Origin of the sequence: Kyrpidia sp., from assembly GCF_023512215.1 — a bacterium.
In the GTDB taxonomy this organism is placed as follows: domain Bacteria; phylum Bacillota; class Bacilli; order Kyrpidiales; family Kyrpidiaceae; genus Kyrpidia; species Kyrpidia spormannii.
The window spans coordinates 1-47,187 of sequence record NZ_JAILZZ010000019.1; the positions used below are offsets into that span (position 1 = coordinate 1).

Genomic DNA, 47,187 nt, shown 5'->3' on the forward strand with positions numbered 1-47,187 from the left:
ACACCGGGAGCTTCGCCTGGGTGGTGACCGGGTCGGCGACCACCAACGCGCTGATCGAGGTGGCAATCAAGTACAGCACGAGCACGACCTTCAAGGACGTGAGCGACGCCACCTTCAGGATCGAGGATCTGGTCTTCACCTACGCCGAAGAGACGTTCAACTTCCCGGACGCCAAGACGCCGTTTGGCCTGAGCCTGGTTGTCTGCAAGGTCGGCCCGCACGACCCGTCCGAGGTGCAGAAGTACCTTTACAAGTACATCTACACGCTCAGGAACAAAGACCTTGATGGGAAGTTCCCCATCAATTACATCTTCGGGTTTACGGTCTCCAACTGCCGCGAATCGTTCCTGGCGCTTAAACCGAAGAAGAAGGACCAGTCCGAGGATTCCACCTGGTCGCCGAACACCTGGCAGGCGCCGCGGACGGATGCGATCCAGTGGAGCACCAGCGCGACCCAGGCGGTCCAGAACGGCATCAGTCCCAGCAAGGAGCTGCTGGTCTTCTGTGTCTACACGAACCGCAAGCCGGTGCTGAGCACCTTCTTCGTCAACGGGCTCTACTTCGTGGATCAGTCCAGCTATGGCAACGCCCGCTCCCAAACGTTCCAGTACTGGACGCCGGGGTGTCCCGAGGGCGGTGGAGACGAGGGTGGCTGCGTGCACGAGTTCAAGCTGGCGCAGGTCTATACCGTCAACAGCTACGCTGAGGGGCCATTTGGGACGATGAGCTGCTGGAAGGGCGCACACGCGACACCGATCCCGGCGGCGAAGCTGGCGATCCCGGGCGTCTTCTGCCTGGCGACGAAATCGGACGGCACGTTCGACTGGGAGGCGTTCATCAGCGGCTTCAAGGGGACGGGCGACGACTCCTGTTGCGAGTATCCGGTCGTTCAGTACATCGATCTCCTCAAGGTGTCGCCGCCTTCGCAAAAGTGCCCGATCTTCGGCGGCTACAAGGTGTATCAGACCGGCACACCCAAGAACGTCAAAGGGATCCGCACTTGGTGGCCGCTAGCGTACACGATGCCCGGCACAACCTTCACCCTGACCCTGAAGGGCATGTGTCAGGACGGCAACAAAAAGAAGCCGTACAAGGAGGTCTACAAGTGGACGGTCGTGGCGAACCCGGACACGTTCGACCTCCTGATCGATCTCTTCCATACCAACTCGTTGGGCGAGTTGGAGGTGCCCAGCATTGTTGGCGAGGATACCTACGCAGCGCTCAAGAAGTGCGCGGCGAAGCTGAAGCAGGCGGTGGACGCCTTTATCCGGGAGACCCAGCGCACGGTGACCGGAGAGGTGAAGGTGAAACTGTTCAAAGGTCAGTTCCAGGCGGTGGCCCGGAGATCGCCGGTGTCGCTGTATGATTTTAAATTGGCGACCTACAACCCCGAGGATGCCTTTGATCATCATGCGGCGGAGGGATTCATCAAATTGTGGGGCTTGCCCACCAAAGTGTACGCTCAGGTGCACCGGGGGTCGGCGGCCGGTGTGGAAGGTGCCGCATCGGCGGGGGCGCCTGTAGCCCCGGGGGCCGAGAAGGCGGGGGAGACGGTCCGGTGAAGCTTTGGGGCGGACGGTTTACGAAACCCACGAACGAGTTGGTGGAGGCCTACACGGCCTCCATCGGTTTTGACCGGCGTCTTGCGAAAGAAGACCTGGAAGGCAGCCTGGCCCATGTGAAAATGCTCGGCCGGTGTGGCATTGTCCCCCAAGAAGACGTGGAGAAGATCGCCGAAGGGCTTGAGGAACTCCGGCGCCGCCTGGAGGCCGGAACTCTGGAGTTCGACGTGGCCCAGGAAGATGTCCATATGAACCTGGAGAAACACCTGATCGATCTCATCGGGCCGGTGGGCGGCAAGCTGCACACCGGCCGGAGCCGGAACGATCAGGTGGCGTTGGATATGCATCTCTACCTGCGCCGGGAGATCGACGAGATCATCGAGCTCATCGTCGATCTCCAGCGGGCCCTGGTGGAGACGGCGCATAAATACTTGGATGTGATCCTCCCCGGCTACACTCATCTCCAGCGGGCCCAGCCGGTTCTTCTGGCCCACCACTTGGCGGCGTATTTTTGGATGTTTGCCCGGGACGCGGAGCGACTGCGGGATGCGCGCAAGCGGGTGGACATGATGCCGCTCGGGGCGGGCGCCCTGGCCGGTACGACGTTTCCGATCGACCGGGAATCCGTCGCCCGGGAACTGGGGTTCGGGCGATTGTACGAAAACAGCATGGACGCCGTGAGCGATCGGGATTTCATTCTCGAGTTTCTGGCGGCGGCGGCGATCCTCATGGTCCACTTGTCCCGGATGAGCGAGGAGTTCATTCTGTGGTCGTCGACGGAGTTCGGGTTTATCGAACTGGACGACGCTTATTGCACGGGGTCGAGCATCATGCCCCAAAAGAAAAACCCCGATGTACCGGAGTTGGTTCGGGGAAAGACGGGCCGGGTGGTGGGCCATCTGGTCGGCTTGCTGACGGTGATGAAGGGGCTGCCGCTCGCCTACAACAAAGATTTACAGGAAGACAAAGAAGGCATGTTCGACACCGTGGACACCCTGAAAGGCGCCCTGGCGCTGTTCAGCGGCTTGGTCCGCACCCTGGAGGTGCGCCGGGAGCGGTTGGCCCGGGCGGTGGCGGAGGATTTCTCGGGTGCCACCGATCTCGCCGATTATCTCGTGCGCAAAGGGTTGCCGTTTCGCCAGGCTCATGAGGTGATCGGCAAGCTGGTGCTCCACTGTGTTCAGCGGTCCTGCTTCCTGGGCGACCTCAGCCTGGAGGAGTACCGGGAGTTTTCACCGCTTTTCGACGAGGACGTTTTCCAGGCGCTGGACCCCCGCCGTGTGGTGGACGCCCGGAATGTTCGGGGCGGCACCGGAACCGGGGCCGTGAAGGCACAGCTGGAGCGAGCCGCCAGGTGGCTGGAGGACTGGTCGGAAGGTTCGGATACCGGGGCGGATCCTGAGCCGGGGGACGCCCGATCGAGCGCCGAACCCGCAGCGGGGGGCAACCAAGAGGAAGGGTCGTGACGGTGAAGGAAGAAGGGCCGGCACCGGCGGGGGTGTCCGTGGAACCCAGGGGTTCCGCAGACGCCCTTTTTTGGTGTCGGCTCATGTCCGTTATGAAATCAACCCAACAGGTTTAAAATGTAAAATCTCCGACAATCAGGAGAATCGGAAGAATGACCAAGGAGACGACGGCGAACAGACCGGCGAACACTCCGATGGCGATGGAACGCATTGCTTTCATGTCCACACCTTCTTCCGGCGTTTGACATGATTTTGTCACAAAATGAGGGGTTTGTAAAGCAGGAAATTGCTAGACGGGAAGGTGGCGAAGATGCCGATGTTCGGCCCGAAAGGGTGAGCCCTTGAAACGGCACACCCGGGCGGGCCAGGGCGAATCCGGGGCGAAAACGGGCATTTATTTCGAGCCGGCAGTACCGGTATGATAGATCTAGCGACAAAGCGTCGTAAGGTGAGAGGAGGAGCGTGAACGAGATGGGTCACAGTTCGGTCAAGAAAGGGGTTTTCGTGTCTCTGGGGGTGGCGGCTCTCTTGGCTGGCCCGGTGGTGCCCGCTGTGGCGGCGGGGGCCGTGCCGATTGTACCCGGGGGCCCCGGGGGACCCGGCCTTCCGGTGAGCGGCACACCCGGCGGCGTGGCCTCGACCCCCGGTGGCGGCGTGGTCCAAGCACCGCCGAAAGATGCTCGGGTTTCCATCGATGCGGCAAAACAGAAAGTGATGGATGCGTTCGGATTTCGCGTTACGCCGGACATGACGTTTAATTATTCGTTCATGTCCGGGGCGCCGGACGGCAGACGCCGCTGGAACCTCAGTTGGCAGACCCCTCCCTTTCAAGGGGGGCCGGGCGACAGCTACAATGCCTCGGTGGACGCGGACAGCGGTGCGATCCTGTCTTATCAGCATTGGAAGGGCAAAGATCAAGCGTTTCCACCGACCGTGACCCAGGAACAGGCCCGGGAAACGGCCCTCGACCTCGTCAAAAAACTGCAGCCGGTGGAATCCCAGCAGATTACCGCCTGGCCGGTTCAGGAGGCCATGGGGCCGCAGGGCTTGTTGGGGTTTGTCTTTGCCTTTGCCCGGGTGCAGGACGGGGTGCCGTTTCCGTCCAACGGTTTTCGAGTGATGATCAGCCCGGACGGCCAGGTGAGCTCGTACGATTTTGTGTGGTCGACGAATGTCCTGTTTCCGGGCAGCAAGCCGGCGCTGGGCGAGGGGCAGGCTCAGGCGACGTTGGCCAACACCCTGCGGGTGAGCGCTCATTACATACCGGATCCCAGTAAATGGGCGGGGGTGGCTCAGGTGCGCATGGTGTATCAGGCCAATGTTGCGGCCTCCACCATCACGCCGGGCCTGGGCTATGCCCCGGTGGGCCCGATGGTCTTGGATGCGTCGAGCGCCCAGTGGATCGATGGCAACGGGAACTCGCTTTCGGTACCCGACGCTCCGACCCCGACCCCGCTGATGCCGGGCGGCCCCGAGGTTCCCACATTCTTCAGCAAGCCCCTCGATGAAAGCGCAGCCGAGCGCATTGCCCGCTCGCTCTCCGAGCTTTCGACTTCAGCCACCCTGGTCACCAGCAATCTCAACGACGGCGGCCGGGGCCAGCATCCCACGTGGACCTTCACCTTTACGGAACCGGATAACACGTCGGTGAACGTGGGCGTCGATGCCATGAGCGGCGAGGTCGTTTCATTCAACACCGGGCGCCCGATACCGATGAATGAGAAGAGTGCGGCGGGTCCCCCGGCGGTGACTGCGGACCAGGCGCGGCGGGTGGCGCTCGACTTCTTGAAACGTGTATTGCCGAACCGGCTTGGGGCCCTGGCCGTACCCGAGAACCAGCCTGAGGACGGACCGATCCTCTTCAACAAATCGATGGCGGGACCCATGATTCCGGCCGGGCCGGCGATCGTCAAACCTCCGATTGCCCAGAATTACGTGGTCAATGCCCTCCACCTCCACCACGGGGTGATCGACGATCTCTCTAACGTCAGCGTTTCTGTGGACAAAACCACCGGGCAGGTCACGAACTACTATGCCCGGTTTGCCGACGATCCAGGAATGGGCATCAATTATCCGGAAGGACAGCCCAAACCGAGCGAGCAGGCCAGGGAGGCCTATCTGAACGCGATCCACATGACCCTGGCCTATGTCCAGTTGATGCAACCGAACAGCGGCGAGCCCGGCCCGGTGCGCTTGGTTTACTTGCCGGTCAGCGACGCGCCGCTCATCGGATGGGATGCCCTTACAGGCCAGTGGATCCAGCCGTTCGGCGCACAGCCCGGCAACGTAAACCTGGATGAGATCCGCGGCCACTGGGCGGAAAAGGAACTGAGCGCTCTTTTTCAAGCGGGGATTATGCAGCCCGTGAACGGAAAGATCGCGCCGGATCAACCCATCACCCGGGGGGATTTTGTGGCGGCGTTGATGCGGGCGGTCTCTCCTTACGGCGGCCCGATCCCGGATATGCCGAGTTTTGAGGATGTTCCTTCCAACCACCCGGATTACCCCTATATTGAGTGGGCGTTGCAGCGGGGATGGATCGACGCCGGGAAGCAGTTTCATCCGGACGAACCGCTGACCCGGATCGCCATGGCCGACATCCTGGTTCGGGAACAGGGTTATCAGGATTTGACAAAAGTTACGGGGATTTTTCAGAATCCCTATTCCGATATGAGCGGCCGATCCGATCGCGAGTTGGCCGATGCCGCGGTGGTGACGGGGCTCGGACTCATGCGGGGGTCCGACGGCAAGTTCCTCCCGGACGATCCGGCCAGCCGAGCCCAGGCGGCGGTGGTGCTGTATCGCTTATTGGAATTGAAATAGCAGGGAGTGGCCCGGGGGTCGACGGATACCCGGGCTTTTATGTGTACCTGTAACGGAACACTTCAAAAATACAGATAGTCATGTATAATGAAGAATAATGACCGAGGAGGTCGAAAGATATGTACGGCACCATGATGGATACCCCCCTTTTGTTGACGTCGTTTCTGGAGCATGCCGGGATCTATTTCGGGGATGTAGAAATCGTGTCGAGGAGACCAGACAAGTCGTATCACCGGTATCGTTACCGGGATTTCTACCACCGGAGCCGGCAGTTAGCCGAAGCGTTACAAAGAGCGGGACTGCGGCGGGGTGACCGGGTGGCGACGTTGATGTGGAACCATTACGCCCATTTGGAGGCGTATTTTGGTATACCCGCCGCGGGAGGGGTGCTGCACACGTTAAATCTGCGGCTGCATCCCGACGACATCGCCTACATTATGAACCATGCGGAAGACCGGTTCCTTCTCGTGGACGACGTCCTAGTACCCTTGTTCGAACAAGTCAAGGATCGGGTTGGGGTGGAACGGGTTTTCGTGGTTCCCCTAAGTCGCCAAAAGATTCCGGATGGTTACGAGAGCTATGAGGAGTTTTTGGCGACGGCAAGTGGGGATTTTCAATATCCGGATTTGGATGAACGCGAGGCGGCGGGGATGTGCTACACCTCCGGGACCACGGGGAAACCGAAGGGGGTCGTATACTCCCACCGGGCGCTGGTCCTTCATTCTCTGGCCAGCGCTATGGCGGGGGCTGTGGGCATAGCCCAAGAAGATACCGTGACTCCGGTGGTGCCGATGTTCCACGCCAACGCCTGGGGACTGCCTTTTACCTCGGTGATGGTGGGGGCCAAGCAAGTTTTTCCGGGTCCCCATCTTGATCCGGTGAGCCTGCTTGAGCTCTACGAGGCGGAGCAGGTGACGGTGACGGCCGGAGTGCCGACGATTTGGCTGGGGATCGTGCAAGAATTGGAGCGGGAACCGGAGAGATGGAGGCTTCAGCCCATGCGCATGTTGGTGGGCGGGGCGGCGGCGCCGGAGGGGATGATCCGGGCTTTCGACCGTTTCGGGCTCAAGGTGGTGCACGGCTGGGGAATGACCGAAACGAGCCCGGTGGCGACCCTGGGCCATGTAAAATCCACGTTGTCACACTTCAGCGAGGATGAACGATACGCCTTTCGGGCGAAACAAGGCTATGCCCTTCCGTTGCTCGATCTGCGGATCGTGGGCGAACACGGCGTGGCGCCTTGGGATGGCCAGACGATGGGCGAGCTCCAGATCCGGGGGCCTTGGGTGGCGGCGTCTTATTACAATCGCCCGGAGAGCGCCGACAGTTTTACCGAGGACGGCTGGTTCCGCACCGGGGACATCGCCGTCATCGATCCGGAAGGGTATGTGAAGATCACCGACCGGGCCAAGGATTTGATCAAATCCGGCGGCGAGTGGATCAGCTCTCTCGACCTGGAGAATGCCCTCATGGGCCATCCGGCGGTGGCCGAAGCAGCGGTCTTCGCGGTTCCCCATCCAAAATGGCAGGAGCGCCCCGTGGCGGCGGTTGTGTTGAAGCGGGGGGCCGACGCAGGGGAGGAAGAACTGCGGGAATACTTGGCGGCCCGATTTGCGAAATGGTGGCTGCCGGACGGCTTTGTGTTTTTGGATGAGATTCCGAGGACTTCAGCGGGGAAGTTCCTGAAGTCGAAATTAAGGGAACAATTTAAGGATTGGTATCCCCGAAACGTGCCGGACGCGGCGCAATGATTGTGGTGGCCTTAGTTGTCCCGGCGGGGGCGAGCGATGTTGGTGACCACAAAGTTGAGGAGTATGGCGCCGTAAAACACGTTGATGAGGTGGCCGATCACCATTTCGAGTTGGACGAACAGCTTCAAAAGGCGCCCCTGGGGAATGATGTCCCCGTAGCCAATGGTAAAAAAGGTCACCGAGCTAAAATAGACCGTGTCCCAAGGGTCGATGGTTTCTCCGGTGCTGAAATAGGTCATGTTGTTTGGCGTGAAAGAGATGAGATCGTTGTAAATCTGGCCAAAGGTCAGGATGGTGACGATCACAATCACGACGTAGAGCACCGGGATGACGAGAATCCGGAGCCTGTACAAGGTCAGATCAAGGCGGAACAACAGCCCGGCCCAAGGATGTTCCGCCAGGGGACGAGGGCGCCGCTGTAAACTGATTTTGTAAGCGTAATAAATCATGAGGACCAACAGTTCCACGTACATTATTGAGCTGAGGATGAGCAGCAGTCCGGTGGACGAGAAGTTGGCAGCGGCGTCAGAAAAGAGTCGGCTTCCGTTGAGATGGAGCAACAGGACCACATGAACGGCGGACAGGCCCATGGACAGGGGCCAGTTGTGGTACGCGACCACCGCCAGCCCCAGCGCCCAAAACCCGATGATCAGCGCCCCCAACCCCGCCCGAAACGGAATGACGGCCACGACCGGCGTGAGGGAGAGCAACAGCACCGCCGTCAGAAGCAGTGTGCCCACCGTTTTGACGAAAATGGAAGATGTCCGTATGGTTTGCCACGCCTCGCCGAACACGCCGGCGGTCTCGTTGCCCCGTCGCTTTGGTCCGCTCTCGCCGTCCACAACCGTTCCTCCTGCGGGCGCGTTCTCCGCGCTGATCACTTTGTCATGTCAAAATATAGACCAATTTACACCGGGCGGCAATGGGTCTTTCGGTGGAATCGGGGACGAAGGCACAAATATCCATCGATCAGGATCACGAGGACGGCGGCCTCGAAGCAGGGCGTTGCCGAAGAGAGAGTGGCGCTCGAGTTCAATGACCATAGATGTTGATCAAGCGACCGCCAGATTTCGAGAGATCGCCGGCGAGCGTGTAGGCTAAAGCAGAATCTAACATACATTGTAAGATATATTCTTGACGGATGAACGGAATCTTTCTATCATGGAAGCAGTTGATTCGCAGTGACCCATGGGGGATAGGGTTGGGGAAAGGAGGGGGCGGAATGCACCTGACGGAGCGGGAAAAGGAAAAGCTGCTCGTGGTGGTGGCCGCGGATCTGGCCCGGCGCCGCCGAAGCCGAGGGCTCAAGCTCAACTATCCCGAGGCGGTGGCCATTCTCACCCACGAAATTCTCGAAGGGGCCCGGGACGGAAAATCGGTGGCGGAGTTGATGCAGTGGGGCCGGACGCTGCTCACCGAGGACGACGTCATGGAAGGCGTGGCGGACATGATCGAAGAGGTCCAGGTCGAGGCCACCTTTCCGGACGGGACGAAGTTGGTGACGGTTCACCGGCCGATTCAGCCCAAGGCAAAGCCGGGCGGGGACGCCGATCGGGGCGACGCGGACCCCGGTGCGGGCGATGGGGGCGCGGTGACTGGGGAAGGGGCGGCGATACGATGAATCCGGGGGAATTGTTCCTGCGTCCCGACGTCATCCGGATCAACGAGGGGCGGCGGATGGTGACGATCACCGTGGTCCATCGGGGCGATCGCCCCATCCAGGTGGGGTCGCATTTTCATTTTTACGAAGTGAACGAGGCGCTCGATTTCGATCGGGAAAAAGCCCGGGGAATGCGGCTGAATATCCCCGCCGGGACGGCGGTGCGTTTCGAGCCCGGGGAGGAGAAACAGGTGACCCTGGTGGAATTCGGCGGGACCCGGGAGGTGTACGGCCATCGCGGGCGTGTGAACGGTCCTGCCGGGGGAGCCGACGGCTCCCCGACCCCGGGAGGGGGGCTGGTGATGACCCGGGAGGCGTATGCGGGGATGTTCGGACCCACGGTCGGTGATCGGGTTCGTTTGGCCGATACCGAGTTGGTCGTCGAAGTGGAAAAAGATTTTACCGTGTACGGCGATGAATGCAAGTTTGGCGGGGGGAAGGTGCTGCGGGACGGGATGGGACAGTCGGCCAGGGCGCTCCGCCGGGACGGCGTCCTCGATCTCGTGATCACCAACGCCCTGGTCATCGACCACTGGGGCATTGTCAAAGGGGACATCGGGATCAAAAACGGGCGGATCGTCGGAGTGGGAAAGGCGGGGAACCCGGACACCATGGACGGGGTGCGCCCGGACATGATTGTCGGCGCTTCCACTGAAGTGGTGGCGGGGGAAGGGTGCATCGTCACTGCGGGCGGGATTGACACCCACATCCATTTCATTTGTCCGCAACAAGTGGAGGTCGCCCTGGCTTCGGGAATCACGACGATGATCGGAGGCGGGACCGGGCCGGCCACGGGCACCAATGCCACCACCTGTACCCCGGGGGCGTGGAACATTCATCGCATGCTGGAAGCGGCGGAGGGTTTCCCCGTCAATCTCGGCTTTCTAGGCAAAGGCAACGCCTCGACCGAGGCCGCCTTGGACGAGCAGATCCTGGCCGGGGCGGCCGGGCTGAAGCTTCACGAGGATTGGGGATCCACCCCGGCGGCCATCGACGCGTGCCTTCGGGCGGCGGACCGGCATGACGTGCAGGTGGCGATCCATACAGACACCTTGAACGAGGCGGGGTTTGTGGAGACGACCATTGCGGCCATCGCCGGGCGGACGATTCACACGTATCACACCGAAGGGGCCGGCGGCGGCCACGCTCCGGACATCATTCGCCTGGCGGGCGAGGCGAATGTCCTGCCGTCCTCGACGAATCCCACCCGGCCGTTTACGGTGAACACCATCGATGAACACCTGGATATGCTCATGGTCTGCCACCATTTGGACAGCCGGATTCCCGAAGATGTGGCTTTTGCCGATTCGCGCATTCGCCCGGAGACCATCGCGGCCGAGGATATTCTTCACGACATCGGAGCGCTGAGCATGATGAGCTCCGACTCCCAGGCCATGGGAAGGGTGGGCGAGGTGATTCTCCGGACCTGGCAGACGGCGGACAAAATGAAGCGACAGAGGGGCCGCCTTCCGGAAGAACGGGGCGACAACGACAATGAGCGGGTGAAGCGTTACATTGCGAAATACACCATCAACCCGGCCATCACCCACGGGATCGCCGATTACGTGGGTTCGGTGGAACCGGGCAAATGGGCGGATCTCGTGCTTTGGAAACCGGCTTTTTTCGGGGTGAAACCGGAACTGGTGATCAAAGGCGGGATGATCGTCCATGCCGCCATGGGAGATGCGGGTGCGTCGATTCCCACGCCCCAGCCGGTGTTCGGCCGGCCGATGTTCGCGGCGTTCGGGGCGGCCGCCCCGGGTCGATGTTTTACCTTCGTGTCCAGAGCGGCTTGGGAGGCGGGCATTCGGGATCGGTTGGGATTGCGCCGGGAGGTGGTTCCGGTGAAGAACTGTCGAAACCTAGGAAAAAAGGACATGGTGAACAACTCCGCCACGCCCCGGATCGAGGTGAATCCGGAAACCTATCAGGTTTGGGTGGACGGTGTCCTGGCGGCGTGTGAACCGATCCGGACCGTCTCCATGGGTCAGCGGTATTTTCTTTTTTGAAGGGGGACGGGCAATGCGTCTCGATCTGCGGGGGCTGCCTCTGTTGGATTCCGCGTTTCCCACCGGCGCGTTCGCCCACTCGTTCGGCCTGGAGACCGCGGTGCGGGAAGGCCGCGTGTCCGGTCCGGGGGAGCTGCGCAGATGGCTGGAGGCGTCGGTGTGGGCGGGAACCGGTCGGACCGACGGGGTGGGGGTGTTTTGTGCCCACGCCGTCGTGTCGGGAGGCGGACTCACCTCCCCGGGCTCGCTCGGAGAGGAGCGTCTCCAGGAGGTGGACCGGCGTCTCACTCTCATCCGGCTGGCGCGGGAATCCCGGGAAGGGAGTGTGAAGATCGGCCGGCGGTATGTTCGACTGGCGGAAGCGGTGTACCCGGAAGCCGGCATCGAAAGGTACCGGAGATGGATTGAAGAAGGGGGGTGCTTCGGCCAGGCCCCGGTGGTCCACGGATGGTTGTGGGCGCATCTCGGCGGAGGGGCCGAGGACGCCGTGGCGGGGTATCTGTATGCCGGGGTGGTCGGGGTGGTCCAATGCGCGCTGCGCCTGTCGGTGGTGGGCCAGACCGACGCCCAGAGGACGATTCGGGATCTTTTGCCCGATGTGGAGGCGGCGGCGGGGGAGATCGTGCGGCTCCGTCCGGAACCCTGGCAGATGGGGGCGGCGTGTGTGTTTCAAGAGGTGGCGGGAATTCGCCACGAGACGCTGTATTCCAGGCTGTTCATGTCGTGATCGGCCGGCGTCGTCTCCGGCCAGCGATCGCGCGGACAAGAAATCGAGTGAGACCAAGGAGGAAGAGTCCGTGTGTCAAGGTCATGATCATCATCATCACGAGTGGCGGCATCGGAGTTTTGCCGGCGGCAGGCCGATGCGGGTGGGGGTCGGAGGGCCGGTGGGATCCGGAAAGACGGCTTTGGTGGAAAAATTGTGCGCGGAGCTGAAAAATACCTACAGTGTGGCGGTCATTACAAATGATATTTATACGAAAGAGGATGCGGAGATTCTGGTCCGAACCGGCGTTCTTCCCGGGGAGCGCATCATTGGGGTGGAGACGGGAGGGTGTCCGCACACCGCCATCCGGGAGGACGCTTCGATGAACATGGATGCCGTAGAAGAATTGGAGAAGCGTTTTCCGGATCTGGATATGATTTTCATCGAGAGCGGCGGAGACAATCTCGCGGCGGCTTTCAGTCCGGAATTGGCCGATCTGTTCATTTACGTCATCGATGTGGCTCAGGGGGACAAAATTCCCCGGAAGGGCGGCCCAGGGGTGCGACAGTCGGACCTCCTGGTGATCAATAAGATCGACCTGGCTCCGTACGTCGGCGCGAGCCTGGATGTGATGGACCGGGATTCCCGGGCGATGCGGGGCGACCGGCCGTTCGTGTTCACGAATTTGATGAAAAATGTCGGGGTGGCGGATATCGCCCGCTGGCTGGCCGATCAGTATCACAGGGCCGAGGCGGCCGGCTGAGGATGGAGCGGCGGGTCCACGGAGTGTGGCGGGGGACGGCGGCGGTGCGCGGGGGCCGGACGGTGCTTGCCGACAGTTACCAACAGGCGCCGCTGAAGGTGGCGAAACCGTTCTACGCCGAGGACGGAACCATGGTGATTTACCTTATGGACGCGTCCCCGGGTCTTTTGGGCGGCGATCGGTACGAGATCGCGTGCGCCTTGGGTCCCGGGGCGCGCCTCTTTTTGACCACCCAATCGTCCTGCCGCCTCCACCCCGGGGCCGAAGAGGCGGAGAGCGTGCTCATTCAGCGGTTCCGGGTGGAACGGGGCGCCGTTTTGGAGTATTTTCCCGACCCGGTGGTGCCCTTTGCCGGGTCTCGCCACCGCGGAGAGACGGTGCTGGAAGTGGCTGCGGGAGGAGTCGCCTTGGTGGCGGAAACGGTGACGCCGGGGCGGTGGGGAATGGGGGAGGTGTTTCGGTTTGCGGACTTGCGCCTGCAAACGTCCATTTATTGCGATGGGGTGTGGACGGCGTGGGATTCGCTGTGGATAGAACCGGCCGGGATGCCGATGGGTACCGCCTGGGGGGAGTTTACCCACATGGCCACGCTGTGGGTGGTGTCCGATCAGTTGGGAGAGGAGGAAATCGAACTTCTTCGGGAAGTGACGGAGGCCGGTGAGGAGGAGATTTACGGTGGCGTGTCCCGCCTGGAGCGAGGGGGCTGCGTCCTTCGTGCCCTGAGCCGGTCGGTGCGGCCGTTGCAGGCATGGGTGTACCGTGTCAGGGAAGTTCTGCGGCCGCGTTTGATCGGCAGTCCGGCTTGGCCGGTGCGGAAGCCGTGAAGGGCGCGTAAAGAAGCGGCGATTTTTGGAGCAATTTTACGTTAGGTTAACTTGACATATAACGTTTCTTTTTGGTACAGTACAAATAAGCAAAGTTGCCATTTAGCTAACGCAACAATAAAGGCCTCGGCGGTGCCGGTTTTCCGGTGCCGACGACGATCTGCGGATACCCGAGAGGAGGATGGGGAGGATGGCGCAAGTGAAGACGCTGCGCGACTTGGAGCGCCAAAAGGACGAAGTGATGGAGATGTATCTGTTCGCTTCGCCGGAGGATCGGGTAAAGCTTTTGGTGCGCCACATGGAACTCCAGGAGAGCATCGACGAGTTGACGGCCGCCGGCGAGGCGAACCGGCCGAAGCCGGTCCGTCGGTGGCATCGCCGGCGCCGGGTATGGAACTACCTTTGATTCTATGGGGCTGAGACGGCGGGAAGACCGATCTGCACCTGGGTCCGCCCCGTCCGGCGGAGCGGGTGACGGCCCACCCGTAGAACCCAGGACGGGCTCACGGGTGCTGCGGGTGGCGGGTGGCTGCCCGGATGCGAGATGGGAAAAAACGACTGTGTCGATTCCTGTCCGATTTGGCGAATCGGACAGGAATTTTTATTTACAGTGTCGAATCTGGTTATGGATCATCCTCGCATCGGGCGGCGGACGCAGAGGGAGGGACATCGCCGGCATGATCGAGATGCACGATGTATGGAAGACGTACCCGAACGGTGCGACGGCCCTTCAAGGCATCGATATCCGGATCGACCGGGGGGAATTTGTATACGTGGTCGGACCGAGCGGCGCCGGAAAGTCGACCTTCGTCAAGTTGATGTACCGGGCGGAGAGGCCGACGAAAGGGCAGATTTTCGTGAACGGTTTCAATATCGACCGCATGAGGGAGCGGCGCATTCCTTATCTGCGCCGCCATATTGGCGTTGTGTTCCAGGACTTTAAATTGCTTCCACAGCTGACGGCGGCGGAAAACGTGGCCTTCGCCCTGGAAGTGATCGAGATGCCCCGGCGGCAGATTCGACGTCGAGTGGCGGATGTGATGGAGCTGGTGGGGCTGTCCCACAAGATGCACGCCCGGCCTAATGAGCTCTCCGGAGGGGAACAGCAGCGGGTGGCGGTGGCCCGGGCTCTGGTGAATAATCCGGTGGTGCTCATTGCGGACGAGCCCACGGGGAACCTGGATCCGGAAACGTCCTGGGAGATTCTCCGCTTGCTGGAAAAGATCAATGACCGCGGAACTACGGTGGTCATGGCGACGCACAACCGGGATATTGTGAACACCCGCAAAAAGCGCGTGATCGCCATTGAGCAAGGCCGGATCGTCCGTGACGAGGAGCGGGGGGTTTACGGATTATGAAGGTGCGTACCCTGGGTCGACATTGCCGCGAAGGCCTGCTGAACCTGGGGCGTAACGGGTGGATGACCGTCGCCTCGATCAGCGCCGTGGCGGTGACGTTGCTCATCCTGGGCGTGTTTGTGGTAATGGCCTGGAACGTCCAGAACCTGTCCAGGCAAGTGGAGCAGCAGGTGCAGATGAACGTGATTCTAAAAGACGGCACCACGCCGGAGCAGATCAAGGCGGTGCAACAGTGGCTGGTGGCCCGCCCGGATGTGGCGAAGGTGACCTTCGTGTCCAAGGAGCAGGGGCTGGCCAATTTGCGGGCGTCGCTCAAACAGGACAGCAATTTGCTCGATGGGCTGGATAAGCAAAATCCCCTGCCAGACAAATTCGTGGTGCAGGCAAAGGATCCGCGGATGACGGGACAGGTGGCGGCGGCCATCGAGAAGTTGCCCGAGGTGGACTCGGTGCGTTACGCCCGGGACATGGTGGAGCGGTTGTTCCAGGTGACCCGGATCGTCCGGGACATCGGTTTGATTTTCATCGTCGGGCTCTTGTTTACGGCCATGTTTCTCATCGCCAACACCATTAAACTGACGATTTTCGCCCGGAGGCGGGAGATCGAGATCATGAAACTGGTGGGCGCCACGAACGGGTTCATCCGTTGGCCATTTTTTGTAGAAGGGATCTTCCTCGGGGCACTGGGGGCACTGTTCCCCATCGTGGTCATCGTCGTCGCGTATCGATACCTCGTGGATGCCGTACCGAGCTTCTATTATTTTCAGTTGGTTCCTGCCCATCCCCTGCTTGAACAGATGGCGGCCCTGCTGTTGGGGGTGGGGGCTTTTATCGGGGTTTGGGGCAGCGTGGTATCGATGCGGCGCTTCCTGCGGGTGTGAGGAAAGGTAAAAAGTTTCCTCGGCTCGGGCTCCGCAGGGTGCGCCGGGACGGCCAGTGGCTCATGGAAGAAAACGGGCGAGCGCGGGCGGTTTGCCACGACTCCCGGAGCGACGGGGCGCCGGGTCGGGTGAACCGCCCGGATTGTCTGGATGCAGCTATTGTCTCGGCGGCTGAGATTGGCCAAGATACAAGGTAAGACGGTGTCGATGGGCGCCGTACATTGAGTCAGGGGTGGTGCTGCGTTCATGCAAGTTCGTTTTCGCAGTCTGGTCATCGCCGTGGTCCTGGCCCTGATCGTGGGGAGCGCCGGCACCTATGGAATTCTCCAGTGGCGGGGCGACCTGCTCAGTCCCGGGGTACCGTTGACGTCGGCGGACCGGGCTGAATTCGAAAAGTTGTTTCGTTCCTTTCAAACCTTGAAAGCGCAGTACTACCAACCGGTAGACGATGCAAAATTGGTGGACGGCGCCATCGGAGGCATGGTCCAGGCTCTGGGCGATCCCTTCTCCAGCTACATGGACCGATCGACGGCTCAACAGTTTCACGAATCGCTGGGGTCCTCTTTCGAGGGCATCGGCGCTGAGGTCAAATCGGAGAACGGGAAGATCGTCGTGGTGGCGCCGATCAAGGGTTCGCCGGCGGAAAAGGCAGGCCTTCGGGCCAACGACCAAATTCTGTCTGTGAACGGAAAAAGTCTCCAAGGCATGAACGTCAACGACGCGGTTTTGCTAATCCGCGGGAAAAAGGGCACTGTGGCGGATCTGGAGATCCAACGCCCAGGGGTGAAAGATGTCCTGCACATCAAAGTGGTACGCGACACCGTTCCCTTGACCACCGTGGATTCGTCCATGGTGGAGCCGGGAATCGGGCGAATCGCCATTACCCAGTTTAACGAGAACACCGGCAAGGAGTTCGACGATGCCCTCGCCAAGCTGCAGGCCCAGGGAATGCGCGGCTTGATCCTGGATTTGCGCGGGAATCCCGGGGGGTATCTGGAGGCGTGCCTGGAAATCGCCAATAAACTCATCCCGAACCACGGGATTATCGTTCAAGTGGTGGACCGGGCGGGGCGGAAGGACGTCCATCGTTCGACCCTGGACAGGGCGCCCTTTCCGGTGGTCGCCCTGATTGACGGCGGCAGCGCCAGTGCAGCGGAAATCCTCGCCGCGGCCCTGCAGGAGGCGGCCCACGATCCCCTGGTGGGACAAAAATCGTTCGGCAAGGGAACGGTCCAGACGGAGCTTGATTTTCCCGACGGCAGCAACATCAAGTACACCATGGCCAAATGGCTAACGCCGGATGGGAATTGGATTCACCAAAAGGGGCTCCAACCGAATTACCCGGTGACCCTGCCGTACTATTGGCAGTTGCCTCCGTTGTCCATTACAAGGCCGATAACTCCTGATAGTACCGACACCTCCGTGAAGATCATGCAAAATTTTCTCGAGGCGCTCGGGTACTCCCCGGGACGGACAGATGGGTATTTCAGTCCGCAGACCGCGGAGGCCTTGCGGGCGTTTCAGCAGGCGAAGGGGCTTTCGCCCACCGGCATCCTCGACCCGGATACGGCTATGGCTTTGAATGATGCGGTCATCGCCAAGGAAAAGCAGAGCGACCCGGTGATGCAAAAAGGGATCGAGGTGCTGAAGTCTTTCATGAAGGCCTGAGGATCCGGATCACGGTTAAACATAAACAGGGATCGGAGGATCCGGTGTCGAAGTTATACCCTGCAGAGGAATCTGTGGGGTTTCTTGTTTTCGGGGGGATGAAACCATGGCCGGTTGGGGCGCAGTGGTTCCGGCGGTTGTCGCGGTGTGGGCGGAACCTTTCGCGTGGTTGGCCGCCCTGACGGTCCTTTTCAGGTACTTGGCCCAGGTCCGGGTGGAACGGCGGTTGCACGGGGTCAGGATGCACCCGGCGTCGATCCGGTGGGTGATGTCCCTGGTCCTGGGGATGGCCGGTGGATTCGTGGCCTCAACGGTGCTGTGGGTCCTGGGGCTCGCCGGGGAGGGGCCGGGCATGGCATGGGCAGCTGCCGTCACCCTGGTTTTGGGATGGGTGCGCAGTCGGTGGATGACTTTCGCCTATGGGGCGGGGGTTGTCAGCTTGGCGAGCCTGGCGGCCAGATGGTTCCCCCAAGGATGGATTCCAACAGGATGGGCGGAGTTTTGGGCGGGCTTGACTCATCTCGATGTTCCCTCGATGCTGGGGGCGGCCGGGGTTTTCGGGGTGGTGGAAGGTGCGCTCGTGGCGGTGATCGGCCACTCATGGGCCATCCCCGCGCGCTTGCCCGGACGCCGGGGCGGAGCTGTGGGAGGGTACCTCCTGCAGCAATTTTGGGTGATGCCTGCGGTGACGACAGCCTCCTTCCTTTCTTGGCCGGCGGGTGCGATTCTTCCTGGCGGCCTTGCGCCAGTTCCCATCACGGTCGGCTTTGAAACGGCGGCGGTGGCCCGGTTACCTCGGGAGCGAGCCCTGGCCAGTGCAGGGATGATCGCGTTATTCGGGTGCATCCTCCTGGCCCTCGCTTGGGTGGCGCGGGAACGTTCCGCCCTCGCCTGGGTGGCCGCCCTTTTTGCCCCGGTTGCCCGGGAGTGGATCAGCTTGTGGAGTTTCCGGCGGGAGTGGTCGGGGTCGCCCCGCTTTGCCCAAGGGCCGGGCGGGATCCGGGTGTTGGCTGTGGTGCCCGGCTCCCCAGCGGCGGCTCTTGGACTTCGGCCCGGGGACACGGTGACGGAGGTCAACGGGCGGGAGGTTCATTCTTTGACCTCTTTGTATGAGGCGATCCGCCTTCAGCCGGCCTTTGTGCGCATGGAAGTGCGGGATCCCGCCGGGGATGTGCGGATCTGCTCCCGCAGCCGTTATGAAGGCGAACCGCATCTTCTGGGGGTGGTCGCCTCTCCGGGTGAGGAAGAAGTGGAGGCGCAGGTTCTGACCGTTCTCGGCCGTACTTTTTCGATATTGAGCGGGTTCCTCCGCGGGCGATCGACCAGGAAAGAACCGGTTAGGGGTGAAGGGTGATGGATTTTGCATCGGTATTCGGTATGATCGCCGGTATCGGCGCATTGGTGACCGCCTTTGTGCTCGAAGGGGGAGACATCTATGCACTCTTTCAGGGCACGGCGGCCCTCATTGTTTTTGGCGGCACTTTCGCCGCGACGGTGGTGGGCTTGTCCCGGGACCAGATCCGGGCCATCCCGGCTTTATTGAAAGTGGCCTTTTTTGGAAAGACGAAAGACCCGCACCGGTTGATCCGCGATCTGGTGGAGTTGGCCGGCACCGCCCGCAAAGAAGGGCTGCTGGCTTTGGAAGAACGAATTGAGGAGTTCGAGGATCCTTTTATGAAACAAGGCATTCAATTGATCGTCGACGGGGTTGATCCGGAGTTGGTGCGCACCATGCTCGAGACCGATGTTCAGTTTCTGGAAAATCGCCACCGCCAAGGGGTAGCGATTTTCGAGTCCGCCGGCGGATACGCGCCGACCATGGGCATCCTCGGCACGGTGATGGGATTGGTCCACGTTCTCAGCAATTTGAGCGATGTACAGTCCCTCGGACCCCTTATCGCCACCGCTTTTATTGCTACCTTGTACGGCGTGGCATCGGCCAACTTGATCTATTTTCCCATCGCAACCAAACTGAAACTGCGCAGTGAAGAAGAAATCATGATCCGGGAGTTGATTATCGAAGGGGTGCTCTCGATTCAGGCCGGAGAGAATCCGACTTTGCTCGGCCAGAAATTGAAGGCTTTCTTACCGCCGAAATGGCGCGAAGTCGAGGAGAGGAAGGGCGACAGTCGTGAGGCGGCGTAGGCGGCCTGAGGCTGAAAAGATCAACCAGGAACGCTGGTTGATCACATACTCCGATTTGATCACCTTGTTGATGATTTTTTTCGTGATCATGTACACCATGTCGAAGGTAGACATGTATAAATTCGTCAATCTTTCCGCCTCGTTGTCCCAAGCGCTGTATAACCAGAACCAGGTGCAGCTCAAGGGGCTTGGCACCACCGGACTCATCGCGGCCCAACCGTCGGCGGGTCCGCCCGGGCAGGTTCCTCCAGCGCCAGATTTTCTAAAAACGCCGGAGCAGGTGGCGGAAGAGCGCCAGTTGGCCCAGATCAAGCTCCAGCTGCAGTCGTTCATTCAGAAACAGGGCGTCGCCGGCCAAGTGGTGGTGGAGGACAAACCCAAAGGGCTGCTCATTAGTCTGAGAGACGTCATCCTGTTCGATACGGGAAAGGCGGATCTCAAGCCCGAGGCCCGCAAGTTGTTGGACGGCCTTCTCCCGTTTCTCGCCCAGGTGGGCAATCCTCTGGAGATCGAGGGGCATACGGACAATCGTCCGATCCATACCGCCCAGTTTCCGTCGAACTGGGAGTTGTCCACGGCTCGGGCGCTAACGGTGCTAGAGTACCTGCAGGCCAAGGGCATTGATCCGAAGCGCCTGTCCGCCACGGGGTACGGAGAGTGGAGACCGGTGGCTTCAAACGACAATCCCGAGGGGCAGGCGTTGAACCGACGGGTGAACATCACCATTGAACGCACGAGCGCAATCAACGGACCTGCAGATCAGGCGCCTAATCTGTCCGGCCCTTGAGATGGGAATTGGCCGATTGTATCGGGCTGCGGAAATCACGGCTCGACGGCGGATGGCTGGTGGACTGGGACAAACTAGAAAAAAGCCTGCCGCGGATCGGAGGGAGTTGGAATCGAGCTATATTTTTTAGGAACGGGGGCCGGTGCGCCGAGCAAAGAGAGGAATGTGTCGGCGGTGGGGCTGAGGCAGCCCCGGACCGGACGGTGGTGGCTATTCGATTGCGGCGAGGGGACCCAGCATCGAATGGCGGAGTCGCCCTTTAAATGGAATCGCCTGGAGGCGGTTTTTATCACCCATCTGCACGGCGACCATGTGTTTGGTTTGCCCGGCCTCCTGGCAAGCCGCTCCCTTCTGGGACTGACCTCCCCCCTGGCGATTTTCGGACCTTCCGGGCTTCGGGGATATTTGGAGAGTGTCTTCCAGTTTACCGATACCCACCTCGGGTTTGCACTGGAGGTGGAAGAGATCGGCGACGGCTGGGCTCGAACCTTTGCATGCGGCTGGACGGTCAGGTGCGGGAAGTTGTGCCATTCGGTGGAATCCCTCGGGTTCCGGGTGGAGGAACCCCCGCAGCCCGGGCGCTTTCACCCGGAAAAAGCCTTGGCGTTGGGGGTGGAACCGGGGCCTGCCTATGCCCGGCTCAAACGGGGCGAGACGGTGGTGCTTCCGGGCGGGCGCAAAGTGGCGGGCCGGGATGTCACCGATCCGCCCCGCCCTGGTCGACGGGTGGTCCTGCTGGGCGACACCGAGCCGTGTACAGGGGCTCTGACTTTGGCCGAGGGAGCGGATCTGCTCGTGCACGAGGCGACATTTCTTAGCCGGGATGAGCCCCTCGCGCGCAGGAGCCGACATTCCACCGCGGCGGAGGCGGCCGATCTAGCCCGGCGAGCCAAGGCGGGGAAGTTGGTGATCACCCACCTGAGCCCCCGTTACGCCGGCCGGGAACTGGAACTCCTGGCAGAAGCCCGGGCAGTGTTCCCGGCCACAGAGATGGCAATCGACGGGAGCTCGTTCCGTTGTGATCCGCATCCCTAGGGCCCGGGGCGGTAGAGATCTGCAGGGAAAAAGCCCCCCGGCTTCTCCGGGGGGGGGGTGGGAATTAATCTTCTAACCGATTGGCGTTCTCGCCGATCTCGTCCAGCTCGTCCATGGCTTCCTCCATATGGGCCCGGATACTTTCCATGCGGCGCCGGTTTTTGTTGACGATGTTTCGGCGCTCTTCCTCGCTCAGGGAATCCCCCCGCTCCGCTAAATAATCTTCGGCTTCTAACAGGTTTTCTTTGGTTTCCCTGGCAATTTCCATGTTACGCGCGCTGTTGTCCGCACGGTTGTCCGGTTTTGGGTCCTGCCGCTCCATCGAGACCGCCTCCTGTATCTAAGATCGGGCTTTCGCAATGTTAGAATGCCGAGAACGGCGGTGGCTCATACCCGAGGGCTCGCGTACATTTGTTTGTGGGAACGGTCGCGCCTGGATCCTGGACGTATTATAATAAAGAGAGTGGGGAAAGCCGCCGATGCCGGCCGAGGGGGAGTGTCCATGACGGCGGGACGGTTTCAATTGGTTTCTGATTATGAGCCGAGGGGAGATCAACCCGAGGCGATCGCCCGGCTGACCGAAGGGGTCCGCCGGGGTTACCGACATCAAACGCTGCTGGGGGTCACGGGTTCCGGCAAGACCTATACGATGGCCAATGTCATCGCCCAAGTGAATAAGCCGACTTTGGTAATCGCCCACAACAAGACTTTGGCGGCCCAATTGGCTGCGGAATTCAAGGCGTTTTTTCCGAATAACGCCGTCGAGTATTTCGTGAGTTACTATGATTACTATCAGCCTGAAGCGTACATTCCGCATACGGATACCTATATCGAAAAAGACGCCAAGATTAACGACGAGATTGACAAACTCCGCCATTCTGCCACCAGCGCTTTATTTGAGCGGTCGGACGTGATCATCGTCGCCAGCGTCTCCTGTATCTATGGGTTGGGAAATCCCGACGAATATCGGACCCATGTTTTGTCCCTCAGGGTGGGCATGGAGAAAAGCCGCCGGGAGATCCTGCGCCGTTTGGTGGACATGCAGTACGAACGAAACGATATCAATTTCGTCCGCGGGACCTTTCGAGTTCGTGGCGATGTGATTGAGATTTTTCCCGCATCCCGGAGTGAGCAGGCCGTTCGGGTGGAACTGTTTGGAGATGAGATTGACCGGATCACCGAGGTGGACGTCCTCACCGGCGAGGTGGTCGGGCAGCGGGAGCACGTGGCGGTGTTTCCGGCTTCTCACTTTGTCACGTCCCGGGAGCGCCTGGAGCGGGCGATCCGGGATATTCGCGTCGAATTGGCGGAACGACTGGAGGTGCTTCGCAGTCAAGGAAAGTTGCTGGAGGCTCAGCGGCTTGAGCAACGCACCAATTACGATCTCGAGATGATGCAGGAACTCGGTTTTTGTCCTGGCATCGAAAACTATTCTCGGCATTTGGAGGGGAGGCCGGCGGGGAGCCCCCCGAATACGCTGTTCGACTATTTTCCTGACGATTTCCTGCTGCTGATCGACGAATCCCACGTGACATTGCCCCAGATCCACGGGATGTACGGAGGGGACAAAACCCGAAAGGATACGTTGATTGAGCACGGATTTCGCCTGCCTTCGGCGGCGGACAACCGCCCGTTGACCTTTGAGGAATTTGAGAAAAAGGTGCACCAGGTTATCTACGTTTCGGCCACGCCGGGTCCCTATGAACTTGAACATAGCGAACAGGTGGTGGAACAAATCATTCGTCCCACCGGGCTATTGGATCCAAAGGTGGAAGTCCGTCCGATCCAGGGCCAGATCGATGACTTGGTGGGTGAGATCCGAAAACGGGTCAACCGGGACGAGCGGGTGCTGGTGACCACCCTGACCAAGCGCATGGCGGAGGATCTGACCGATTATCTCAAAGAGTTAGGTTTCAAGGTCCGATATTTACACTCGGATATTAAAACAATTGAACGGATGGCGTTGCTCCGGGATTTGCGCCTCGGCGTCTTCGACGTGCTGGTGGGGATCAACCTTCTCCGGGAAGGTCTCGATCTTCCGGAAGTTTCGCTGGTGGCAATTCTCGACGCGGACAAGGAAGGTTTTTTGCGGGCCGAGCGTTCTCTGATCCAGACCATCGGCCGGGCGGCCAGAAACGCCGACGGCCACGTCATCATGTACGCCGATACCATCACCGATTCCATGGCGGCGGCCATCCGCGAAACGGAACGCAGACGGGCCAAACAAATGCGGTACAATCAGGAACACGGGATAACGCCACAGACGGTGCGCAAGGCGGTTCGGGACATCATCGAGGCGACCAAGGCGGCGGAAGAACCTGCCGTTTATGAAGTGGTGCCAAAAGCCCAGAAACTGTCCAAACGGGAACGAGCCGACCTGATCCGCAGATTGGAAAAAGAGATGAAAGAGGCGGCAAAAGCCCTGGAATTCGAACGGGCAGCGGAACTTCGGGATTTAATTGTCGAATTGTCGGCGTCTTAGTTCGACATATTTCCCGGGAAATCAATCAGTGTGTCGAAGGGACGAGGTGACTCAAAGGGCATGCCGCAGGAAGCGATTGTGATCAAAGGCGCGCGAGTGCACAACTTAAAAAATATCGATGTGACGATACCCCGGGAGAAGTTCGTGGTATTGACCGGATTGAGCGGATCGGGGAAATCCTCTTTGGCTTTCGATACTATCTATGCCGAAGGGCAGCGGCGCTACGTGGAGTCGCTGTCCGCCTATGCGCGCCAGTTTTTGGGTCAGATGGACAAACCCGATGTGGACAGTATTGACGGATTGTCCCCGGCCATCTCCATCGATCAGAAAACCACCAGCCGAAATCCACGGTCCACGGTGGGGACGGTGACGGAGATTTACGATTATTTGCGGCTCCTGTACGCCCGGGCCGGGGAGCCTCACTGTCCCAAGTGCGGTCGTCCCATCACTTCTCAAACGGTGGAACAGATGGTGGACCGCATCATGACACTGCCTGAGCGCACGAGGATTCAGATTCTCGCCCCGGTGGTCCGGGGGCGCAAAGGGGAACATGTGAAGCTTTTTGAGGATTTGGCGAAACAGGGCTTTGTGCGCGTGCGGGTAGACGGGAGGATCCGGGAGTTGACAGAACCCATCCGCCTGGAGAAAAACCGCAAGCACCGGGTGGATGTGGTGGTGGATCGCATTATTGTCAAGCCCGACATTGAGCAGCGGTTGGCAGATTCCATCGAAACGGCTTTGGATCGGGCCGGGGGCCTGGTGACCGTGTCTGTGATCGATGGGGAAGAATGGTTATTCAGCCAGAATCTCGCCTGCCCGGATTGCGGGATCAGCGTCGGGGAGCTGAGCCCGAGGATGTTTTCGTTTAACAGTCCGTACGGGGCATGCGAAGCGTGTACGGGTCTTGGCACGAACATGGAGATCGACCCGGAGTTGGTGATCCCGGACCGCACCCGCAGCATCGCCGAAGGCGCGATTGTGCCTTGGGTGGGAAGTACGTCGAATTATTATCCACAACTGCTGGAAGCCGCATGCAAAGCCTTTGGCGTGGATCCGGACGTTCCTGTGGAAAATTTGGATCCAGAACTGGTGGAGAAGTTGCTGTACGGGGCGCCGGGGGAGAGAATCCGGTTTTCGTATGAGAACGATTTTGGCCACATGCGGACTGCAGAAGTGTATTTTGAGGGGGTCATTCCCAATCTCGAACGGCGGTATCGGGAGACGGGATCGGAACACGTACGGGAGTTCATTGAGGAATTTATGAGTACAAAGCCTTGTCCTGCATGCCAAGGGCGGCGGTTGCGACCCGAAGCTTTGGCTGTTAAGCTTGGCGGGAAAAATATCGCCGAGGTGACGGCGCTGTCGGTGACGGAAGCCCTCGCTTTCTTCGAAAACTTGTCGCTCACCCCCAAGCAAGCGCACATTGCCAGGCAAGTGCTCAAAGAGATTCGGGCCAGACTCGGTTTTCTCCGGGATGTGGGCTTGGATTATCTCACCCTGGACCGGCCGGCAGGGAGTCTGTCCGGCGGCGAGGCCCAGCGCATTCGCTTAGCGACCCAGATTGGATCCGGTCTGACCGGGGTGCTGTATATTCTCGACGAGCCCTCCATCGGCCTCCATCAGAGGGATAACGAGCGGTTGATCCGCACCCTGGAGCGGATGAGGGATCTGGGAAATACGCTGATCGTCGTGGAACACGACGAGGAGACGATGTTGGCTGCGGATTACATCATCGATATCGGGCCGGGCGCCGGGGTGCACGGCGGCGAGGTGGTGGCCGCGGGGACGCCCCGGGAAGTCATGGCGAACGTCCAATCGGTGACAGGCCGTTACCTGAGCGGCCGGGAGTTTATCCCCCTCCCTGCGGAGCGAAGAAAGCCCGGCGACCGATGGATAGAAGTGGTGGGGGCTTCGGAGCACAACCTCAAAGGGATCGACGTGAAGTTTCCCGTCGGTCTTTTTACCTGTGTGACCGGAGTGTCTGGATCCGGCAAAAGTACGTTGGTCAACGAGATTCTCTATAAGGCCTTGGCGTCCCAGTGCAATGGCGCCCGGGTGCGGCCGGGGGAGCATCGGGAAATCCGCGGCCTTGAATACGTAGATAAGGTGATTGATGTGGATCAATCCCCCATCGGCCGGACGCCCCGTTCGAACCCCGCCACGTATACCGGGGTGTTCGACGATATCCGCGAGGTCTTCGCCGGGACGCCCGAGGCGCGGATGCGCGGGTACAAGAAGGGGCGCTTCAGCTTTAACATCAAGGGTGGACGGTGCGAGGCCTGCCGGGGTGACGGCATCATTAAGATTGAGATGCACTTTCTCCCCGACGTCTATGTCCCCTGCGAGGTGTGCAAAGGGCGGCGGTACAACCGGGAGACCCTGGAGGTCCGTTATAAAGGGAAGAATATCGCTGAAGTTCTTGACATGACTGTGGAAGATGCGGCGGAGTTCTTTAAGGCTGTCCCCCGGATCGCGCGGAAGCTGCAGACTTTGTCCGATGTGGGCCTCGGTTACATGCGACTGGGGCAACCGGCTACCACGCTGTCCGGTGGCGAGGCCCAGCGGATCAAGTTGGCTTCGGAATTGCACCGCCGGAGTAACGGGAAAACCGTCTATATTCTCGACGAGCCCACCACAGGCCTTCACGCCGCCGATATTCGGAAACTCTTGGATGTCCTCCAACGACTGGTGGAGGCTGGGGATACGGTCATTGTCATCGAGCACAACCTCGACGTCATCAAAACCGCCGATTATCTCATCGACCTCGGCCCGGAGGGCGGGGATGGCGGTGGCCAGGTGATCGCCACAGGTGCTCCCGAAGACGTGGCGGCCAATCCGGCGTCCCACACCGGCCGATTCCTGGGTCCCATTCTTGAACGGGACCGCAAACGGTCAGCGGGCCGTCGCGGCCGCCCGAGTGTGGCCGTGCCTTCCACAGGGTGATTGGAGAAAGGGGGTGTCCCATGCGTTGGATCGTTTCTCTCCTTGTTAATGCGCTGGCTTTGCTCCTGGCTGCCCGGTGGATCGATGGCATTCACGTCCGAGGGTTTGGGTCGGCGGTGATCGCCGCCTTGATCCTCGGTATTGTGAATACCCTCATCCGCCCGATTCTGATTTTTTTCACCCTCCCCTTGAACATCGTAACTTTGGGGTTATTTACCTTTGTGATTAACGGTTTCCTGTTTTACCTTGTGGGGAATTTAGTACAAGGGTTTGAAGTCCGCACTTTGGGTGCCGCCATTCTCGGCAGTCTTTTGGTCACCGTGGTGAGTTTTATTGTCAATAAAGTGATCAGCATTCTGTAGCCTTAATCCGAGGAGATTCATCAAGAAACGGGATTCTGAATACAATAGAGGCGTATCATTGACACGGTATCACTGCTCCTCCCTCCAAAGGGGGATTTTTTATGCAGTGGGGGAGGAATTTCGCGAAGGATGTCGAATTCTTAATGTCGTTGTGTGTGTGCGCGGGGGAGGGGTTTGATGCCGGGAAAAGAAGAGAGAAGCACAACATGGCGAGAGTTTGTCGAAAGTTGTCGAAACTATGTCCAAGAGGAATGGATCGGCTTACGTTCCCGTCTGAGATTCCGATCGGTGGTGGGGGAGTTCCGCCGGCAGTTGAGCGGGCGGACGGTGGTGGTCCTCTCGGCGATGGTGCCCGTAGCGGCGGTGGGTGTGGCGGTGGTCCAATCTCACATCAATCGAGCTCCGCTCGCTTACATGGTTTATGTAAACGGGATTTATGTCGGGGTGACGCCGGACATACATAGCGTGGATCGGCTGAGGAACCGTTTGGGACCAGAAGCCCAAGTGGATGTGCGAACAGTACATATGGCTTTGCCGGCGTCGACGGTCGAGCAGTTTTGGCGATCCCTGGCGGCTTCCCCGGCAGTGCCAAAAGTGTACGCCGTTTATGTCAATGGGAAGCCGGTGGTGGCAGTGGCCACAGAAGACGACGCCAAGGCGGCGATCGAGAGGGTGAAAGCCCTGTATACCCCTCCAGGTGGCCACGTGGATCAGGTGGCTTTTCGGGAAAGGGTAGACTTTGGCCCGGTCGATCGATGGAACGGCGCCACGGTGCGAACGGTCGATGAAGCGGTGCAGATTCTCCAACAGGGGACGAACGTGCAAAAGCATTATCTGGTATCTAGGGGAGATACGTTGTGGACCATTGCGGCGGCCCATAACACCACCGTGGACCAACTGCAGGCTGCCAATCCGCAATTGGCGAACCCGGACGAGATTCAAGAAGGGGATACGCTTAACCTCAACGCTGTGCAACCTTACGTGCACGTGGAAGCGGTGCAGACGGTCACCCGGGAGGTGGCCATTCCCTACGATGTTCAGTATCAGGATGACTCGTCCATGCCCACCGGCCAATCGAAGGTGATCCGGGATGGGGCGGAAGGGCGGAAGCAGCAGACGGTCCGCATTCACTACGAGAACGGACGCCCCGTGCGGGAAGAGGTTTTAAGCGAGCAAGTGCTTCAAGATAAAGTGGATCAGATTGTGGCCCGGGGGACCGGGCCGGCGGCGGGATATGCCGGGCCGAACTGGATCTGGCCGACCACCGCGCACCTCATCAGCTCGCCCTACGGGGAATGGCGGGGACGCGAATCCCACCCCGGGGTGGATATTGCCGCTCCATATGGGGCGCCGGTTTATGCCAGTAATGGAGGTCGGGTGATTTTTGCCGGATGGGATTCAGGCGGTTACGGCAATTGTGTGAGGATCGATCATGGCAACGGCGTGGTGACGATCTATGGACACATGTCCCAAGTGCTGGTGTCCCCGGGTCAGGCGGTGGCCCAGGGTCAAGTGATTGGACATGTCGGCGCCACCGGCGAAGCCACAGGGCCACACTTGCACTACGAGGTTCACGTGGGTGGTCATGTGGTCAATCCGATGCCGTACAGTTGATCAGGCCTGTGGCGGGCCACGTGGCGGCGGCTCTTAATTCCCCGGCGCATGGGATGGACAACGAACGCCCCCGGGAGAACGTGCACCCGGGGGCGTGACCGTTTTGACGCTGATGGCTCTAGCCGCCGTAGTTGAGGCCGGTCTCCCGTAAGGTCATTGGGTCGCCCTGCCGATGAACCCCCGCATTCACCACTTCGCCGACGAAAATGGTGTGGTCGCCCCGCTCATTGACATCCACCACTTTGCACTCGAACCAGGAGAGGGCGTCCTTGAGGATCGGGCTGCCCGTTTGTTCCGTGTAGAATTCGATGTCCCCAAACTTGTTCCCCACCCGGGAAACCGGTTTGAAAAAGGCGAAAGCCAGATCCTTTTGTCCGGTTTCAAGAACATTGACAGAGAACACGCCGCTGGATTTGATACCATCACAGGAGGTGGTCCCCTTTTTCGCAGCCACTACCACCAAGGGCGGATTGAAGGAAGTTTGGGTCACCCAGTTGGCGGTAAAAGCATTCACATCGTCGCCCACTTTGGTACCAATGACGTAGAGTCCATATGTAATGCCGCGCAGTGCTGTTTTTTTGGCTTGTTCGTCCATGAGTATCACTCCTTTTTTCGACATGATCTCGACTCCGTTTTTTATTGTACAAAAAACCTCGGGCTCCCACCACCGATTTCTGTGGCCATCGGCTTCCTCTCAGCATATATAGGCGATAAAAACAGGGCTATGGTCCGGTGGGCCAGATGGACAGGGGTGAGTTGCCATGTGGGTGGTATTCGCCAGTTGGATTATCGGATTTCTGGCGATGTGGTGGGTTTTCGCCGATGCCTCGAAACGCCGGGGCCGCAATCTCGGGTGTTTGTGGTCGCTGATCGTCCTCATTCTCGGTCCTCTTGGATTGGTTGCCTATCTTTTTGTGCGCGGCTCGGACTAGAACCGACAGGCTAAGCGGATTCAGGAAATCGATCGGGGAAGCTGGGAGGCAGCTGTCCCCGGGCGATTTTGGTGTATCATGAAAGAAAGGCCGTTTGGATTGACAGTGTCTGGGATGCCGGGTACGATACGAGTGTCCTTTTGTCCGGTTGGCCTGACCGAAAAGGCTGAGGTGAACAGAGTGGACAAACCCTTGATTTTTGAAAAACCGCACGGTGTGAAAGACTATCTGCCTCCCTGGGCACGGCGAAAACGGGAGTTGGAGGCGACTTGCCAGCGGGTGTTCCGCCGCTGGGGATACCAGGAACTGATCACCCCGACGATGGAGTTCTTGGAAACGTTTCAGAACGGGGCGCTCCGCAGCGGAGAAGACCGGGTGTTCAAGATGATCGACCGTTCGGGCCGGACGGTGGTCCTGCGCCCGGACATGACGGCTCCCATCGCCCGGGTGGTGGCCTCGGAATTGGCGGCCGAGCCCTTGCCCATTCGCCTGTCTTATACGGCTGCCATTTTTCGCAGGCAGGAGCGGGTGGCGGGTCGGGATGCGGAGTTCACCCAGGCCGGGATCGAGTTGATCGGGGACGGATCCGTCGACGCGGACGCGGAGGTGATCGCCTTGGCGGTCCGGACCCTGGAGGAAGCCGGGGTTCGGGTGTTTCGGTTGGCGGTGGGGGACGTGGGGTTTTTGGAGGGTTTGTTCGCTGAGCACGCCGGGGAGCCTCTGGCGGAGCGGCTCCGAAGCCATTTGGTGAAGCAAGATTTTGTCGGATTCGAGCAAGAGTTGGAGGACGCGGACTTGCCGGAAGCGAATCGGGAAACGCTCCGGGCTGTCCCCGGATTGCGGGGGGGTCCTGAAGTGGTGGAGCGGGCCCGAGCCCTCACCACCCACCCAAGGGCCAGGCGATCCCTGGACAGGATGTGGGAATTATGGGGAATCATCGGCTTGTACGGGGTGAGCCACCGGGTTCAGATCGACCTCAGTCTGATGCTGGATTTATCCTATTATACGGGCATGATCTTTGAGGGATACGCCTCCGGAGTCGGCTTTCCGGTGTGCGCCGGAGGGCGTTATGACGAGTTATTGGAACGGTTCGGGCGGCGCAGTCCGGCGACGGGGTTTATGATCGGCGTGGAACGAGTGTTGGATGCCCTGGAGCGGGAGGCGCCGAGCCCGCCGGTGGTGGTGCCCCGGATTCACTATGTGCCTCAGCGTCGCCAGGAGGCCGTGGCTTTTGCTCTCTGGCTTCGGGAGAAGGGCCGGAACGTGGCGTTGGAATGTCACCCGGCCGGCAGCGGGGAGGGACAAGCTGGTAGCTTGCAAGGACGGGATGCGGACGGTGAGCCGGTGTTCTGGTTGGATGGCGGAGGGACGTCCGGAAGCGCAGAGATGGCCGGCTGGTTTGAAGAATGGCGACGATCCGGTCAGCGGGAGGGAGCTTTGCGATGATGGAACCTCTTACCATTGCCTTATCCAAGGGGCGGATTCTGCCGCAGACGGTTGCCCTGTTCCGCCGGGCGGGTCTGGAGGTTCCCGAGGATCTGGATGAATCCCGAAAGCTGATCCTCCCGAGCGCAGACGGACGGCTTCAGTTTATTCTCGCGAAACCTGTGGATGTGCCGACCTATGTGGAATACGGTGCCGCGGATCTGGGAGTTGTCGGGAAAGATGTGCTGTTGGAGGCTCGGCGAAATTTGTACGAGCTTCTCGATCTCGGCATTGGCCGTTGCCGCATGTGCCTGTGTGGGCTGCCGGATCTGGTGTGGCGGACTCACCGGGTGGCCAGCAAATATCCGCACATTGCGGCGGATTACTTTCGCGACCAGGGTAAGCAGGTCGAGGTGGTGTACCTCAATGGCTCGGTGGAATTGGCGCCCTTGGTCGGGCTGGCTGACGCCATTGTGGATTTGGTGGAGACGGGGCGCACCTTGAAAGAGAACGGGCTGGTGATTCACGAGGTGATCGCGCCCATTACGACGCGGATGGTGGCGAACCGCATGAGTTTTCGCCTCAAAGGGGAAGCCATCGATCGGGTGACCCAAGCGCTTCAGAGGGTTGTTGGCGGGGGGGATTCGTGTTGAATATGTGGGATGTCGAGTCGTTTTTATCCCGACGGCGCCGAGGATTCCGCTTCGAGGAAGAGCGGCGGGTGGTGGAGGAAATCATTGCCGCCGTCCGGGAAGGCGGCGATGAGGCCGTGCGGAGTTATACGAAAACTTTTGACCGCATGGAACTCGGGGATCTGCGGATGCCCGAGGCGTGGTTTGAGGCGGCGGAAGCGAAGGTGACCGACGAATTTCGGGCGGTGATCCGGGAAGCGATCGGAAACATCCGGCGGTTTCACGAACATCAGCGGCGCAGTTCCTGGTTCATGTCCGAAGAGGATGGGCGTTTTCTCGGTCAGGTGGTGCGGCCGATTCGCCGGGTGGGGGTTTATGTGCCCGGTGGCCGGGCCGCCTATCCCTCCTCGGTGTTGATGAACGTCATCCCCGCCCAGGTGGCCGGGGTGAAAGAAGTGGCCGTGGTGACGCCGACGCCGGAGGGGCAGTGGAATCCCGGGGTGCTGGTGGCCCTCCGGGAACTGGGGGTCCGGGAAGTGTACCGGATCGGCGGGGCTCAGGCGGTGGCGGCCCTGGCTTTTGGCACGGAGACCATCCGGGCGGTGGATAAGATCGTCGGACCCGGCAACCTTTATGTGGCCCTGGCCAAGTCGGCGGTGTTCGGACGGGTGGGCATTGACATGATGGCCGGGCCCAGCGAGATTCTGATCGTGGCTGATGAAGCTGCCGACCCCGAGTGGACGGCGGCGGACCTATTGTCCCAGGCGGAACACGATCCGATGGCCAGCGCGGTGCTGGTCACGCCCTCGAAAACCTTGGCCCAGGGCGTGATGAAAGCGGTGGAGCGCCGGCTCGCCAAGCTTCCCCGCCGGGACATCGCCCGGCAGTCCATGGAACAGCAAGGGGGGATTCTCCTGGTGGACAGCATCGAGGAGGCGGTGGCCGTGGCCAACCTGGTGGCCCCGGAGCATCTCGAGTTGATGGTAGCGGATCCCCACCGCTGGCTCGGGATGATCGAATCGGCGGGGGCGGTGTTTCTCGGCCCCTGGAGTCCGGAGCCGGTGGGGGATTATTTTGCGGGGCCGAACCACGTCCTGCCCACCGGCGGGTCGGCCCGTTTTGCCTCACCCTTATCGGTGGACGATTTTGTCACGCGGATGAGCGTCATTCAGTACAGCGAGGCGGCCCTGCGGACCCAGGCGGCGAGGATCGCCCTTTTCGCCCGGGCGGAGGGGCTGGAGGCCCACGCCCAAGCCGTGGAAGCTCGCATGGAGCGGGGAGGGAGGGGCCGAGATGGCGCGGCGCGGTGAGATCCATCGGACCACGGGGGAGACGGACATCCGGCTGACGCTGGATTTGGACGGTGAGGGCCGGCGGAGTCTTGAGCTGCCGGTGCCTTTTTTGAAACATATGTTGGATCTTTTTGCGAAACATGGACGGTTCGATTTGACGGTCCAGGCCACCGGGGACACGGAAGTGGACGATCATCATACGGTGGAAGATATCGGGATTTGCCTGGGGGAGGCTTTCGCCCGGGCGGTGGGAGATAAGCGGGGGATTCGGCGGTACGGCACCCGCTATGCCCCGATGGACGAGACACTGGCCCGGGCGGTGGTGGATGTCAGCGGCCGGGGGATGTTGGTGTTCCGGGCGGATTTTCCGATGGAGCGCGTGGGGATTTTTTCCGTGGAACTGGTGGAGGAGTTTTTCCGGGCTTTCGCTCACCACGCCGGGGTGACGCTGCATTTGGAGGTTTTGTACGGGCGCAATGCCCACCATATGGTGGAAGGTCTGTTCAAGGCCTTTGCCGGCGCCTTGCGGGAAGCGGTGCTCCTGGACGGGCCGATGGAAGTCCCGTCGACGAAAGGGGTGTTATAAAAAGATGATCGCCGTTATCGATTATGGCATGGGGAATTTGCACAGTGTGGCCAAAGGGTTTGCCAAAGTTGGGGTCGAGGCCCGGGTCACCTCGGATCCCCGGGCGGTGGTCGAGGCGGACGGTGTGGTGCTGCCCGGCGTCGGCGCCTTTGGCGATGCGATGTTTAATCTTCGGCACCTCGGGATGTTGGACGCGATTCGGCGGGTGGTGAAAGAGGGACGCCCGCTGCTCGGCATTTGTCTGGGGATGCAGTTGCTGTTTTCGGAAAGCGAGGAGCACGGCCGTCACGTGGGGCTGCATCTGATTCCGGGAAAAGTGCGGCGCTTTCAGGGGGATTTTAAAATTCCCCACATGGGCTGGAACGATTTGACGATTCGCCGGCCGGACCACCCTCTGGTGGACGGGGTGAAAAATGGCGATTTTGTGTATTTTGTTCATTCGTATTATGCGGAGCCCCAGGATCCCGGGGTGGTGGTGGCAGATACTGACTACCACGTGCAAGTTCCGGCCATTGTGGCCAAGGATCAAGTGATGGGGATGCAGTTTCACCCGGAGAAGAGCAGCGATATCGGGCTGCGGATGTTGAGGAACTTCGCAGATCTGTGCGGCGAAAGGGTGGGGCAGGCGTGACGGAGTCGGCGGAATTCCAGTTGTATCCGGCCATCGACCTCTCGGATGGCCGGGCGGTGCGACTGCGCTACGGGGATTACGGGCAAATGACGGTGTACGGCGACGACCCGGTGGCGGTGGCCCGGCGGTGGCGGGACGAGGGGGCCGGGTGGCTGCACGTCGTGGATCTGGATGGTGCGAAGGAGGGCCATCCGATGCACCTTCCGCTGATCGGGCGGATGGTGGAGGCCGCGGGCCTGTCTGTCCAGGTCGGAGGCGGCATCCGGGACGGCGAGAGCCTGCGGGCCTTATTCTCCCTCGGGGTGGCCCGGTGTGTGCTCGGCACCGCGGCGCTGGAGAATCCGGTCTGGATGAAAGAGGTGCTGGCCGAATACGGGGAGCGCATTGTGGTGGGGCTGGACGCCCGGGACGGGAAGGTGGCGGTGAGGGGCTGGCTGCAGAACACCGGGGTGGCGGCGGTGGAGTTGGGCCGGCGCCTGAAAGAATGGGGTGCGCGAAGAGCGCTGTTCACCGACATCCGCCGGGACGGGGCTATGGCCGGGCCCAATGGCAGGGCGGCGGCGGAGTTGGCGGAAGAGACGGGACTGCTCGTGATTGCCTCGGGGGGCGTGCGGCATCTCGGGGACATTCAACGGCTCTACGCTCTGCGGCACCGCGGGGTGGCGGGAGCGGTGGCGGGCCGGGCCTTGTATACCGGGGATCTCTCTCTGAAAGAGGCCACGGCCTGGCTTCGGTCCGGTCCGACGGACCACGAAATGGAGGACGAGTGGGACGAGCCCTCCCCAGCCGAGGATGGCAGTGAAGGTGTTCGGTACGGCGGAGAGGGGGGACGGGTATGCTGACCCGGCGCATTGTTCCTTGTTTTGACGTAAAGAACGGTCGGGTGGTCAAGAACGTCAGCTTTTTGACGAACGAGCGGGATGCCGGAGATCCGGTGGAGTTGGCCCGGTATTACGATGAATCCGGGGCGGATGAACTGGTGCTGCTGGACATTTCCGCTTCGGTGGAAGGGCGCGCCACGATGGTGGATGTGGTGGCCCGGACGGCGGCCGAGGTGTTTATTCCCCTCACCGTGGGTGGAGGGATCACATCCGTGGACGACATTCGGGTGCTGCTCAAGGCCGGGGCGGACAAAGTGTCGATCAATACCGGCGCTGTGAAACACCCGCAGCTGGTGTTGGAAGCGGCCAAGCGCTACGGGCAGCAGTGCATCGTCGTGGCCATCGATGGAAAATACGACGGGCAAAAAGGGGATTGGGAGGTTCTGATCAACGGGGGGCGGACCCGAACCGGTCTTTCTGCCGTTGAGTGGGCGAAAAAAATGGAAAATCTCGGGGCGGGGGAGATTTTGTTGACCAGTTTTGATCAGGACGGACGGAAGGACGGGTATGACCTGACCTTTACCCGGGTGATCAGCGAATCGGTGAACATTCCCGTTATTGCATCGGGAGGAGCGGGGAAAAAGGAGCATTTTTATGAGGTGTTCACAAAGGGGAAAGCGGACGCAGCCCTAGCCGCGTCAATTTTTCATTTTAAGGAGACGACAATTCAAGAAGTAAAGCGCTACCTGAGGCAGAAGGGGGTGCCGGTGCGTTGATCGATCCCGAGGCGCTGTCCTTCGATGAAAAAGGGCTGATCCCGGCGGTGGTCCAAGACGCCCGGACCGGGGAGGTCCTGACGGTGGCGTATATGAATCGGGAGGCCCTGGAGCGCACCTTGGTGGAGAGGGAGACTTGGTTTTGGAGTCGCTCCCGGGCTGTCCTGTGGCACAAAGGGGAAACTTCGGGCAACACCCAGCGGGTGGTGGAGGTGCGGGTGGACTGCGACGGGGATGCCCTGTTGGTGCGGGTTGAACCTGCCGGCCCCGCCTGTCATACCGGGGAGCGGACCTGTTTTTACCGAAGCCTCGGGGAGCCGGACGAGGAGGAGGGGGCGGACAGGTCGCCGGGGGGGCCGCCGCAGACGGTCTTGGCTGAACTCTGGGAGACCATCGACGAGCGGTACCGCACCCGTCCGGAAGGGTCGTATACAACCTATTTGTTCGAGCAAGGGTTGGACAAGATTCTCAAAAAGATCGGCGAAGAGGCCACGGAGACCATCGTGGCGGCCAAGGGAAAGACCGGGGAGCCGGATTTGGCGGAGGTGCGCTACGAGTCGGCAGATCTGTTGTATCACCTGATGGTGTTGTGGCGCCAGGTCGGGCTGCAACCCGAGGAAGTGTGGGGGGAACTGCAGGGGCGCCACTTGGTCAAGGATGTCAGCCCCAGGAAAGGACCGGGATTCAAGCGGCGGGATCAGTAGCCCGCCTTTTTTTTTTTGCAGGTGGCCCGGCCGATTTGGCGACTGCCGGATGTCCGCGCGCAGGCCGGGCCGCTGCCGATTGCTTTGGCTGACTTCTAGTTGCCTTCCCGGGCGAATATGCATGGGGAAAAGGGCGGCCGGAGATGAAAACGGCCGCACGTCGACCCGAAGGGGGATCCTTGTGCTCGGGGTGGCCGTTTTGGGGTATGGAACCATGGGGCGGGTTCATGTGGAGGCGCTTCGCCAGATCCAAGGCGTGCGGGTGGTGGGCATCTACACCCGCCGACCGGTGCCGGGAGTCTGGCCGGCGCCCCGATACGATGAGATGAAGCCTTTGGTGACGCGCAAAGATGTCCACGTGGTGGACATTTGTCTTCCGACCCACCTGCACCTGGAGGCGGTTCAGCTGGCGGCGGAGTGCGGCAAGCACATCTTTTTGGAAAAGCCTTTGGTCCGTCGCCCGGAACAGGTTCCGGCGATCCGGGATGCCATCAAGCGGGCGGGGGTTCAGTTGATGGTCGGCCACGTGTTGAGATTTTTTCCAGAGTATCAACAGTTACACCGAATTGCCCTGGCCCGGGGCGCGAAAGGGGTGGCCGGGGCCGCCCGGCGGTCTTCGATGCCGGCGGGGGAAGACGACTGGTACGGGGACGTGGGGAAGAGCGGAGGCGTAGTGCTGGATTTATCCATCCACGATTTTGATTTCTGCCGCTGGACCCTGGGGCCGGTGCGGGAGGTGTTCTGCCGGACGGCGGCGGGGGGACGGTACGCCCTCACAACTTTGGTGCACGACAATGGAAGTCTCTCTCACATCGAAGGGAGCTGGCTGGATGCCCCTGGCCTCACCATGGAATTCGAGCTGGCGGGGAAGGGGTACCTGCTCCAGTACAGCAGTGCGGCTGCGGTGCCCCTGCGGGTGTGGACCCGGGGGGATGACGGGGCGGCGGCCGGGGCTTTCCGGCTGCCCCTGGGGAAGACCCCGTATCAGCGGGAGCTCGAAGCTTTTTTCGACAGCCTGCGCCGGAACGAAGCACCTCCGGTGACCTGGGAAGCGGCATTGGAATCGGCGGCCGTGGCCTGGGCCGCCCTTCGTTCCGCGGAAAGCCGGCGGCCGGTATCCCCGAAAGAGGTGGTCTCATGAATCCCGTGCGGATGGCCGTTTTGTCCGGGGCCCATGTTCATGCGGACACCTACGTCTCCACCCTTCGGCAGCTTCCCGGGGCGGAGTTGGTGGGGATCTGGGATCACGTCCTTCACCGCGGCCGGGATCTGGCGGAACGTCACGGGGTGCTCTTTGAGGCGGATCTCGATCGCCTGCTGGAGCGGTGCGATGGCGTGGTGGTGGCGGCGGAGAACAGTCGCCATTACCCCGTGGTGTTGGCCGCCCTGCAGGCGGGGAAACACGTCCTGTGCGAGAAGCCCTTGGCTGGGGCGGCGAGCCGGGCCCGGGATCTGGTGGCCCGGGCCCAGCGGCTGGGGCGGGTCCTGGCGGTGGCCTTCGCCGTTCGCTTCAGCCCGGCGGCCCTTCGCTTGAAAACTCTGATGAACAATGGAGCTCTCGGGGCCCTTGTCGCTGCGGTGGGGGCCAATTGCGGAAAAATGCCCGGGGGTTGGTTCGCCCAGAAGGGGTTTGGAGGCGGTGCGATTTGGGACCACGCCGTCCACCTGATCGATTTATTGCGCTGGATGACCGGGGATGAGGTCAAGTCTGTGTTCGCGCGGTCCGCCACCCTTTTCCATCCGGACATTGAAGTGGAGGACGCCGCTCATTTGCAGTTGAGATTTTCAAGGGGATGGATCGCCGGGCTCGATCCCAGCTGGTCCAGGCCGGCGTCATATCCCACCTGGGGCGGGCTTCAGCTTCGCTTCGTGGGGGAAAAGGGCACGGCGGAGATGGACGCCTTTTCCGAGTTTGTCAAGGAGTATGGGGAACAGGGGGTGCATCGGCGGATCTACGGGGATGACCCCTATATATGTATGGTAGAGGCTTTTGTCGAGGCGGTGCGGGCCGGTCGCATGCCACCGGAGAGCCCTTTGGCCCCGGCGGAGGACGGGTGGGCGGTGGAGCGGGTGGTGGAAGCGGCGTATCGGTCCGCCCGGATCGGGCGGGAGGTCGCCCTGTGACAGGGAAGATTCTGGACCGCAGGATTGACGAAGTGAAGTCCCTTCGGGACCGGTGCAAGAGGAAGTCCGTTCGGGTGGTGAGAGAACACGGGTCGGAGGTGTGGTTGCCGTCGCGAAGGTGGAAGAAGCTGAACGAGCGGTTGGACGAGTTGTGGCGGGTGCGCCGAGAACAGACGAAGGGTGCGCGCTGTTCCCGCACAATCCTAGGGTGAAAACCTAGGCAAAAGCGGGCGCTGGCAAAACCAGCGAACTGTGCTTCCGACTTGACGGGTGAAACTCCCGTGCACGCCGAAGGTTAGCGGCGTGGGGCTGAGACTCCGGCGTGCGGGACAGGACGATACGGTGACAGCGATTCCCGTGCGAAGCCCGGTAAAGACGGCGAAAACCGGACCTGAGAAGCGGTTAGGGAAGTAGTCGGGCCGCCTTAAAAGACAGCTATGCCGACTCACCATAGGAACCCGCGTCTGTACGGCTCGAAACTGCTGGCACATCGAAATGAAGATGGAGCACCGCAATTATGCGGAGAGGGAACTACCGAGGTAATCCTTCGTACTGAGGCAGAGACGGAATAAACCGTCTGTCCGAGCCCCCTAACCATCGGGCGAAAGGGCTGAACTCCGGGCCAGAGCGGGCGGTTAAGGCTGTCAAAATAAGGGCTAGGAGTCACGGGTACAGCGGAACCCAGGGCGTGGAAGCCAATCGGGCCGATGAAGCGAGCGGAGCAGGAAATGGCCCGCGAACCTTGGGGGCAGCAGCTCACAGTAGTGATGAAACGCTGTAACGGGCGTGGAGCGAAGGGGCATAGTCGAGGCAATTGGGGCAAGAAAGGTCGAGCCTGGTCGGGAAGCCGTTGAGTCCGCCTGGTTAACGCCATAGGAGGTGATGCCTATGGTTCAAGAATCGACCTACCTGAAAAGCGAAACAGACCTTCGGGACAAACTGGACGAGCTGTACGCGGAGGCCAAAAAGGCGATTGAAAGCGGAGAACCGCCGAGGTTCAAAAACCTGCTGGAGATCGCCAAAGCTGAAGTGACCATCGTGACCGCCATTCACAGAATTAAGGCCAATCACGGCAGTGAGACAGCGGGAAGCGATGGGCAGACCATCCGGGAAGTGCTGGAGAATCAGTACCCAGAAATCATCCGGCTCGTGCGGGAAATGCTGGACGATTACCGTCCGGCACTACTCAGACGGGTCTGGATCCCCAAACCGGGCAAAGACGAAATGAGGCCGCTCGGAATCCCGGCGATCGCGGACCGGGTGGTCCAGGAAGTCCTGCGCATGATAATCGAGCCCATTGTGGAGGCGCAATTCTTTAAGCACTCCTACGGGTTTCGACCCATGCGTGACGCGCACATGGCGCTCGAAAGGGTAACCAGCATCTGCTTCAACACAGGATACCACTGGGTCATTGAAGGAGACATCAAAGGCTGTTTCGACAACATCAACCACACACGCCTGATCAAGCAACTTTGGCATATGGGTGTCAGGGACAGGCGAGTGCTGATGATCATCAAGAAAATGCTGAAGGCGGGAGTCATGAACGAAATCGAAACCACCGAAGCGGGTACACCGCAGGGTGGGATCATCTCACCACTTTTGGCAAATGTCTACCTACACAAGTTAGACCAGTGGATTATACGAGAATGGGAAAGCAAACAAACCAAGCATAACTACAGCCGAAAGAGCGTAAGAACTAGGGCGCTCCGGAAACGAACCAATCTCAAACCCGCCTACCTCGTCAGATACGCAGATGACTGGGTGCTGATCACCAACACGAAGGCCAACGCTGAGAAGTGGAAACGGCGTATCCAGAAATACCTGGGAGTCAGACTCAAACTGACGCTGAACGAGGAAAAGACCCTCATCACCAACGTCAGGGAGAAGCCCATCCACTTCCTCGGGCACGAAATGAAACTCGTGCGGCACGGCAAAAGCCGAACCGGATGGAAAACCCAGACTCGTCCTGACCGAAAACGGCTGGCAAACAAAATGCAGGAAATCCGGCAAAAGCTGAAAGCACTGCGAAGACACGATGGAAAAGAGTTGATCCATCAAATCAACGTGGTGAACAGCGCCATTGTCGGGATCGGCAATTACTACCGGACGGCAACGATGGTAAACCCCGACCTCAACAGATACGCCAAATCCCTGCAATGGACGGCATACAACGCGCTAAAGGAAAGAGGTGTCAAGTGGATTTCTGCCAAGGAAGTCCACAACCTTCCGGCAAGGCACAGTAGATACGAAACGAAAATCCCCGCCGTCAAGGCGGAAGATGTTGTGGTTGGGGTCACGTCGTTGGGTTTTGTTAAATGGGAAAAGGCCACACTGAAGAATCCCATTGAGACGCCCTACACGCCGGAAGGAAGAGAAGCCTATAGGCAGCGCACCGGGAAGTTCCGGTCAAATGCACGGGACGACCCGGCCATGAGCCTGACCCTGTCGGAGGTTGTGGCGAAGGGTCTCACGGACAAGAAGTACAACTTCGAGTATGTAATGAACCGCGCCTATGCCTACAACCGCGACAGGGGGAAATGTAGGGTTTGCGGGGAATACATCTATCCCGCCGACCTGCACGTCCACCACCAGCGGCCCTACCTTCCGCTGGATCAGGTGAACAAAGTGGGCGAACTCGTCAGCCTGCACAAGCGCTGTCACGTACTGGTTCACAGCCGCGAAGATTTGAGCGAGAAATTGCCTGCAAAGGTCTGGAAACGGATCGTCAAACTGAGGGAAAAGCTCGAACCCTAAGCCCTGATGTCTCGATGGAACGCCGTGTGCGGTGAAAGCCGCACGCACGGTGTGAAGCGGGGGAAAAGGGAGCCGTAACGGGTAAGGCCGACGGTGTCCCTTACCTATCGCTATTGTACCTGTGGACGGTGGCCAACCGGTTGTACCGGGAGTATGACGGGGTGTATGTGGGGAATTACACGCCGCACGGCGGGGGGATCAGCACAGGAATGCGCCGGGCGATGAACAACCAGTCGCTTATTGGTCGGTTCAAAGAGGCCCTGGAGTGGGTGGCGACCCGGTCGGGCAAGGTGTACGGGGAGTGGGACGAAGACGGGTCGACCCGGACGTGTTGCCAGTGCCACTACAAAGTGCCGGTCGGGATTCCTCCGGAGGTTCGGGAGTGGACCTGTCCGGAGTGCGGGACGTACCACATCCGGGACGAGAATTCATCGATCAACGGGCTTAAGCAAGTGCTTGAAAAGCTAGAGGTGCCTGGCTCGGGCCGTCTGGGAGGCAAGATTGCCGTATGCACCAGGCGGGCTTGGCGGTTCGACGGTCTAGGGATCCAAGAGATTTCGGGGGCCGCCGGCGGGCGGGTGAGTTGATCACGCCGCCAGCCGCCAAGAAATCAAATGAGGGACATGACAGTCCTGAACCCAGATCCTGCGCAAAAAGAGATTTGTTTAGGTTTGGGAGAGCGGATGAGCATTCCTTGGCTTGTGGTCGCTGCACCCACCGCCGTCGTAATCGACCAGAATGCGCGGTGATTCTGTAAATCGCGGGGATGAGATTCTTTGAGCGGGTCATTTCGGATCGGTGTCGACATGGCTGTCCTCCTTGGAGCGCGTTGAGCTGAGAGAGTTTAATAACATACAAAATCCCACATCCTCAAAAGACGTGGGACCTGCCTGTCTTTACGGAATTACGATTTGGCTGGATCTTAATTCCATCGATGAAGTTGAATCTCGTTCATTATGCCATGAGATGCATAGATGAAGCAATACTAGCGAAAAAAGGGGAGCCCCAGGTGAATGTCCCTTCTCCTATGTCTATTACTCATTGAATGTCGCGACCTTTCGCAGAGGACGCATAGGCCATTGGGCGGTTGGATGGCTGTGCAGGTGCATCAAGAGGGAGTATCGTTGAATCGGTACGTGCTGCACAAGCTAAGCCCGTGAATATTGGCGGACCACGATGAGAAAAAAACTGGGGAAACCGGGGTTTTGTTATCCTCCAAACACACTAGACTCGTGCAATTGCCCCAGGCACAAGGCAGATTGGGAATCACAAGGTTGGAGGCTCTTTTGCTAAATGAAACAAGGCTTTCGGGGATGTTCACGATGAGTGGTGGGCCGTGAGGGAATCGAACCCCCAACCATCCGATTAAGAGTCGGGTGCTCTACCAATTGAGCTAACGGCCCGAGGTGGTGACCCTAATGGGATTCGAACCCATGTTACCGCCGTGAGAGGGCGGCGTCCTAAACCACTAGACGATAGGGCCGACAATGGCTGCGGGACTAGGACTCGAACCTAGACTACCTGATCCAGAGTCAGGCGTGCTACCATTGCACCATCCCGCATTGTGCTTGACACGTTCTTCATTATAATCTCCGGAGCCCGTTTTCGTCAACCCCTGGAGTACAACGAATTTTGTACGTGTATCACTGCTCTCTTCCTATCAGAGAAGGGTCGTGCCACAGGGACGGCGTCCCTCTGCGGCGCGACCCCGGTCTTCACAATTAAAGCCCAGTTGGGGTGGTGGAATGGGTCGTTTGACTTCGCAGATATTGAATGGCTTGGGCGAGACGGTCAAGGGTTGCCTCGCGTCCCAACAGTGCCATCACCTCAAACAGTCCCGGCCCCACGGTTCGTCCGGTCAAAGCGAGGCGGGTCGGGTGGATCAACTCTCCGCCCTTGATCCCCCGCTTTGCAATGAGGTCGCGGTAAAGGGTCTCCAATGTCGCCGTGTCCCACGATTCAGCCCCTTCTAAGACCTTGCGGGCCTCTTGCAAGAGGTCGGCCGTCTCCGGCCGCTGCAAATGTTTACGCACTCCTTTTGGATCGTACTCGGTAACCGGCCGATAAAAGTACGAGACCGCATCCACCGCCTCGACCAACGTGTGCACCCGCTCGCGCACCGCATCCAGGCGGGCTTGAGCGGCCTGGATTTCAGCCTTGGTGGCCGTCGGTGAAACGAAGCCCGCCTCCTCGAAAAATGGTCGGGCATACTCCCACACTTTATCTAAGGGCATTGTCCGAAGATAGTGGCCGTTGATCCATTCCAGTTTGCGAAGGTCATAGACGGCCGCGTGTTTCACTATCCGATCGATGGAAAAGCGCGCCACCGCTTTGTCCAAACTGATGATCTCTTCCTCGTCCCCGGGGGACCACCCCAGAAGTAGGCAGTAATTCACCAAAGCCTGAGGGAGAAACCCGAGGCTGCGAAATTCATCCACCGACGTGGCCCCATGGCGCTTGCTCAGTTTGGTCCGATCCGGGGCTAGGATCATGGGCACGTGGGCAAAGGCCGGCACACGACCGCCCAAAAGTTGAAATAGCACCACGTGGCGCGGCGTGTTCGACAGGTGCTCTTCTGCCCGGATCACATGGGTGATCCCCATCTCCAGATCGTCCACCACCGTGGCAAAATGATACGTGGGCCACCCGTCGCTCTTGAAAATGACAAAATCGTCCAGTTGATCGGGCGCAAATTCCACTCGCCCCCGGACCAGGTCGTCGACGACCACCGGCTGATCCTGATCGACCCGTAGACGGTACACCGGCCGCTGGCCGGCCGCCTCCCGGGCAGCTCGCTCCTCGGGCGCTAGGTGGCGGCAGGTCCCCGGGTACCGCGGCGTTCGCCCTTCCTTTAGGGCGGACTCCCGGGCTGCCTTCAGCTCCTCGGCAGAACAATAACAGGGATACGCGAGACCCCGCTGGATCAAGTTGTCCAGATGTCGCCGATAGATCTCCAGCCTTTGGGACTGTCGATAAGGACCAAATGCTCCGCCCTCCTCGATCCCTTCGTCAAAAGAGAGCCCGAGCCACCGAAAACCTTCCAGAATCTGGCGCAAGTGAACTTCGGAGGATCGGGCCAAATCCGTATCGTCGATGCGCAGCACCATCCGCCCCCCGGTGTGTCGGGCGAACAGCCAGTTCAACAACGCCGTGCGAACCCCCCCGAGATGCAAGGCCCCGGTGGGACTCGGGGCGAATCTCACACGTACACTGCCGTCGGTCATCGTCACAAACTCCCTCCGCAATGATCACCCGTTGCATCCGATCAAATCCTCTTCCCATGATAGATGTTTGGGCCGGAAAAAGGCAAGTCCGCGCAATCACTCAGTTAAAATCTGATATGAACGAGGCTGTCAAGTACCCGGCCCCGTGGTTTTTGTTTTTCCGTGAAGAGCCCGGCCCGAAGGCCTGTCATTATGGATTGGGTCTGTTTGCGCCCGCCCCGGTAGCTTCGTCTCAGTCAGAGGTGGGGCGGGGAAGTGAAAATACAAAGGCGTGGGGGCGAAGGATGGCCGCATGCGTTGTGACGGGGAGGTGCTAATTCCGTGAAGATGTTTCGCCCAGATTTTGACGTGGTGAGAAAGAGAGTAGAAAAGAGTCTTAATATGCTGATCCGCAATGACATTTACCTGTTCGAAATCGATGTGCACGAACGAACTATTGCCCACAGGCTCGCAGTATATCTCGAGAAAGAATTTTCATCGTGGAATATTGACTGTGAATATAACCGTATCGGCTATGATCCAAAGCTGATAAACCCTGGTCGTCGTGGCGAACGCAAAGCGTATCCCGACATCATTATCCACCACAGGGGGACATCCTCGAATCTGCTTGCCATAGAGATGAAGAAACTTTCTGCCCAGGTGGACCAAGAAACAGATAAGGATAAGTTGAAAGAATATATACAGCGCCTTCATTACAAATTCGGCTTGTTTATATTGCTTTCCACTACCCGATCAAACCATAGCATTTGTGACGGGCAGATATTTGACGACACACTCAAAAATCCCCATAATCCTACCCGATCAAACTATGGCATTTGTGACGTACAGTGGTTCGACGAGTGCGGGAGAACGCTGTCGTGACTTTTAGGCTGTGGAGTCTGAATGTGATCGAATTGGTTCTGGAGGGCATGAGCCGTTTGATACCTGGTGCTCTCGTCCCGCGGTTCTTGCCCACGGGGGAGTTCGTGAGCCTCGGACAACGTCCCCACGCCCACCCCCGCCCGGGATGCGGCCTGCCCCCGCTGGGTCTGGTGAAGTCTCCTAGCCCAGGCGCAGGCCATTTTCAAAACTCCCGCCGTTGGTAGAGGCGGACGGACAGCAGCATAGACCCCACAAAAAGCACCGCGGCTGTGAGGAGCAGATAAACCCAAGCAAAGGCTTCTCCGGCTGCGAGGCTCCGGGACCAAGCCCACAGGTGCACGATCCACCCGGTACTTTCGGAACTGACTAAAGCGCGAATGGCTCCCGCCGCAGACCCAATGCCAAAAGCGATCACGAAAACAATGAAACTCAAATACCGTACAAACACCGATCCCAACCAAAAATAAAGCGGCAGAATGATCGCGGACCACACTAGGGTGACGGTGGCCACGCTACCGAGTTGTGCCCAACTCATAGCAGGAAATTCCGTCAGGCGCATGGAACGCAGGCCGGCAGCGACCAGTTCGGCGAGAAAAAACATGGCCAAAGTCACGACCATCGTTTCCGCGTACCGGGATCTGACCACGGCCCCCCGGGACACGGGTAGACTGTTCACCAGCACATCGCTATGGGCCCGGGCATCGATTTGGATGGATTGCGTCAGGAAGATGATCGCAACGATGGCAATGACACCGGGGGACCGAAAAAGGATGCTGATCAACAGGGTTGCCAGGGCATCAGCCAGCAGAACTTTCCGGAACATGACCAGGTCTTTGATCAGGAGACTACGCATGGGGCTCCCCCTTTACCGTATAAAGCATGATATCCTCTAATGATGGCGGCTCGGCCAACACTCGACTCCCCAGCGCTGGCAACGCATCGCTCGGGGCCAACGCCTCGAATCCCACCCCGGTTTCCCGAATCCCGACGAGCTTGCTCCGGGTCTCCGGGTTCAAGATCTCCCTGGGCCCTTTCACGAGTCGATATTGCTCCAGCAGACGGTCTTTTTCCCCGTTGTACAGGATCCGGCCGCGGTGGATGAAAATCACATAGTCCGCGATCCGCTCGAGGTCCGTGGTGATATGGGTGGAGAAAAAGATGGCCTTGCTTTCGTCCTGGATCAGCTCGGCGAGCACGTCCAAAATCTCCCGGCGCACGATGGGATCCAGGCCCGAGGTCGGCTCGTCCATGAGGATGAGGTCGGCGTGGTGAGACAGGGCGAGAGCGATGGAAAACTTCATTTTCATCCCCGTAGACAGGGCTTTGATTTTGCGGTTGTCAGGAAGTTCAAATTGATTGCGGTAGCGACGGTATAATCTTTCGTCCCAGCGCGAATAAAACGAGGCCACGACCGTTTTCATTTGTTCCACGGTCAATTCGTTATAAAAGGGCGGTTCGGCGTACACGAAGCCGATGCGGTCTTTGGCCTTTTGACGGCTGCGGGGATCGCTGTGCCCGAACAGCCGGACCGTGCCCGCATCCGGGTGCAACAGGTCCATGATCAGCTTAATCGTCGTCGTCTTGCC

General features: G+C 60.0%; 41 protein-coding genes, 3 tRNA genes and 1 pseudogene. 36 read left to right on the forward strand and 9 right to left on the reverse strand.

Annotated elements, in window-relative coordinates:
* The first annotated feature begins 233 nt into the window (after positions 1–233).
* The 4 genes from K6T64_RS08595 to K6T64_RS08610 all read left to right on the forward strand — a co-directional run bounded on the left by K6T64_RS08595 (position 234) and on the right by K6T64_RS08610 (position 7,602).
* Complete coding sequence (locus K6T64_RS08595; RefSeq protein ID WP_288009663.1) at positions 234–1,562, forward strand: argininosuccinate synthase domain-containing protein; 1,329 nt, start codon at positions 234–236, stop codon at positions 1,560–1,562.
* The gene (argH, locus tag K6T64_RS08600) at positions 1,559–3,028 is read left to right on the forward strand and encodes an argininosuccinate lyase (RefSeq protein ID WP_288009621.1); all 1,470 of its coding nucleotides are present in this window, start codon (positions 1,559–1,561) and stop codon (positions 3,026–3,028) included. The genes K6T64_RS08595 and argH overlap by 4 nt, the downstream gene beginning before the upstream one ends.
* A gap of 471 nt (positions 3,029–3,499) precedes the next feature.
* A complete protein-coding gene (locus K6T64_RS08605) occupies positions 3,500–5,851 on the forward strand; it encodes an S-layer homology domain-containing protein (RefSeq protein WP_288009665.1) in 2,352 nt (783 codons plus the stop codon).
* Positions 5,852–5,970: 119 nt separating this feature from the next.
* Entirely contained in the window at positions 5,971–7,602 is a 1,632-nt protein-coding gene (locus K6T64_RS08610; protein ID WP_100666782.1) for a long-chain fatty acid--CoA ligase, read from the forward strand.
* A gap of 11 nt (positions 7,603–7,613) precedes the next feature.
* Here the strand turns inward: K6T64_RS08610 and K6T64_RS08615 are convergent, their stop codons facing one another.
* Positions 7,614–8,444, reverse strand: a complete 831-nt coding sequence (locus tag K6T64_RS08615; RefSeq protein WP_170084858.1) for a potassium channel family protein — start codon at positions 8,442–8,444, stop codon at positions 7,614–7,616.
* Between the two features lie 380 nt (positions 8,445–8,824).
* Between K6T64_RS08615 and K6T64_RS08620 the strand changes: the two are divergent.
* From K6T64_RS08620 to rnz, 13 genes and pseudogenes are all read left to right on the forward strand, one after another.
* Positions 8,825–9,124, forward strand: a pseudogene (locus tag K6T64_RS08620) (urease subunit gamma); the annotation flags it as partial.
* Positions 9,125–9,219: 95 nt separating this feature from the next.
* The gene (ureC, locus tag K6T64_RS08625) at positions 9,220–11,271 is read left to right on the forward strand and encodes an urease subunit alpha (protein ID WP_288009624.1); all 2,052 of its coding nucleotides are present in this window, start codon (positions 9,220–9,222) and stop codon (positions 11,269–11,271) included.
* Between the two features lie 13 nt (positions 11,272–11,284).
* Entirely contained in the window at positions 11,285–11,998 is a 714-nt protein-coding gene (locus K6T64_RS08630) for an urease accessory protein UreF (protein WP_288009625.1), read from the forward strand.
* A 70-nt stretch (positions 11,999–12,068) separates the two neighbouring features.
* Positions 12,069–12,740, forward strand: a complete 672-nt coding sequence (ureG, locus tag K6T64_RS08635) for an urease accessory protein UreG (RefSeq protein WP_100666786.1) — start codon at positions 12,069–12,071, stop codon at positions 12,738–12,740.
* 2 nt (positions 12,741–12,742) lie between these two features.
* Positions 12,743–13,564 (forward strand): urease accessory protein UreD, encoded by an 822-nt coding sequence (locus tag K6T64_RS08640; protein WP_288009626.1) that lies wholly within the window; start codon positions 12,743–12,745, stop codon positions 13,562–13,564.
* 190 nt (positions 13,565–13,754) lie between these two features.
* Entirely contained in the window at positions 13,755–13,970 is a 216-nt protein-coding gene (locus K6T64_RS08645; RefSeq protein ID WP_100666788.1) for a hypothetical protein, read from the forward strand.
* Positions 13,971–14,241: 271 nt separating this feature from the next.
* On the forward strand, positions 14,242–14,922 hold the full coding sequence (gene ftsE / locus K6T64_RS08650) for a cell division ATP-binding protein FtsE (RefSeq protein ID WP_013076147.1): 681 nt from the start codon (positions 14,242–14,244) through the stop codon (positions 14,920–14,922).
* Positions 14,919–15,803 carry a permease-like cell division protein FtsX gene (ftsX, locus tag K6T64_RS08655; protein ID WP_100666789.1) on the forward strand — a complete coding sequence of 295 codons (885 nt, stop codon included), beginning with the start codon at positions 14,919–14,921 and terminating at the stop codon, positions 15,801–15,803. The genes ftsE and ftsX overlap by 4 nt, the downstream gene beginning before the upstream one ends.
* Positions 15,804–16,049: 246 nt before the next feature.
* Positions 16,050–17,471 carry a S41 family peptidase gene (locus tag K6T64_RS08660; protein WP_288009627.1) on the forward strand — a complete coding sequence of 474 codons (1,422 nt, stop codon included), beginning with the start codon at positions 16,050–16,052 and terminating at the stop codon, positions 17,469–17,471.
* Between the two features lie 106 nt (positions 17,472–17,577).
* Complete coding sequence (locus K6T64_RS08665; RefSeq protein WP_288009629.1) at positions 17,578–18,825, forward strand: PDZ domain-containing protein; 1,248 nt, start codon at positions 17,578–17,580, stop codon at positions 18,823–18,825.
* Complete coding sequence (locus K6T64_RS08670) at positions 18,825–19,616, forward strand: flagellar motor protein (RefSeq protein ID WP_100666792.1); 792 nt, start codon at positions 18,825–18,827, stop codon at positions 19,614–19,616. Before K6T64_RS08665 ends, K6T64_RS08670 begins: the two co-directional genes overlap by 1 nt.
* On the forward strand, positions 19,603–20,403 hold the full coding sequence (locus K6T64_RS08675; RefSeq protein ID WP_197945540.1) for an OmpA family protein: 801 nt from the start codon (positions 19,603–19,605) through the stop codon (positions 20,401–20,403). The genes K6T64_RS08670 and K6T64_RS08675 overlap by 14 nt, the downstream gene beginning before the upstream one ends.
* Positions 20,404–20,514: 111 nt before the next feature.
* Complete coding sequence (gene rnz, locus K6T64_RS08680) at positions 20,515–21,438, forward strand: ribonuclease Z (RefSeq protein ID WP_170086758.1); 924 nt, start codon at positions 20,515–20,517, stop codon at positions 21,436–21,438.
* Positions 21,439–21,502: 64 nt separating this feature from the next.
* Here rnz and K6T64_RS08685 read toward each other — a convergent pair whose 3' ends face one another.
* Positions 21,503–21,760 carry a small acid-soluble spore protein Tlp gene (locus K6T64_RS08685; protein WP_100666794.1) on the reverse strand — a complete coding sequence of 86 codons (258 nt, stop codon included), beginning with the start codon at positions 21,758–21,760 and terminating at the stop codon, positions 21,503–21,505.
* Between the two features lie 180 nt (positions 21,761–21,940).
* On the opposite strand from K6T64_RS08685, the gene uvrB reads away from it, so the two are divergent.
* From uvrB to K6T64_RS08705, 4 genes are all read left to right on the forward strand, one after another.
* Entirely contained in the window at positions 21,941–23,920 is a 1,980-nt protein-coding gene (uvrB, locus tag K6T64_RS08690) for an excinuclease ABC subunit UvrB (RefSeq protein ID WP_100666795.1), read from the forward strand.
* 60 nt (positions 23,921–23,980) lie between these two features.
* Complete coding sequence (uvrA, locus tag K6T64_RS08695; protein ID WP_288009632.1) at positions 23,981–26,863, forward strand: excinuclease ABC subunit UvrA; 2,883 nt, start codon at positions 23,981–23,983, stop codon at positions 26,861–26,863.
* Positions 26,864–26,883: 20 nt separating this feature from the next.
* Positions 26,884–27,225: a phage holin family protein gene (locus K6T64_RS08700; protein ID WP_288009633.1), complete on the forward strand. Its 342-nt coding sequence runs from the start codon at positions 26,884–26,886 to the stop codon at positions 27,223–27,225.
* 177 nt (positions 27,226–27,402) lie between these two features.
* The gene (locus K6T64_RS08705) at positions 27,403–28,839 is read left to right on the forward strand and encodes a peptidoglycan DD-metalloendopeptidase family protein (protein WP_288009634.1); all 1,437 of its coding nucleotides are present in this window, start codon (positions 27,403–27,405) and stop codon (positions 28,837–28,839) included.
* A 118-nt stretch (positions 28,840–28,957) separates the two neighbouring features.
* Here the strand turns inward: K6T64_RS08705 and K6T64_RS08710 are convergent, their stop codons facing one another.
* On the reverse strand, positions 28,958–29,434 hold the full coding sequence (locus K6T64_RS08710) for a flavin reductase family protein (RefSeq protein ID WP_288009635.1): 477 nt from the start codon (positions 29,432–29,434) through the stop codon (positions 28,958–28,960).
* Between the two features lie 166 nt (positions 29,435–29,600).
* Between K6T64_RS08710 and K6T64_RS08715 the strand changes: the two genes are divergently transcribed.
* The 14 genes from K6T64_RS08715 to K6T64_RS08780 all read left to right on the forward strand — a co-directional run bounded on the left by K6T64_RS08715 (position 29,601) and on the right by K6T64_RS08780 (position 42,103).
* Positions 29,601–29,771, forward strand: a complete 171-nt coding sequence (locus tag K6T64_RS08715) for a hypothetical protein (RefSeq protein WP_157935344.1) — start codon at positions 29,601–29,603, stop codon at positions 29,769–29,771.
* Positions 29,772–29,951: 180 nt separating this feature from the next.
* Entirely contained in the window at positions 29,952–31,217 is a 1,266-nt protein-coding gene (hisZ, locus tag K6T64_RS08720; protein WP_288009641.1) for an ATP phosphoribosyltransferase regulatory subunit, read from the forward strand.
* Entirely contained in the window at positions 31,214–31,849 is a 636-nt protein-coding gene (gene hisG / locus K6T64_RS08725) for an ATP phosphoribosyltransferase (protein WP_100666800.1), read from the forward strand. Before hisZ ends, hisG begins: the two co-directional genes overlap by 4 nt.
* A 2-nt stretch (positions 31,850–31,851) precedes the next feature.
* Positions 31,852–33,138 (forward strand): histidinol dehydrogenase, encoded by a 1,287-nt coding sequence (gene hisD / locus K6T64_RS08730; protein WP_052300613.1) that lies wholly within the window; start codon positions 31,852–31,854, stop codon positions 33,136–33,138.
* A complete protein-coding gene (hisB, locus tag K6T64_RS08735; RefSeq protein WP_170084870.1) occupies positions 33,122–33,706 on the forward strand; it encodes an imidazoleglycerol-phosphate dehydratase HisB in 585 nt (194 codons plus the stop codon). The genes hisD and hisB overlap by 17 nt, the downstream gene beginning before the upstream one ends.
* Before the next feature lie 4 nt (positions 33,707–33,710).
* Positions 33,711–34,337 (forward strand): imidazole glycerol phosphate synthase subunit HisH, encoded by a 627-nt coding sequence (gene hisH, locus K6T64_RS08740; protein WP_100666802.1) that lies wholly within the window; start codon positions 33,711–33,713, stop codon positions 34,335–34,337.
* Positions 34,334–35,179: a 1-(5-phosphoribosyl)-5-[(5-phosphoribosylamino)methylideneamino]imidazole-4-carboxamide isomerase gene (gene hisA / locus K6T64_RS08745; RefSeq protein ID WP_100669117.1), complete on the forward strand. Its 846-nt coding sequence runs from the start codon at positions 34,334–34,336 to the stop codon at positions 35,177–35,179. Before hisH ends, hisA begins: the two co-directional genes overlap by 4 nt.
* A complete protein-coding gene (hisF, locus tag K6T64_RS08750; RefSeq protein ID WP_013076129.1) occupies positions 35,173–35,934 on the forward strand; it encodes an imidazole glycerol phosphate synthase subunit HisF in 762 nt (253 codons plus the stop codon). Before hisA ends, hisF begins: the two co-directional genes overlap by 7 nt.
* The gene (gene hisIE, locus K6T64_RS08755) at positions 35,931–36,638 is read left to right on the forward strand and encodes a bifunctional phosphoribosyl-AMP cyclohydrolase/phosphoribosyl-ATP diphosphatase HisIE (RefSeq protein ID WP_288009646.1); all 708 of its coding nucleotides are present in this window, start codon (positions 35,931–35,933) and stop codon (positions 36,636–36,638) included. Before hisF ends, hisIE begins: the two co-directional genes overlap by 4 nt.
* Before the next feature lie 121 nt (positions 36,639–36,759).
* The gene (locus K6T64_RS08760; protein ID WP_288009648.1) at positions 36,760–37,779 is read left to right on the forward strand and encodes a Gfo/Idh/MocA family protein; all 1,020 of its coding nucleotides are present in this window, start codon (positions 36,760–36,762) and stop codon (positions 37,777–37,779) included.
* Complete coding sequence (locus K6T64_RS08765; protein ID WP_288009649.1) at positions 37,776–38,762, forward strand: Gfo/Idh/MocA family protein; 987 nt, start codon at positions 37,776–37,778, stop codon at positions 38,760–38,762. Before K6T64_RS08760 ends, K6T64_RS08765 begins: the two co-directional genes overlap by 4 nt.
* Complete coding sequence (locus tag K6T64_RS08770; protein ID WP_288009650.1) at positions 38,759–38,974, forward strand: hypothetical protein; 216 nt, start codon at positions 38,759–38,761, stop codon at positions 38,972–38,974. The genes K6T64_RS08765 and K6T64_RS08770 overlap by 4 nt, the downstream gene beginning before the upstream one ends.
* 676 nt (positions 38,975–39,650) lie before the next feature.
* Positions 39,651–41,516 carry a group II intron reverse transcriptase/maturase gene (gene ltrA, locus K6T64_RS08775; protein ID WP_288009651.1) on the forward strand — a complete coding sequence of 622 codons (1,866 nt, stop codon included), beginning with the start codon at positions 39,651–39,653 and terminating at the stop codon, positions 41,514–41,516.
* 128 nt (positions 41,517–41,644) lie between these two features.
* Positions 41,645–42,103 (forward strand): zinc ribbon domain-containing protein, encoded by a 459-nt coding sequence (locus tag K6T64_RS08780; protein WP_288009652.1) that lies wholly within the window; start codon positions 41,645–41,647, stop codon positions 42,101–42,103.
* Between the two features lie 740 nt (positions 42,104–42,843).
* On the opposite strand, the gene K6T64_RS08785 is transcribed toward K6T64_RS08780, so the two are convergent.
* The 4 genes from K6T64_RS08785 to gltX all read right to left on the reverse strand — a co-directional run bounded on the left by K6T64_RS08785 (position 42,844) and on the right by gltX (position 44,740).
* Positions 42,844–42,919: transfer RNA gene (locus K6T64_RS08785), tRNA-Lys, on the reverse strand.
* Positions 42,920–42,923: 4 nt separating this feature from the next.
* Positions 42,924–42,999: transfer RNA gene (locus K6T64_RS08790), tRNA-Glu, on the reverse strand.
* A 5-nt stretch (positions 43,000–43,004) separates the two neighbouring features.
* Positions 43,005–43,078: transfer RNA gene (locus K6T64_RS08795), tRNA-Gln, on the reverse strand.
* Between the two features lie 159 nt (positions 43,079–43,237).
* A complete protein-coding gene (gene gltX / locus K6T64_RS08800; RefSeq protein ID WP_288009654.1) occupies positions 43,238–44,740 on the reverse strand; it encodes a glutamate--tRNA ligase in 1,503 nt (500 codons plus the stop codon).
* Between the two features lie 321 nt (positions 44,741–45,061).
* Here gltX and K6T64_RS08805 point away from each other — a divergent pair, with 321 nt between their 5' ends.
* Positions 45,062–45,601 (forward strand): hypothetical protein, encoded by a 540-nt coding sequence (locus tag K6T64_RS08805; protein ID WP_288009656.1) that lies wholly within the window; start codon positions 45,062–45,064, stop codon positions 45,599–45,601.
* 202 nt (positions 45,602–45,803) lie between these two features.
* Here K6T64_RS08805 and K6T64_RS08810 read toward each other — a convergent pair whose 3' ends face one another.
* Both K6T64_RS08810 and K6T64_RS08815 read right to left on the reverse strand, forming a co-directional pair.
* Positions 45,804–46,454, reverse strand: coding sequence for an ABC-2 transporter permease (locus tag K6T64_RS08810; RefSeq protein ID WP_288009659.1), 651 nt, complete (start codon positions 46,452–46,454; stop codon positions 45,804–45,806).
* On the reverse strand, positions 46,447–47,187 hold a 741-nt coding region (locus tag K6T64_RS08815), incomplete at its 5' end, for an ABC transporter ATP-binding protein (protein WP_288009661.1). The genes K6T64_RS08810 and K6T64_RS08815, both read right to left, overlap by 8 nt.

Bases quoted from the DNA above. Each gene is read 5' to 3' on its own strand.
- K6T64_RS08630 (WP_288009625.1), top strand. From the start codon at position 11,285: ATGCGTCTCGATCTGCGGGGGCTGCCTCTGTTGGATTCCGCGTTTCCC.
- hisF (WP_013076129.1), top strand. From the start codon at position 35,173: ATGCTGACCCGGCGCATTGTTCCTTGTTTTGACGTAAAGAACGGTCGG.
- K6T64_RS08660 (WP_288009627.1), top strand. From the start codon at position 16,050: ATGCAAGTTCGTTTTCGCAGTCTGGTCATCGCCGTGGTCCTGGCCCTG.
- gltX (WP_288009654.1), bottom strand. From the start codon at position 44,740: ATGACCGACGGCAGTGTACGTGTGAGATTCGCCCCGAGTCCCACCGGG.
- ftsX (WP_100666789.1), top strand. From the start codon at position 14,919: ATGAAGGTGCGTACCCTGGGTCGACATTGCCGCGAAGGCCTGCTGAAC.
- K6T64_RS08685 (WP_100666794.1), bottom strand. From the start codon at position 21,760: ATGGAGCGGCAGGACCCAAAACCGGACAACCGTGCGGACAACAGCGCG.
- K6T64_RS08645 (WP_100666788.1), top strand. From the start codon at position 13,755: ATGGCGCAAGTGAAGACGCTGCGCGACTTGGAGCGCCAAAAGGACGAA.
- K6T64_RS08715 (WP_157935344.1), top strand. From the start codon at position 29,601: ATGTGGGTGGTATTCGCCAGTTGGATTATCGGATTTCTGGCGATGTGG.
- ftsE (WP_013076147.1), top strand. From the start codon at position 14,242: ATGATCGAGATGCACGATGTATGGAAGACGTACCCGAACGGTGCGACG.
- K6T64_RS08705 (WP_288009634.1), top strand. From the start codon at position 27,403: ATGCCGGGAAAAGAAGAGAGAAGCACAACATGGCGAGAGTTTGTCGAA.
- uvrA (WP_288009632.1), top strand. From the start codon at position 23,981: ATGCCGCAGGAAGCGATTGTGATCAAAGGCGCGCGAGTGCACAACTTA.
- K6T64_RS08810 (WP_288009659.1), bottom strand. From the start codon at position 46,454: ATGCGTAGTCTCCTGATCAAAGACCTGGTCATGTTCCGGAAAGTTCTG.
- hisG (WP_100666800.1), top strand. From the start codon at position 31,214: ATGATGGAACCTCTTACCATTGCCTTATCCAAGGGGCGGATTCTGCCG.
- uvrB (WP_100666795.1), top strand. From the start codon at position 21,941: ATGACGGCGGGACGGTTTCAATTGGTTTCTGATTATGAGCCGAGGGGA.
- K6T64_RS08640 (WP_288009626.1), top strand. From the start codon at position 12,743: ATGGAGCGGCGGGTCCACGGAGTGTGGCGGGGGACGGCGGCGGTGCGC.
- hisH (WP_100666802.1), top strand. From the start codon at position 33,711: ATGATCGCCGTTATCGATTATGGCATGGGGAATTTGCACAGTGTGGCC.
- K6T64_RS08665 (WP_288009629.1), top strand. From the start codon at position 17,578: ATGGCCGGTTGGGGCGCAGTGGTTCCGGCGGTTGTCGCGGTGTGGGCG.
- K6T64_RS08605 (WP_288009665.1), top strand. From the start codon at position 3,500: ATGGGTCACAGTTCGGTCAAGAAAGGGGTTTTCGTGTCTCTGGGGGTG.
- ureC (WP_288009624.1), top strand. From the start codon at position 9,220: ATGAATCCGGGGGAATTGTTCCTGCGTCCCGACGTCATCCGGATCAAC.
- K6T64_RS08765 (WP_288009649.1), top strand. From the start codon at position 37,776: ATGAATCCCGTGCGGATGGCCGTTTTGTCCGGGGCCCATGTTCATGCG.
- K6T64_RS08670 (WP_100666792.1), top strand. From the start codon at position 18,825: ATGGATTTTGCATCGGTATTCGGTATGATCGCCGGTATCGGCGCATTG.
- K6T64_RS08760 (WP_288009648.1), top strand. From the start codon at position 36,760: ATGGGGAAAAGGGCGGCCGGAGATGAAAACGGCCGCACGTCGACCCGA.
- hisB (WP_170084870.1), top strand. From the start codon at position 33,122: ATGGCGCGGCGCGGTGAGATCCATCGGACCACGGGGGAGACGGACATC.
- ltrA (WP_288009651.1), top strand. From the start codon at position 39,651: ATGGTTCAAGAATCGACCTACCTGAAAAGCGAAACAGACCTTCGGGAC.
- K6T64_RS08710 (WP_288009635.1), bottom strand. From the start codon at position 29,434: ATGGACGAACAAGCCAAAAAAACAGCACTGCGCGGCATTACATATGGA.
- K6T64_RS08610 (WP_100666782.1), top strand. From the start codon at position 5,971: ATGTACGGCACCATGATGGATACCCCCCTTTTGTTGACGTCGTTTCTG.
- K6T64_RS08700 (WP_288009633.1), top strand. From the start codon at position 26,884: ATGCGTTGGATCGTTTCTCTCCTTGTTAATGCGCTGGCTTTGCTCCTG.
- hisD (WP_052300613.1), top strand. From the start codon at position 31,852: ATGTGGGATGTCGAGTCGTTTTTATCCCGACGGCGCCGAGGATTCCGC.